Genomic DNA, 44,867 nt, shown 5'->3' with positions numbered 1-44,867 from the left:
GCGCAGCCGCATCCGCGACACCGATTTCGCCAAGGAAACCGCCGAACTGACCCGCACCCAGATCCTGCAGCAGGCCGGTACGGCCATGCTGGCCCAGGCCAACCAGGTGCCCCAGAACGTGATGTCCCTGCTGCGCTAAGCGCCGCCGCTCCACCCTTCTCGATAGTTCCCTGTCGTCACGGACGGATTCGTCTCCCTCCGTTTGGCAGTACCCCAACCCCCGCCGGCGACGGCGGGGGCTTTTTTTTGGAGCGGTGATTGGGGATTGGTGATTAGTGATTGGTTGGAAACAGCGGGCCTTCTCCACATCACCAATCACGAATCACCAATCACCAATCACCAATCACGGCCTCTTTGGCACAAACCCTGCATCACGGAATCTGCCTGCATTTCTTACCAGCACGCCGGACCCACGGCGGCGGTGGGAGACGGAGAAATGCGGCTAAAGAACGGCTCCCGCGGGCCGTTATCAGTACTGCACGGGCGGGTCCCATTCGTCACCGGATGGCGACCCGCCCGGCCTCCCTTTTTGCGGAAAGGGCCAGACAGGAGACAGGGCAATGGCAGATTACTCACTGGGTTACGGCGGCGTCGGCTCCGGCATGGACATCACCGGCATGGTCGAGCAACTGGTCGCGGCCGATCGCCGGCCCGCCGACAACCGCCTGAACCGCATCGAGAGCCAGGCCAAGTTCAAGCTGTCCGCCATCGGCACCGTCAGTTCCGCCTTCAGCACCCTGGACACGGCACTCAAGGCGCTGAAATCGGCCACCGCCTTCGACGTACGGACGGTGAAGTCGGGTACCGACACGGTCGTCGGCGCCAGCGTCTCCAGCGGTGCGCCAAACGGCACCTACAACGTGGAGGTGGTCGAACTGGCCACCGCCAACAAATGGATTACCAACGCGCCGGTCGCGGCCACCCAGACCTTCGGCGCCGGCCAATTGACGCTGACCGTCGGCGGCGAGGCGCTGGCCATCGACATCGCCGAAGGCGCCACCCTGCAGGACGTGCGCAGCGCCATCAACGACGCCGCGCGCAGCAAGGGCGTGCAGGCCAGCGTGCTGACCTCCAACGACGGCCAGTACCTGTCGGTGTCGTCGGACAAGACCGGTGCGGCCAACGGCCTCACCCTCGCCTTCACCTCCGGCGGCAGCGACCTGCAGTCGCTCGTCGGCAGCCTGCAGGAACGCGTGCCGGCCGCCGACGCCGAGGTCCTGATCGATGGCCTGACCGTCACCGCCAGCACCAACAAGATCACCGAAGCCGTGCCCGGCCTGACCCTGGACCTGAAGACCAAGGGCACCAGCACGGTCACCGTGTCCACCGACACCGCCGCCGCCAGCAAACTGGTCCAGGATTTCGTGACGGCGTACAACACCGCCATCAACGCGATCAACGCGTCCACCAAGTACAACGCCGACACCAACGAGCCCTCCGCCCTGACCGGTGACGCGCAGATGCGCAGCGCCTCGGGACAGCTGCGCAACCTGATGGGCAACCTGCTGGGCGACCTGGCCGCGCAGGGGCTGGATGCCAAGACGCTGGGCCTGCAGACCAAGGGCTTTCCTTCGTCCGACGGCACGCTGGTGTTCGACAGCAGCAAGTTCACCGCCGCCCTGACCGCCGATCCGGAGAAGATCCGCAGCGCGTTCACCGGCGAGACCGCGTTCGCCGGCACGCTGCAGAAGGCCGTCGGCAGCTACACCGGCACCGATGGCGCGTTCACCCTGCGCAGCAACGGGCTGAACGCGCAGATCAAGGACGTCGCCGCGCAGCGCACCGCGCTGGACGCCCGCATGGAAGCCGTCGGGAACCGTTACAAGGCGCAGTTCGTGGCCATGGACGCCCTGGTCGGACAGATGAGCAACACCAGCAATTACCTGGCCCAGCAACTGGCCTCTCTCTCCAACCAGACCGGATAAGCAAGGGGATCGCGCGATGCGTCCCCCTGCATCGCCACCCCAGGAGAACACGCAATGTCACTTCAGTCCTATGCCGCGCAGTACCGCAACACCGGCCTCAGCAGCGCCGTGATGGAAGCGGACCCGCACCGCCTGGTCGCCCTGCTGCTGGCGGGCGCCTGCGAGCGCCTGCGCCTGGCCGAAGCCTGCGTGGTGCGCGGCGACCTGGCGCGCAAGGGCAAGGCCATCGGCGAGGTCAGCGCGATCATCGGGCACCTCAACGGCTCGCTCGACCACGAGGCCGGCGGCGAGATCGCCAGCAGCCTGTCGGCGCTGTACGACTACGTGCAGACGCGCCTGATCGAAGCCAACCTGCACAACGACCCGGCCGCCCTGCGCGAATCGCTGGAGCTGCTGGGCGAAATCGAATCGGCGTGGAACGCCATTCCCCACGACCAGCGCCAGGTCCCGGCGATGGCGGCGGCAGGATGAACACCGCGCCGGCCCTGGCCGACCTGTTCGCGCAGCTGGACGGCATGCGCCGCGCGCTGCACGCCGGCGAGCTGGACGACGTCGAGCGCCTGCTCGATCGCCACGACCACGACGTGCGCGCGTTCCTGCACGCCGACGGCGGCAAGACCGCCGGCTACGATGCCCTGGCCGTGCTGCTGCGCGAGCAGCTCGAACTGCAGAAGCGCATGCAGGACGCGCGGGAGCAGGCACGCGTGCGCATGCACGCCACGCAGCGCGCCGACCGTGCCGCGCGCGCCTACCTGTCCGTCGTGGAGGGTTGATCCGTGCCGACCCCGATCATCCTGGTGGAACGCCCGGCCGAACATGCCCTGTTCGAGGGCGCCCTGACGTGCGACGCGGTGCTGCCGGCCCGCTTCGACCCGGGACGGCGCGCGGTGATGCAGGCGTCTTCCGAAGCCCTGCTGAAAGGCCTGGCCGTCGCCGAGGACGTCAGCGGCGACGACCCGGAAGAGCGCAAGGAAGCCACGCCATCGCAACAACGCATCGAGGCCAAGCTGGACCTGGTGCTGTCGCTGCTCGGCCGGCTGGCACGCCGGCACGAGGATGCCCTGCCCGTCACCGCCCTGCGCTGGTCGCATCGCGGACTGCGCCTGGATGTCGACACGCCGCCGCCGTCGAGTGCCGGCACGCCTGGCATCGTCACCCTGCAACCCGCCGCGTGGTTGAGCGACCAGATCGAACTGCCCGCCACGGTGCTCGACCAGGTGCAGGGCTCGCAGGGACTGCAGCATGTGTGGTTGCAGTTCGATGCATTGAATGCGGGCCTGGCCGAGGCGATGGACCGTCACCTGTTCCGCCTGCATCGCCGGCAGATCGCCGAAGCGCGGCAGCTCGCCGGCCGCACCTAGGGCCGCTGCGCGCGGATATCGACAGCCGCGTCACGCACGGCGTGCAACGGTCACGCCGGTGGCTTGCGACGTGTGTGGTTTTTCGCGGGCGACGCAGACCCTAACTGTGACTCGCGTCCGGATTTCACCTCTCCATCGCGTTTGTGAATTGGCGACGGCGCAGTGCGCCGTTATCGTGACTCGACCCCTGCAATGCGATAGCGAACGACTCTTCCCGTGCGTGTACTCATCGTCGACGACCACACCCTGGTCCGCGCCGGCATCGGACGCCTGCTGCAGGCGCTGCCCGATGTCGATGTGGTGGCCGAGGCCTGCAACGGGCAACAGGCGCTCGACATGGCGGCCATCCACCGCCCGGATGTGATCCTGCTGGATCTCTCGCTGCCCGACCGCAGCGGCCTTGAACTGCTGCCGCTGCTGCGCGATTCGCTGCCGCAGACGCGCGTGGTGATGATGTCGATGCACAACGATCCCACCCAGGTGCGCGTGGCGCTCGATCGCGGCTGCGCCGGCTTCGTCGTCAAGGAAGCCGCGCCGATGGAACTGGAACTGGCCCTGCGTGCCGCCGCCAGCGGCCAGGTATTCCTCAGTCCGCAGGTGTCGTCGAAGATGCTGGCGCCGATGCTCAACCAGCAGCGCCCCACCGGCATCGCCGCCCTGTCGCCGCGCCAGCGCGAAATCCTGCGCCAGCTCGGCAACGGCATGAGCAGCAAGGAAATCGCCGCGCAGCTCGGCATCAGCGTCAAGACGGTGGAAACCCACCGCGCGCGCATGATGGAGTCGCTGGGCTGCCGCCGCGCCAACGATCTGCTGCTGCTGGCCGCGCGCCACCAGAACGAACTGGCCTGAGCCTTGCAACAGCACGGGGGCGATGCCCTTTCCGTGACGGAATCCCGTGATCGCAGCGCCCCGTCCGGCGTCCTTTTCCGCCATTGAACCGACGCCGTAGGGGAAACCCTGACGGCGCGTGGGGCGTGCCCGCAGCACGACCAGAAACGCCCTGATTTTTTTTCCGTCACCCGCCCCGCACAGTGTCAACACGATGTGAAGCCGACCTCGGCACGCCATCGAATCGGGGATGACGGGAATGAAGACGGGACTTTCCACCCAGCTCGGGCAGCAACTCCACCTGACGCCGCAACTGCTGCAGTCGATCCGGCTGCTGCAGCTGGACGGCCTGCAGCTGGAACTGGAAGTGCGCCGCGCGCTGGACCTCAATCCGCTGCTCGAAGTCGAGGAAACCCACGACGCCGACCAGGCCGCCGAGATCGAGGTGCTGCCCGCGCAGGACGTGGCCGCGCTGGAAACGGCCGCCTTCGACGAACTGCCCGAATCCAGCCTCTGGGACGTGCCCGGTGCCGGCTGGCAGGACGGCGACGAGGACCGCATGCAGCGCGTCGAAGCCGGCGAATCCAGCGATCCGCACGTGCGCGTGCTGGACCGGCTGGCGCTGGAGCTGGACGACCGGTCGCTCGACGTCGTCGCCTTCTGGCTGGAGCACACCAACGACGCCGGCTACCTGGAGCAGGCACCCGACGCGCTGGCGCTGCTGGCCTCGGCCCGCTTCGACCTGACCGTGCCGGCCGTGCTGGCGCTTCGCGAGCGCCTGCTGCGCGGCGAGTTCCCCGGCCTGGCCGCCGCCGACGTGCGCGAGTGCCTGCTGGTGCAGCTGGACTGCCTGCAGGGCCGCGTGCCGGCGCGCCACGTCGCCCGCCGCATCGTCACCGACGGCATGGCGCTGCTGGCCGCCCACGAATACGACGCGCTCGCCCGCCTGCTGGACCTGGACATCGACCAGGTCATGGAAGGTGTGAACCTGGTGCTGTCGCTGGACGCCCGTCCGGGCGCCTCGCTGGCCCCCGCCCCGACCGGCTACATCATGCCCGACGTGGTCGCCTGGCACGCCGACTGCGCCTGGCGCGTGGCGCTGAACCCGGCCACCACGCCGCGCCTGCGCGTCAACGCCATGCAGGAGCGCGCCCTGGACCAGGCCGCGCCCTCCGAGGGCGCCGGCAAGCTGCGCGAACTGCTGCAGGAGGCGCGCTGGCTGACCCGCGGCCTGTCGATCCGCTACGACACCCTTCTGCGCACCGCGCGCGCCATCGTCGAGCGCCAGGCCGGCTTCCTCGCCCACGGCGACGAGGCGATGGCCCCGCTGACGCTCAAGGAGATCGCCGACACCATCGGCATGCACGAGTCCACCGTCTCGCGCATCACCACCGGCAAGTACATGCAGACCCCGCGCGGCACGTTCGAGCTGAAGCATTTCTTCGCCGTGCGGCTGGAAGGCGCCAGCGTGTCCGGCCCGGCCGTGCGCGCCATGGTGCGCCGCCTGATCGACGCCGAACCGGCCGGCAAGCCGCTGGCCGACGAGGCGATCGCCGGCCTGCTGGCCCGCCAGGGCATCCACATCGCCCGCCGGACCGTGGCCAAGTACCGGGAACAGCTCGATATCGCTCCCGCCCGGGAACGCCGACGCGCTACCGTATCGGTCTTGGCCAAGGCCGGATAACGGAGCGCGACCGCAATGAGCAAGATCACCGTACTGCTGGTGGACGACCACGAAGGTTTCATCAACGCCGCCCTGCGCCACCTGCGCAAGGTGGAGTGGCTGGACATCGTGGGCCGCGCCGGCAATGGCCTGGAGGCCATCGAACGTTCCGAGACCCTGCGTCCGGACGTGGTGCTGATGGACCTGGCCATGCCCGAGATGGGCGGCCTGCAGGCCACCCGCCTGATCAAGACGCAGGACGCACCGCCCTTCATCGTCATCGCCAGCCACTTCGACGACGCGGAACACCGCGAACATGCGATGCGCGCCGGCGCCGACGACTTCGTCAGCAAGCTTTCCTACATCCAGGAAGTCTTGCCCATCCTCGAAAAATTCAAAGACCGCCGCCATGAGTGAATCCCGCATCCTCGTCATCGACGCCGACGCCGCCCGTGCCGAACGCCTGGCCGGACTGCTCGAATTCATGGACCTGACACCCCGCTGGGTCTCCAGCGCCGGTGACGTGGATGTCCGCCGCGCGCGCCAGCACGACTGGCTGGCGGTGGTGGTCGGCTCGCTCGACGACCAGAAGGCCGCCGACACCTTCTTCGCCTGGCTGGGCAAGGCCGCCCTGCCGCCGCCGGTGCTGCTGCTGGAAGGCGACACCGCCGGCTTCGCCGCCGCGCATGGCCTGCACGAGGCCGGCGTGTGGCCGCTGGAAACCCCGATCCGCCACGCACAGCTGGAAGCCTGCCTGCGCCGCGCCAGCCTGAAGCGGCTGGACACCGAACACCAGGCGCAGCAGGTCACCACCCGCGGCCCGACCGGCAACAGCCCGGCCGTCACCCGCCTGCGCCGCATGATCGAGCAGGTCGCCGACTTCGACACCACCGTGCTGGTGCTGGGCGAATCCGGCACCGGCAAGGAAGTGGTGGCCCGCGCCATCCACGACCAGTCGCCGCGCCGCGACGGACCGTTCGTGGCCATCAACTGCGGCGCCATCCCGCCGGACCTGCTGGAAAGCGAACTCTTCGGCCACGAGAAGGGCGCCTTCACCGGCGCGCTGACCGCCCGCAAGGGCCGCTTCGAGATGGCCGAGGGCGGCACCCTGCTGCTGGACGAGATCGGCGACATGAGCCTGCCGATGCAGGTGAAGCTGTTGCGCGTGCTGCAGGAGCGCAGCTTCGAGCGCGTCGGCGGCAACCAGACCATCCGCTGCAACGTGCGCGTGATCGCCGCCACCCACCGCAACCTGGAAGCGCGCATCGCCGACGGCCACTTCCGCGAGGACCTGTTCTACCGCCTCAACGTGTTCCCCATCGAGATGCCGGCGCTGCGCGAACGCGCCGACGACCTGCCGGACCTGGTGATGACCATCGCCGCCCAGCTCTCGCGCACCGGCCGGGGCGAAGTGCGCTTCGCCAACGAGACCCTGCAGGCCCTGCGCCTGTACGCCTGGCCGGGCAATGTGCGCGAGCTGACCAACCTGGTCGAGCGGCTGGCCGTGCTGCATCCCGGCGGCCTGGTCCGCGTGGCCGACCTGCCCAAGCGCTACCAGCCGGAAGGCGCGGACGCGCCGGCGGTGGACGCGCCCGCCGCGGTCGCCGCCGCACCCGCCGTCGCCGCGCCGCTGCCGTCGGCCATCGTCGCCGCCGCCGTGTCGCCGCCCGACCGCCTGCCGGAAGCCGGCATCGACCTGCGCGAACACATCGCCCAGATCGAGCTGAACCTGATCCGCGACGCGCTGGACCGCGCCGGTGGCGTGGTCGCGCATGCGGCCCAGCTGCTCGGCCTGCGCCGCACCACGCTGGTGGAAAAGCTGCGCAAGTACGGCATCGAGCGCGAGGACGTCGCGCTGGCGACGGAAAACTGACTGGGCACGGGCGCGGTTTCCGGCACGGGTCTTGCAATTGATCAGGCAAGACACCCCGACGACCGAAGCACCCGCCCATGTCCGACGTCTCCTCCATCCTCTCGCAGATCCGCAGTTACCAGCACCAGGTCGGTACGCGCGCGCTGGAGCCGATGCCCAACCCCGGCGCGTTCACGCCCAACCGGGTGGGACTGGAGCAGCCGGGCGTCAAGGCGCCGAGCTTCGGCGACACGCTGCAGAACGCGCTGGAAGGCGTGAACAATGCCCAGAAGACGTCCGGCGCCCTGGCGCAGGCCTTCGAGCTGGGCGATCCGCGCGCCGACCTGGCGCGGGTGATGGTGGCCGCGCAGCAGTCGCAGGTCGCCTTCCGCGCCACCGTGGAAGTGCGCAACCGGCTGGTGCAGGCCTACCAGGACGTCATGAACATGCCGCTGTAAGGCGGCCCCACCTTCCTACCTAGAACCGAACCGCAACCATGGCCCTCACGCTGTCCAAGGAAGCCCTGAAGGAATCGCTGACCGCCGACAAGGCCGGTGCGGCGCTGACCAAGATCCAGGACGCGCGCGTGTTCAAGCAGATGGGCACGCTGCTGCTGATAGCCGGCGCCGTGGCCGTCGGCATGATGGTGTTCTTCTGGTCGCAGAAGCCGGCCTACACCCCGCTCTACACCGGCCTGGACGCCAAGGCGACCGCCGAAGCCACCGACATGCTGCGCGCGGCGCAGATCCCGTTCCAGCTGGACCAGGCCAGCGGCGCGATCTCCGTGCCCGAGGAAAACCTGCACGACGCGCGGCTGAAACTGGCCGGCGCCGGCCTGGCCGAAAGCGGACGCCTCGGGTTCGAGATGATGGAGCGCGATCCGGGCTTCGGCGTCAGCCAGTTCGTCGAGAACGCGCGCTACCAGCACGCGCTGGAAACGGAATTGGTCCGCACCATCACCACGCTGCGCCCGGTGCGCGACGCGCGCGTGCACCTGGCCATCCCCAAGCCGTCCGCCTTCACCCGCCAGCGCGAGGTCGCCAGCGCGTCGGTGGTGCTGGACCTGCGCTCGGGCACGATGCTGGAACGCAACCAGGTGGATGCGATCGTCCACCTGGTGTCGTCGTCGATCCCCGACCTGGCGCCGGAGCGCGTCACCGTGGTCGACCAGAGCGGCCGCATGCTGACCATCAGCGACCCGAACAGCGAGGCCGCGCTGAACGCCGCCCAGTTCGAGCGCGTGCGCAAGCTGGAGACCTCGTTCAACGACCGCATCCGCGAACTGCTGGAGCCGCTGACCGGTCCCGGCCGCGTCAATGCCGAAGTCGCGGTGGACATGGACTTCTCGGTCACCGAGGAGGCGCGCGAGACCTTCGCCAACGACCCGGCCAAGATCCGCAGCGAGCAGGTCAGCCAGAACACCGTCGCCGGCACCGGCCCCGAAGGCGTGCCCGGCGCCACCAGCAACACGCCGCCCGGCCCCAACGCCGCCGCCGCGCCCAATCCCGCCGCCCCGGTGGAAACCGCCAGCAGCGCGACGCGCAACTTCGAGATGGACCGCACGCTGCAGCACACACGCCAGCCGGCCGGCCGCGTGCGCCGCGTCACCGCCGCCGTGCTGGTCGACCACGTGCCGCGCACGGGCGAGAACGGCAAGGTGGTCATGACCGCGCTCGACGCCGCCACGCTGACCCGCATCGAGGCGCTGGTGAAGGAAGCCGTCGGCTTCGACGCCGCCCGCGGCGACTCGGTGTCGGTGATGAACGCCCCGTTCGTGCGCGAGACCGAAGCGCCGGTCGACGTGCCGTTCTGGGAAAGCCCGTGGCTGCACAATCCGATGGTGCGCGACATCGCGCGCTACGGCCTGGGCGCGCTGGTGGTCATCGTGCTGCTGTTCGGCGTGCTGCGCCCGGCCATGCGCCAGATCATCAGCCCGGCGGCCCGGCAGAAACGTGAGGACGAGGACGGCATCGACGTCAGCGTCGTGGACGAGGACGGCGACGACGGCGTGGTCGCCACGCTGTCGCACGACCAGCTGCCGCCGATGCGCGCCCTGCCCTCCGATGCGTACGAAGACCGCCTCCGCCAGGCGCGCGAAGCGGTGAAGACCGACTCCAAGCAGGTCGCGCAAGTGGTCAAGGACTGGGTGGCCAACGATGAATAACGCACCGGACACCGCACTCACCGGCGTGCAGCGCGCCGCCGTGCTGCTGCTCTCCCTCGGCGAGGAAGACGCCGCCGAGGTGCTCAAGCACATGAACGCGAAGGAGGTGCAGAAGCTCGGCATCGCCATGGCCACCATCTCCGGCATCAGCCGCGAGCAGGTGATGCAGGTGATGGCCACCTTCGGCGAAGCGCTGGACAAGCAGACCTCGCTGGGCATGGGCGCCGACGACTACGTGCGCAAGGTGCTGGTGCAGGCGCTGGGCGAGGACAAGGCCGGCGGCCTGATCGACCGCATCCTGCTGGGCCGCAACACCACCGGCCTGGACACGCTGAAGTGGATGGACCCACGCGCGATCGCCGACCTGGTGCGCAACGAGCATCCGCAGATCATCGCCATCGTGCTGGCCCACCTGGACAGCGACCAGGCCGCGGACACGCTGAAGCTGCTGCCCGAGCGCACCCGCACCGACGTACTGCTGCGCATCGCCACGCTGGACGGCATTCCGCCCAACGCGCTGAACGAGCTCAACGAGATCATGGAACGCCAGTTCGCCGGCAACCAGAACCTCAAGGCCTCCAGCATCGGCGGCGTGAAGGTGGCGGCCAACATCCTCAACTTCATGGACTCCGGGCAGGACCAGGTAATCCTGGGCAGCATCACCCAGGTCGACGCCGACCTGGGCGCGCGCATCCAGGACCTGATGTTCGTGTTCGACAACCTGGCCGACCTGGGCGACCGCGAACTGCAGGCCCTGTTGCGCGAAGTGCCCAACGACCGACTCGGCCTGGCCCTGCGCGGCGCCGACGCCAAGGTGAAGGAAAAGATCACCCGCAACATGTCCCAGCGCGCCGCGCAGATCCTGCTGGAAGACATGGAAGCGCGCGGCCCCGTGCGCCTGTCGGACGTGGAAGGCGCGCAGAAGGAAATCCTCGCCATCGTCCGCCGGCTGGCTGACCAGGGCGTCATCGCCCTCACCGCCAGCGCCGAGGAAATGGTATGAGCGCGCCCTCGCCGCTGCGCTGGATGCCGGCCCCCCTCGACGTGGTGGTCAGCGACGCGCCGGTCGAACAGGACGCGCCCGCGCCGGTGCCGCCGACGCTGGAAGAGATCCAGGCCATCCAGGACGCCGCCTACCGCGAAGGCCTGGAACGCGGCCTCGCCGAAGGGCATGCCGAAGGCTTCGGCCAGGGCCAGGCCGAAGTGCGCCGGCTCGCCGCGCAGATGGAAGGCATCCTCGACAACTTCTCGCGGCCGCTCGACCGGCTGGAGAACGAAGTGGTCGCCGCGCTGTCCGAACTGGCCGTGCGCATCGCCGGCGCGCTGGTCGGCCGCGCCTACCAGACCGATCCGGTCCTGCTGCAGGAACTGGCCACCTCCGCGCTCGATGCCGTGGGCGGTTCGCAGCGCGAGGTCGAGCTGCGCCTGCACCCGGACGACATCGCCGCGGTGACGCCGGTGCTGGCGATGACCGCGCACACCCGCCTGACCGCGGACACCTCGCTCAGCCGCGGCGACCTGCGCGTGCACGCCGAGAGCGTGCGCATCGACGGCACCCTGGAAGCCCGCCTGCGCGGCGCGCTGGATACCGTCCTCAACCGCGGTGCACGCACATGAGTGCGCAACCGCTGGAGTGGCTGACCGCGCGCGACCTGCGCCTGTCCACGCGGCTGTCGCAGATCAATCCCGACCTCGGCGGCCACGGCCTGATCCGCGAAGGCATCCTGCGCCGCGCCGTCGGCCTGACCCTGGAAGCGATCGGCTGCGAAGCCCCGATGGGCGCCACCTGCAAGGTGGAAGTCGTCGACGGTGGCTGGGTGGATGCGGAAGTGGTCGGTTTCTCGGGCGAACGCACCTACCTGATGCCCAGCGCCGAGCTGCACGGCCTGCTGCCGAACGCGCGCGTGGTGCCCTCGCGCCGCCGTGGCGGCGTGGAAGTCGGCGAAGGCCTGCTGGGCCGCGTGATCGACAGCGACGGCGTGCCGCTCGACGGCCGCGGCCCGATCCGCGCCGAAGGCAGCGTCAGCCTGGCCGGCATCGCGATCAATCCGCTGTCGCGCGAACCGATCACCCAACCGCTGGACGTCGGCGTGCGCGCGATCAATGCGCTGCTGCCGATCGGCCGCGGCCAGCGCGTCGGCCTGTTCGCCGGCTCGGGCGTCGGCAAGTCCACGCTGCTGGGCATGATGACCCGCTACACCGCCGCCGACGTCATTGTCGTCGGCCTGATCGGCGAACGCGGTCGCGAAGTGCGCGATTTCGTCGAGACCACCCTGGGTCCGTCCGGCCTGGCGCGCGCGGTGGTCGTGGCCAGTCCCGCCGACCGGCCGCCGCTGGCGCGCCTGCAGGGCGCGTATCGCGCCACCGCCATCGCCGAGTGGTTCCGCGACCAGGGCCTCAACGTGCTGCTGCTGATGGATTCGCTGACGCGTTTCGCGCAGGCGCAGCGCGAGATCGGCCTGTCGGTCGGCGAGCCGCCGACCACGCGCGGCTATCCGCCGTCGGTGTTCGCGCGCCTGCCGGCGCTGGTGGAGCGCGCGGGCAACGGCGCCAAGGGCCGTGGTTCGATCACCGCCTTCTACACCGTGCTGACCGAGGGCGACGATCCGCAGGATCCGATCGCCGACGCCGCGCGTGCCATCCTCGACGGCCACATCCTGCTGTCGCGCCGTGTCGCAGACGCAGGCCTGTACCCGGCCATCGATGTCGAATCCTCGGTCAGCCGCGTGGTCACCGAGATCGCCGACGAGACCTGGCGCGACCGCATCCGCAAGCTCAAGCGGCTGCTGTCGGCCTACAACAGCAACCGCGACCTGATCGCCATCGGCGCCTACCAGCGCGGCAACGATCCGACCGTGGACGAAGCGCTGGGACGCTGGCCGGAGATCGTCGAGTTCCTCGGCCAGGACGTGGCCCGCGCCGCCGACCTGCCGAGCAGCCGCGCCGCCCTGGAATCCCTGATCCAACGCAACCTCGCCGCCGGCATCCCGATGCCGCCCGGCCTGCAGTAACGCCAAGGAACCCCACGATGATGCAGTCCCGCCGAATCGACCCGCTGCTGCGCCGCGCCCAGGAGCACGAGGATTCCGTCGCCCGCGAGCTGGCCGAGCGCCAGAACACGCTCGCCCAGCACGAGTCGCGGCTGGAGGAACTGCGCCGGTACGCCGAGGACTACGCCAACAGCCAGATGGCCGCCACCAGTCCGGCGCAGCTGGCCAACCGTCGCGCGTTCCTCGAGCGCATCGACCAGGCGCTCAAGCAGCAGTTGCAGAACGTGGACCGCAGCCGCGCCAGCGTGGACATCGAACGCGACCGCCTGCTGCTGGCCAGCCGCGACAAGCAGGTGCTGGAACAGCTGGCCGCCAGCTACCGCGTGCAGGAAAAACTCATCGTCGACCGCCGCGACCAGCGCGAGATGGATGACGTCGGCGCGCGTCGCGCCCGCCTGGCTGCGACCGCCCGCGAGAACGAGGACGCCTGATGCCGTCGCCGACGTCCGCGCTGAACTTCGCCATGAAGGCGCCGTCTCCGTCGACGGCGTCGGCCATCCCTGCCGACACGAACGAGGCGCCTGCGAAGAAGCCGGCGTTCGACGACATGGTGCGTCGTCCTGCCAGGCGCGATGATGCGGCGCGTGCACCGGACGCGCGCACCGCCGAAGCCAAGGAGCCCGTCCGGCAGCGCCCGGACAAGGCGGTCGCCGGCAGGCAGGACGAGGCGGCACGCGCCTCCGCCGAGGACGACACGCCCGACGACGCCACGGTGGCGTCGCTGGTACCGCCGATCCTGATGGAACTGCCTCCGCTCCAGCCGGCGCTGGCTGCGGATGCGACCGCCACCATGCTCACCGATCCGCTCGGCCATCTCCTGCTCGCTGGCGCGCAGCCCGCGGCCAACGCGCCGCTTCCCGCCGATGCGCTGCTGGCCGGCGGTCGCGCCGCGATCCCGGCCACGTTGCCGGGCGCGATCGCGACGGGCCCGGCGGCCGATGCAGGCCAGACCGTCGCCCCCGGGACGACCGCGACGCCGGCCGCTGCCACGACCGACGCCAAGGCGCCGCTGCAGAACCTGCTGTCCTTCGCGACGCACCTGGCCACGGGCCAGGTCGCCGCCGCCGTGCCCGAGGCGATCACCCTGGGACGCGACCTGGTCGACGCCTTCCGCAGCGACGACGGCGACACCGCCGTGCCGACCGGCACCCTGCTGGCCGGCGTCGGCGCGTCGAACCAGGCGCTCGGCCTGTCGCGCACCGACACCGTCAACGCGATGGACGCGCCAAGCGCCGACCTGCATGGCGGTCACTTCGACGAGGACATCGGCGACGCCGTGCGCTGGATGGCCGACCAGAAGATCGGCCACGCCCACATCAAGGTCACCCCGAACGACCTGGGCACGGTGGAAATCCGGCTGCGCCTGGAAGGCGACCGCGTCCACGCCGACTTCTCCAGCGCCCAGGCCGAGGTCCGCCAGGCACTGGAAAGCAGCCTGCCGCGCCTGCGCGACATGCTGGGCCAGCAGGGCTTCCAGCTGGCGCATGCCGACGTGGGACAGCAGCAGTCACCGCCGTCGAAGGGCGGCGGTTCGCAGCACGGCGAAGGCGGGCCCGACGCCGGCGAACCCGCCGTCGAGGCGCCCCGCACCGTCCGCATGACCGCCCGCGGCCTGGTCGACGCTTACGCCTGACGGGCTACCCGGGTACCCGGCGAACTCCTGTGGGAGCGACGTAAGTCGCGAACGCGGACCGTCGGCACCCGGAACCCCTGCCACTTGGCGCGATCGACCAGGGCAGCCCCAGTGGGCAGCCGTCCTGATCCTTCATCGCGACTGACGTCGCTCCCACACCGGGAGTCCCCGCCGCCGCAGGCTCCCCGTCAAAACCCCGTCGGCTTCCCGCCCCCGTCACGGCACACCGCTTGCATCCCCTGGATCGACCCCTCAGGAGATCCCGCGCCGTGGCAGCCGCCGACAAGAACGCAAGCAAATCCAAGGCCGACAAGGGCGACAAGCCCAAGGGCGGCAAGTCGCTGCTGACCATCGGGCTGGTGGCGGTGATCGCGGCCGGCGCGGCAGGCGGCGGTGCGTGGTACTTCGCCAGCCACGGCACGAAGGAAGAGAAGGCCGACGCGCCGCAGGCCAAGAAGCCGGGCGAAGTGCCCGCGCCCGCCCAGTACTTCGCGCTGGAACCGCCGTTCGTCGTCAACCTCGTCGGCGAGACGGGCGGCGCCCGCTACCTGCAGGTGGAAGTGCAGCTGATGACGCGCGATCCCGAGGCGATGACCGCCATCCAGCTGCATGCGCCGGCCATCCGCGCGCGCCTGCTGATGCTGTTCGCGCAGCAGGACGCCGCCAGCCTGATGTCGCGCGAAGGCAAGGAGCGCCTGCAGAACGCCGCCCTCGGCGAAGTGAAGGCACTGATGGTGGCCGAGACCGGCAAGCCCAGCGCCGAGTCGATCCTCTTCACCAGCTTCGTGATGCAGTGACGGACGCCTGCCGCCATGACCAGTGACCTGCTGTCGCAAGACGAGATCGACGCCCTGCTCAACGGCGTCGACTCCGGCGTCATCGAGACCGAGGAACCGCCGCAGGACCCGACGGTGGCGCGGACCTACGATTTCGCCAGCCAGGACCGCATCGTCCGCGGACGCCTGCCGACGCTGGAGATGATCAACGAGCGCTTCGTGCGCACGTGGCGGATCGGCCTGTTCAACCTGCTGCGCCGCTCCGCCGAGCTGTCGGTGCGGGGCATCGAGACCATCAAGTTCAGCGACTACCTGCATTCGCTGTACGTGCCCACCAACCTCAACCTGGTGAAGTTCAAGCCGCTGCGCGGCGTCGGCCTGATCGTGTTCGAGCCGAAGCTGGTGTTCACGATGGTGGACAACTTCTTCGGCGGCGACGGCCGCTACCCGGCCAAGATCGAAGGCCGCGAGTTTACCGCCACCGAGATGCGCGTGATCCAGCTGCTGCTGAAGCAGACCTTCGCCGACCTGATCGATGCGTGGGCGCCGGTGATGCCGGTGGATTTCGAGTACATCACCAGCGAGGTCAATCCGCACTTCGCCAACATCGTCAGCCCGCGCGAATACGTGGTGGTCAGCCGCTTCCACGTGGAGCTCGACGGCGGTGGCGGCGACCTGCACGTGACCCTGCCCTACTCCATGCTGGAACCGATCCGCGAGCTGCTGGACGCCGGCATCCAGTCCGACCGCGTGCACGACGACGACAGCTTCCGCGTGACCCTGCACGAGCAGTTGCGCGGCGCCGAAGTCACCGTGTCCAGCGTACTGGCGGAGAAGCGCATCAACCTGCGCGAGCTGACCCGCCTGAAGGTCGGCGACATCCTGCCGATCGACCTGCCCAAGTCGGTGCCGGTCTGCGTGGAGCAGGTGCCCGTGTTCACCGGCGAATTCGGCATCTCCAACGGCCAGAACGCCGTGAAGATCACCGCCCACCATCCGCCCGGCAGCCGCCACCAGCCCGCCCCGCCCCGCCACGCCCTCGCACCCGTCGCCTTCCAGGACGCCACACCATGATCCCCGAGAACGAAGAAGCCCTCGCCACCGCCTTCGGCGACACCGAGCTCGCCGGCCATCCCGCGCCGGCCGCCCACGAGGCCGACATGAGTCTGGACGTCATCCTCGACGTGCCGGTGACGCTGTCGCTGGAAGTCGGGCGCACGCGCATGCCGATACGCAACCTGCTGCAGCTCAACCAGGGCTCGGTGGTGGAACTGGAGCGCGGCGCCGGCGATCCGCTGGACGTGTTCGTCAACGGCACGCTGATCGCACATGGCGAAGTGGTGGTGGTGAATGACCGCTTCGGTGTGCGGCTGACCGACGTGGTCAGCCCCAGCGAACGCATCCGCCGCCTGCGCTGAGCCGATCGCCATGCACGCCTTCGCCCTGCTCGCCTCCGCCGCCGCACCCGCGCAGAAGATCGGCCAGCATGCCCCTTCCACGCCCGGCATCGGCGGTGCGCTGGTCGGGCTGATCCTGGTACTGGGCCTGATCCTTGGCCTGGCCTGGCTGCTCAAGCGCATGCCGGGCACGGGCGTCGGCATACGTCCCAGCGAACAGCTGCGCGTGGTGTCGATGCTGTCGGTCGGCGCCAAGGAGCGCGTGATGGTGATCGAGGTCGGCAAGGAGCAGTTGCTGATCGGCGTGACCGCCGGCGGCATCACCGCGCTGCACACGCTGCCCGAACCCCTGGTCGTCGCGCCCGCGCCGACGATGCCCAACTTCGCCGAACTGCTGGCCAAGCGCCTGCGCAAAGAGTCCTGAGATGCGTCGTTTCGTCCTTTCCCTGATCTGCCTGCTCTGGCTGGCCGCGCCGACGCTGGCGTTCGCGCAGGCGGCCACAGTGCCTGACCCGGCACCCGTGGCGGCACCGGCGGCGCCTTCCGCGCCGACCGCGCCCGCGTTGCCGACCCTGCCCAAGGTCAACGTCGGCCAGGTCGGCGACAACACCGTCAGCCTGCCGCTGCAGACTCTGCTGCTGATGACGGCGATCACGCTGATCCCGTCCGCGCTGCTGGCGATGACGGCGTTCACCCGCATCATCATCGTGCTGGGCCTGTTGCGGCAGGCGCTCGGCACCGGCCAGACGCCGTCCAATCAGGTGCTGGTGGGCCTGGCGCTGTTCCTCACCATGCTGGTGATGATGCCGGTCGGCGAGAAGGCGTGGGCGCAGGGCATGGCGCCGTACCTCAACGGCCAGATCGATTTCTCCACCGCCTGGACGCTGACCACCGGCCCGCTGCGCGACTTCATGCTGGCGCAGGTGCGCGAAACCGACCTGATGACGTTCGCCGGCCTGGCCGGACACGGCAGCTACACCGGTCCCGACGCCGTGCCGTTCCCGATCGTCGTCGCCTCCTTCATCACCAGCGAACTGAAGACCGCGTTCGAGATCGGCTTCCTGATCTTCATCCCGTTCGTGATCATCGACCTGGTGGTCGCCAGCGTGCTGATGTCGATGGGCATGATGATGTTGTCGCCGATGCTGGTGTCCGCGCCGTTCAAGATCCTGCTGTTCGTGCTGGTCGACGGCTGGGTGCTGATCGTCGGCTCGCTGGCGGCGAGCTTCAATTGAGGCTGTGATTGGTGATGCGTGATTCGTGATGGGTGATTGGAAGAATCAAAAGCCAATCTACGGATAGCACTCCGGTCTCTTCACGAATCACGAATCACCAATCACCCATCACAAATCACGAATCACGAATCACGAATCACGGTCATCCCATGAGCCCCGAAACCGCCCTCACCGAACTTCGCGATGGTCTGGAAATCGCCCTCTGGGTCGGTGGCCCGCTGCTGCTCGTCGTCCTGGTGGTCGGCGTGGTGATCGGCGTGATCCAGGCCGCCACCCAGCTCAACGAGCCGACCATCGCCTTCGTCGCCAAGGCCATCGCGCTGACTGCCGCCCTGTTCGCCACCGGCAGCTACCTGCTGGGCGTACTGGTGGAATACACCACGGCGCTGTTCCAGCGGCTGCCGCATTTGATCGGCTGACGCCGACGGGATTCGGGAGACGGGATTCGGGATTGGGCAACAGCACGACCCTGCCGCCCTCATCGATCCCACCCCTCCAACGAATCTCCAATCCCGACTCCCGAATCCCCGCCCCCATGGATCCAGCTACCCAGATGGTGATCGACGGCCAGCAGGCCTTCGGGATGATCAACGCCATCCTGTGGACCATGCTGCGCACGGGTGCGCTGCTGATGGCGGCGCCGCTGATCGGCACGCGCGCGGTGTCGGTGCGGGTGCGCGTCATCATCGCCGGCGCGCTGGCGATGGCGCTAGCCCCGCTGTTGCCGGGCACACCCGACCGCATCGCCTTCGACGCCAGCACCGTGCTGAACGTGGCGCGCGAACTCGCCGTCGGCGCGAGCATGGGCTTCATGCTGCGCCTGGCCTTCGAGGCCGGCGCGATGGCGGGCGAACTGATCTCGCAGGGCACCGGCCTGGCCTTCGCGCAGATGTCGGACCCGTTGCGCGGGGTGAACTCCGGCGTCGTCGGCCAGTGGTTCTACCTGGCCTTCGGTCTGCTGTTCTTCACCGCCAATGGCCACCTGGCGCTGGTGTCGCTGCTGGTGGACAGCTACCGCTCGCTGCCCATCGGTACGGCGCTGCCCGATGTGCAGCAGATGCTGGAGGTGGCGCCGATGCTGTTCACCCACATCCTGCGCGCGGCGGTGGGGCTGGCGCTTCCGGTGATGGTGGCCATGCTGGCGGTGAACCTGGCCTTCGGCGTGCTGGGGCGTGCCGCGCCGGCGCTCAACCCGATCCAGCTGGGCCTGCCCACCGCGCTGCTGCTGGGCCTGTTCCTGCTGGCGTTGCTGGCCGGCGAACTGGGGCCGCCGGTGCAACGGATCTTCGACCTGTCGTTCGACGCCGCGCGCCGCATCACGGCCTGAGCCCGCGGAAGTCACGTTCGTGAAACGGTGCCGAAGCGCACAGTTGAAGCACATCGCGCGCCCTTATCACATCAAACTGCGTCGCCGGTTCCACTAAATGCATGAAGTTGTGCAGAATGGGGGCAAGGGAGCTGCCGCATACGCCTGCGCATGGAGCGGAACACCGCCGTCCCACGCCGGTATCGCTCCCGCCGCACACCGGAGATTGCCGTGAACCATAGCCAGACCCACAAGCGACGTACCAGCCAGGAAACACGGGAAGCCGTGCTGGCGGCCGCCCGCCGGCTGTTCTTCACCAAGGGCTTCGACCAGACCACGCTGATGGACCTGGGCGAGGAAACCGGACTCAGCGCGCGCGGCGTGATCCTGCACTTCGAGACCAAGGCCGACATCATCGCCACCCTGCTGATCCGCGATTACACCGCGCGGCGGGCACCGATGGTGGAGCGTCCGCAGGGTTCCACGCATGCGCAGCGTATTCTGGATTTCTATTTCTGGATGGCGCGCGAAGACGCCGCCAACTTCATCGCCTTCCCCGCACTCTGGAGCGTGTCGGCGCGCTGGTCGCCGACCGTCGAGGCCGAAATGAACACCGCACTGCGCCGCATGCGCGAACCGGTGCGGCTGGAACTGAGCCGCGGCATGGGCGCCGGTGAATTCCGCGGCGTCGACATCCAGCATGCAGACGAGATGATCTGGCAGAGCTACCAGCACGGCCTGCGTGCCGTGTCCGTCAACGGCGGCACCCCGGCCATGGCCGTGCCGCAGGTGTTCAAGACGCTGGAAGCGCTGTCGGCCTGAGGCCGCCCCGCGCCGGATCGCACATACGAAAACGGCCTCCTGACGGAGGCCGTTCTGCGTTGCGGCCGACGGCGCTCAGTTGCGTCCGTTGCCCTTGCCGTTGTTGCCCTTGTTGCCGTGGCCCGGGCCCTTGCCGCCGTTGCCGTTGCCGTTGCCCTTGCCGCTGTTGCCCGGGCCCGCGTGCGCCGGCTTGCCACCAGGGCCCGCCTTGCCATGGCCGGGACCATGCTTGGACCAGTCCACGGCGACGCGCTGGTCGATGCGGATCGGATAGCCCCAGCGATCGTAGGTGCCGACCGCGCCGTTCTTCAGCGCATGGAACGCGGGCGAGCCGGGCTTGATGCCCATCTGCTTGGCCAGGTTGCCCCAGCCGATGCCGGGATTGCGCTCGTAACGCTGCACCACCTCGAGGCAGGGAATGCCCAACGCGCGCGCAATGGAACAGGCGAAGTAGACATCGCCGGGCGCCCAGCCACGGCGGTCCAGCAGATCGAGCACCAGCGAGCGCGGCGCGCCGTAGTGACCGGTCATCTCGGACACGAACGGATCGCGGTACCGGCGCCCGTAATCGTTGATCTCGCCCAGGCGCGTATCGACCCAGACATCGCCGGTGCGGATGTCGTAACCCACCGTCTGCGCATGCGCGGGCATGGCCGATGCCACGGCCAAACCCAGCGATGCCGACATCACGGCCGTCTTCAGTGCCTTCATGTCCCGTCTCCTCCGATGCGGTGGCGGAAGTCTTGGGATGGCCGACTGAACGCGCAGTGACGGCGCAGGCGTACCGGCAGCGGAGAAGCACGCCGCGCACGATGCACAAGCAAGCGTGACGGCCATCACTCCCGCCCTGCCGCGAGCGCCTACACTGCGCGGGGCGCCGACTGGCGTATCAACTTTCCGCCTTGAGTAACGCACCCGACGACGTCCCTTATCCGCATCCGCATCCGCATCCGGCGCTCAGGATGAAGCCGAAACTCCGCGACTTCCGTCTGGACATCATCGTGCTGCTGGCGTCCATCACGGCGCTGACCATCGCCGCGTTCGGCGTATACCGGCTGTGGCAGGGCAACGCGACGATGGCCGCATTCGATCTAGCGGTGGTGATCGCGGTCGCGGCGCCTGCGGTGTACGCATGGCGCACCGGCGACAGTCGCCGTGCCGGCAACGTCCTGGCCGTGCTCAATGCCTGCGCGACCTTCGGTGCATGCCTGATGATCGGCCACACCGCGCTCACGTGGACCTACCTGGTGCTGTTGACCAACTTCTTCATCGCCCATCGATGGATGGCGGTGGGCATCAACGCGGTGCTGATCGTCGGCATGCAGCTGATTCCCGGCTTCTTCCACGATACGGTGCACGCGCTCTCGGTCTTGGTCAGCGCCAGCCTGGTCACCGGATTCTCGCTGATCTTCGCCGCACGCACGCAGGACGACCGCGACCAGCTGGAGCGGCTGGCGGCGATGGACGCGCTGACCGGCGTGCCCAACCGCCGCAGCATGGAACGCGCGCTCGCCGACGCCGTGGCGCGCTTCCAGCGCGGCGAGCGACGGTTCGGACTGGTCGTGCTGGACCTGGACCACTTCAAGGACGTCAACGACCAGTACGGCCACGCCGCCGGCGACGTCGCCATCGCCGACCTCGCCTCGATCCTGCGCTTCGAGATGCGCCGCAACGACCAGGTGTTCCGCTTCGGCGGCGAGGAGTTCGTGACCCTGCTCGAAGTCGACAGCACCGAGGACCTGGAAGCGGCGGCCGAGCGCCTGCGCAAGGCCGTGCGCGGCGCCCTGCGCGGCCCGGGTGGACGCATCACCATCTCGCTCGGCGCGGCCCTGCTGCGCGAACAGGAAAAGACCTGGCACGACTGGTTCTCGCGCGCCGACGCCGCGCTGTACCGCGCCAAATCGGCCGGCCGCGACAGCTACGTGATCGCGGACGACCTGTTCTAGCCGCAGCAAGGCCGCAGGCAGTACTCCGCCACCGTCGTCCCGGCGAACGCCGGGACCCATCTTGCTTTTGGTCAACGAAGGCCGGCCCTGACGGGCAATGGATTCCAGCGTGCGCTGGAATGACGGGCCAGGCCTTCACTCACCTCCTCCACCGTCGTCCCAGCGAACGCTGGGACCCATTTTGCTTTTGCTCAATGAAGGCCGGCACTCACGGGCAATGGATTCCGGCGTGCGCTGGAATGACGGGGTGAGGCTCCCGGTACGAGCGAATGTATCCACGCCGGGTTCCCGCCCCCGACTGGAACAGGTCTTGCAGCGCACCGTCCGACCCCGTCGGAAACACGCCATGTCTGAGCAGGACGAAAGCGGCGAACGCACTGAATTACCCACCGAGAAACGCCTTCGCGAGGCGCGCGAGCAGGGCAACATCCCGCGTTCGCGCGAGCTGGCGACGGCGGCGGTGTTCGGCGCGGGCGTGCTGGCGATCGTCGGCATGGGGCCCGGTCTGGCGCGTAATGCGCTGGGCTGGATGAAGATCGCGCTGACGCCGGACCCCCTGCTGATGCGCCAGCCCGACCAGGTGTTCGGGTATGTCGGCCTGATGATGCTCAAGCTGCTGGCCGCGATCGCGCCGGTGGCGGGCATCTGCGTGCTGGCCGGCCTGGCGGCGCCGGCCCTGATGAGCGGCCTGCAGTTCTCGCAGAAGTCCCTGATGCCCGACTTCAAGCGGCTCAACCCCGCCAGCGGCCTCAAGCGCCTGTATGGCCCGGAGGGCCTGGCCGAGCTGCTGAAGTCGCTGCTGCGCGTGGCGCTGATCGGTGGCGCGGCGGCGATCTGCCTGAAGCTGGGGCTGGATCCCCTGCGCGAACTGCTGACCATGCCGCTGGAACAGGCGGTGCGCAGCGGCCTGAAGTTCACCAGCACGCTGCTGCTGGCCACCACGGGCGGCCTGATCCTGCTGGCGGCCATCGACGCGCCGTACCAGAAATGGAACTGGCTGCGGAAGCTGAAGATGACGCGCAAGGAGCTGCGCGACGAGATGAAGGAAAGCGAGGGCAGCCCGGAAGTGAAGGGCCGCATCCGCCAGTTGCAGCACCAGATGTCGCAGCGGCGGATGATGGAGGAGGTCCCGACCGCCGACGTGATCGTGGTCAACCCGACCCACTACGCCGTGGCGCTGAAGTACAAGGCCGGCCAGATGGGCGCCCCCACGGTCGTGGCCAAGGGCGTGGACGAACTGGCCCTGCGCATCCGCGAGGTCGCCGACGCGCACCGCATCGCCATCGTCTCCGCGCCGCCGTTGGCACGCGCCTTGTATCGGGAAGGCCAGCTTGGCCGGGAAATCCCCGTGAGAATGTACGCCGCCGTCGCCCAGATCCTCTCCTACGTCTACCAGTTGCGCGCCTGGCGCGTGGGCGAAGCCCCGCTGCCCGACCAGCCGACCGTCGACATCGATGAGCACGGAGGCAAGGCATGAGCGCGCAACCGGCCGGCGGCATGCGCTGGATGGACATGCTGAAGAACGGCCTGGGCGCGCCGCTGGTGGTGCTGGCACTGCTGGCCATGATCGTGGTGCCGCTGGCGCCGCCGGTGCTGGACGCGCTCTTCAGCTTCAACATCGCCATCTCGCTGGTGGTGCTGCTGGCGGTGATCTACGTGAAGCGCCCGCTGGACTTCACGATCTTCCCGATCATCCTGCTGATGACCACCATGCTGCGGCTGGCGCTGAACGTGGCGTCCACCCGCGTGATCCTGCTCAACGGCCAGGACGGCCACGACGCCGCCGGCAAGGTCATCGCCGCGTTCGGCGAGTTCGTGGTGGGGGGCAACTACGCCGTCGGCATAGTGGTGTTCGCCATCCTGACCATCATCAACTTCGTGGTCATCACCAAGGGCGCGGGCCGCATCGCCGAAGTGTCGGCCCGCTTCATCCTGGACGCGATGCCCGGCAAGCAGATGGCCATCGACGCCGACCTCAACGCCGGCGTGCTGACCCGCGAGGAAGCCAAGGCCCGCCGCGAGGAAGTGCGCGCGGAAGCCGACTTCTACGGCTCGATGGACGGCGCCAACAAGTTCATCCGCGGCGACGCCATCGCCGGCATCCTGATCCTGTTCATCAACCTCATCGGCGGGTTCGCCGTGGGCATGTTCCAGCACGGCATGCCGGCGGCCGAAGCGGCCTCGACCTATACGCTGCTGTCGATCGGCGACGGCCTGGTGGCGCAGCTGCCGGCGCTGCTGGTGTCCTCGGCCGTGGCCATGCTGGTGACCCGCGCCTCGCGTTCGGAGGACATGGGCCAGGCCGTGATGGGCCAGGCCTTCGGCCAGCACAAGGCGCTGGCGGTGGCGGCCGGCGTGCTGGGCCTGGTCGGGCTGGTGCCCGGCATGCCCAACGTCGCCTTTTTGACGCTGGCCGCCGGCATCGGCTACCTGGCCTGGAAGATGTGGAAGCGGACCCAGGAAGGGCCCGATGCCGCAGCGGGCGACGTGCCCGCGCTGGCCGGCCCGGGCGCGGCGCCCGACCGCAACGCCGAACTGACCTGGGACGAACTGCGTCCGGTCGATCCGCTCGGCCTGGAGGTCGGTTACCGGCTCATTCCGCTGGTCGACAAGAACCAGGGCGGCGAGCTGATGTCGCGCATCAAGGCGGTGCGCCGCAAGCTGACCCAGGACCTGGGCTTCCTGGTGCCGCCGGTGCACATCCGCGACAACCTGGAGCTGCCGTCCAACGGGTATCGCCTGCTGGTGCATGGCGTGCCGGTGGCCTCGGCGGAGATCCATCCCGACCGCGAGCTGGCGCTCGACCCGGGCGGCGCCTTCGGCAGCATCGACGGCATTCCCGGCAAGGATCCGGCGTTCGGGCTGGATGCGGTGTGGATCCAGTCGCACCAGAAGGCCACGGCCGAATCGCTGGGCTATACCGTGGTCGATCCGGCCACGGTGATGGCCACCCACCTGTCGCACCTGGTGCGCGAACACGCCCCGGAACTGCTCGGCCACGAGGAGGTCCAGCAACTGTTGTCGCAGCTGGCCCGCAGCGCGCCGAAGCTGGTCGAGGACCTCACGCCGAAGGCGCTGCCGCTGGCCACCGTGGTGCGCGTGCTGCAGAACCTGCTGATCGAGCGCGTGCCGATCCGCCAGTTGCGCCGCATCGTCGAGGCCCTGGTCGAGTTCGCCCCGCAGAACGCCGATCCGGCCGCGCTCACCGCCGCCGTGCGCACCTCGCTGGGCCGTTTCATCGTGCAGGAGATCTCCGGCATGGCCCCGGAACTGCCCGTCTATACCTTGGCGCCGAGTCTGGAACGCGTCTTGCAGGACAGTACCCAGGGAACCGGCGCGGCGCTGGAACCTGGACTGGCCGAACGCCTGCACCAGAGCCTCGCCGACGTGGTGACCAAGCAGGAATCCCGCAGCGAGCCTGCGGTGGTGCTGGTACCGGGAACGGTCCGCGCCGCCCTCGCCCGCCTGGTCCGCCACAGCGTCCCCTCGCTGTCGGTGCTGGCCTACAGCGAGGTTCCCGAGGACAAGCGGTTGAAGCTGGTCGGGACGATTTCGTGATGTGTGATGGGTGATTCGTGATTCGCAAATGCGTGTCCCGGTATCTGGAGAGAACACCAATGAACTCAAGCATCAGTTCGACTCCGCGCCCGCGATTGCGTACCCGTCGGTTCGTTCGCTGTTGCTTCTACTTCGAATCACGAATCACCCATCACGAATCACAGCCTCTTTCGAATCACGAATCCCCAATCACCAATCCCGGCCCCTGACATGAAAATCAAACGCTTCGTCGCCCCCGACATGCGCACCGCCTTCGCGATGGTGCGGCAGGAACATGGTCCGGACGCGGTGATCCTGTCCAACCGGGTCACCGAGGACGGCGTCGAGATCGTCGCCGCCAGCAATTACGACGAAGCGCTGGTGCAGCGCACGCTGGAGGCGATGCGTCCGGCCGCGCCCACCGCGCCGCTGCATCCGCTGCTCGACCCGGCGCCCCAGGCACCGGCCGCCACTACGACGAACCTGTCCCCGGCCGAAGCCGCCGCCAGCTACTTCGCGCGTCGCCAGCCGGCGCCCGCTGCCGCACCGGCCGCCGCCCGCACCGATACCGCAAAGCCCGCCGTCGCGGTAGCGCCCGCCCCGGTCGCGCCACCGCGCGCACCGGCGATCGCCTCGCCCACCCCGGTCGCCGAGATGCCGGCGCCGGCCGTCCGCGACATGGCGCCGCAGCTGATCGAACCCGAGTCCTTCGCCGCCAAGCTGGCCGCCTGCCTGCCGGCCGCCCCCGCCAACGAACCCGTCGCCCGCATCGAGCCCGTCGTGGCTCCGCGCCGCCCGGCCGCGCCGCGCGCCGAGGTCGACGACACGCTGGATCTCGAGGCGCTGCTGCCGTCGATCGCGCCGCCGGTGTCGCTGCCCGAGCCCGAGCCGGCGCCGGTGGCCGCACTGCATGCCCACCGTGTCGTCGACGCCGTGCCGGCGCCCGCGCCCAGCGCGGTCACCGTGCCGACCCTGACCGTCGTCACCGACAACGCCGCCCAGGCGCGCGAGAGCGACGAGCAGCTGGTGCAGATGCGCGGCGAACTGGCCGCCATGCGCGAGATGATCGAACGCGAGATGCATCGCCTCACCGACGAGCGCCTGCGCGGTTCGCCGGTGCGCATGCAGGCGATGGAACTGATGGAGGACTACGGCTTCGACGCCGGCATCACCCGCGACATCGCCCTGCAGATCCCCGCCGACACCGAAGCGCACCGTGGCCGCGGGCTGATGCTGGGCCTGCTGTCGAAGAAGCTGCCGGTGCTGGACACCGACCTGCTGGAGACCGGCGGCGTGATCGCGCTGGTCGGCCCCACCGGTGCCGGCAAGACCACCACCATCGCCAAGCTGGCCGCCTGCTTCGCGCAGCGCCACAATCCGCGCGATGTCGCGCTGGTGACCACCGACACCCTGCGCGTCGGCGGCCGCGAGCAGCTGCACGGTTACGGACGCCAGCTCGGCATCGCCGTGCACGAGGCCGACAGCGCGCAGACCCTGGCGCTGGTGCTGGAGCGCCTGCGCGACTACAAGCTGGTGCTGATCGACACCGCCGGCCTGGGCCAGCGCGACCGCAACCTGGTCGGCCAGCTCAACTGGCTGCGCGCCTCCGGCCAGGTCAAGACCCTGCTATGCCTGCCGGCCAATTCGCACTTCTCCGACCTGGACGAGGTGGTCCGCCGCTTCAGCAGCGTGCAGCCGCAAGGCGTGGTGTTGACCAAGCTTGACGAGACCGGCCGCCTGGGCAGCGCGCTGAGCGTGGTCGTCGACCACCAGCTGCCGATGACCTGGGTGACCGACGGCCAGCGCGTGCCCGACGACCTCCACCGCGCCAACAGCGCCCACCTCGTGCTGCGGCTGGACCAGCTGCGCCGCGAAGCCGACGAACCCTGCTCGACCGAGGCCACCCATGTCGCCTGACCACCCGCTGCAGACCAATCCCCGCAGCACCCCGCCGTTGCCCGGCGCCTTCCATCCCGTGCGCGTCGTCGCCGTCACCGGCGGCAAGGGCGGCGTGGGCAAGACCAACGTCTCGGTCAACCTGGCCGTGTCGCTCGCCGAGATGGGCAAGCGCACGCTGCTGATGGACGCCGACCTGGGCCTGGCCAACGTGGACGTGCTGCTCGGGCTGTCGCCCAAGTTCACCCTCGCCGATCTCGTCGCCGGCCGCTGCGGCCTGGAGGACGTGCTGCTGGAGGGGCCGGAAGGCGTGCTGGTGGTCCCCGCCTCGTCGGGTTTCCGCCACATGGCCGAACTGACCCCGGCCGAACACGTCGGCCTGGTCAACGTGTTCTCCGAACTGCAGCGCGCGCTCGATTTCATGATCGTCGACACCGCCGCCGGCATCACCGACAGCGTGCTGACCTTCTGCCAGGCCGCGCAGGACACCGTGGTGGTGGTCTGCGATGAACCGGCCTCGATCACCGATGCCTACGCGCTGATCAAGGTGCTGGCGCGCGAACGCGGCCTGGACCGCGTGCACGTCGTCGCCAACATGGTCCGCGATCCGAACGAAGGCCGGAAGCTGTACGAGAAACTCGCCCGCGTCTGCGAGCGCTTCCTCGGCGACGTCGCCCTGCACTACCTGGGCGCCGTGCCACAGGACGACTGGCTGCGCCGCGCCGTGCAGCGCCAGCAGCCGGTGGTGAAGGCCTATCCGGGCAGCCCCTCGGCGCGCGCCATCACCGACATCGCCCGCACCACCGCACGCTGGCAGCCGCCGATCGGCGCGCGCGGCAACGTGGAATTCTTCGTCGAACGCCTGATCCAGCGGGGAGTCGCCGCATGAACACCGCCGCCGCCCAGTACCGCGCGGTGCAGCGCAGCGCCGCCAACGACTTCGTCACCCAGCACGCCGACCTGGTCCGCCGCATCGCCCACCACCTGGCGGCGCGCCTGCCGGCCAGCGTGGAGATCGACGACCTGATCCAGGCCGGCATGATCGGCCTGCTGGAGGCCTCGCGCAGCTACGACGCCGAACAGGGCGCCTCGTTCGAGACCTACGCCTCCATCCGCATCCGCGGCTCGATGATCGACGAGATCCGTCGCGGCGACTGGGTGCCGCGCTCGGTGCATCGCCGCGCGCGCCAGGCCGCCGCCACCGTGCGCGAGATCGAACAGCGCACCGGCCGTGCCGCCATCGCCACGGAAGTCGCGAGCGCGATGGAGATGCCGCTGCCCGAATACCTGCGCCTGATGGAAGACGCCGCGCGCGGCCAGGTGCTGAGCCTGGAATCGCACATCGACGACCACGGCGAGCCCAACACCTCGCGCACCGGCGGCCCGTCGCCGCAGCAGCACCTGGAGCGCAGCGAGTTCCGCCAGCAACTGGTCAAGTGCATCGGCCAGCTGCCCGAGCGCGAGCAGCTGGTGCTGTCGATGTACTACGAGCAGGAACTCAACCTGAAGGAAATCGGCGCGGTGCTCGGCGTCAGCGAGTCGCGCGTCTGCCAGATCCACGGCCAGGCGATGGTGCGCCTGCGCGGCCGCCTGCAGGTGTTCGAGAAGGCCGACGCGGGGCTCGAGGAGGACGATTGACCCTGGCCACCGCATGACCCTGTAGGAGCGCCCTGCGGCGCGATGCGTTTCGGTCGATGCGAGCAAAAGCATCGCGCCCGAGGGCGCTCCTACAAGAGCAGCTTTAGCGTTCGCCTAAATCTTTCCCGGCCCCGGCCGATACCCCCTCCAGACTCACCGTCCACGCAACACCGGAGCACCCGTGACCAACAAGAACATGCGCATCCTCATCGTGGACGACTTCTCCACGATGCGCCGCATCATCAAGAACCTGCTCAACGACCTGGGCTACACGAACACGGCCGAGGCCGACGACGGCAATACCGCGCTCGTCGCGCTGGCGCAGGGCAGCTTCGACTTCGTGGTCACCGACTGGAACATGCCCGGCATGACCGGCATCGAGCTGCTGAAGGCGATCCGCGCCGACGATCGCTTCAAGACCCTGCCGGTGCTGATGGTGACCGCCGAGGCCAAGCGCGAGCAGATCATCGAAGCGGCGCAGAACGGCGTGAACGGCTACATCATCAAGCCGTTCACCGCGCAGACGCTGGAAGAGAAGCTGGGCAAGATCTTCGAACGCCTGGGAGCGGCCGCCTGATGAACGCCGTCGCCGACGTCACCGCTGCCCGCGCGGCGCTGGTGGAGAAACTGCAGCACGCACTCGATGCGCTGGAACAGGGCGACGAAGCCGGCTGGCGCCGCGAACTGGATGCGATCGCCGCCTGGCGCACGCAGCCGATGATGCAGGGCCTCGGCCGGCTGGCGCGCGAGCTGGCGCAGACGCTGGGCGAACTGCCGCCGACCGATGCCGGCGAACTCGACGACGCCTGCTCGCGACTCGACCACGTGGTCGAGATGACCGAACAGGCCAGCCACAAGACGCTGGACCTGGCCGAACAGTGCCGCGGCTACGCCACGCAGCTGAAGGCGACCGAGCTGTCGGCCGACCAGGCCGCGCTGGTGGACCAGATCGGCAAGGGCCTGTCCGAGATGGCGCTGGCGCAGAGCTACCAGGACCTCACCGGCCAGATCATCCGCCGCGTGGCCGGCATCGTGCGCCGCGTGCACGAGGGCTTCGGCGCCCTCGGCCTGCCGCCGCCGGAAAAAAACCGCGACAGGGGTTCAGAACTCGCCGGCCCGGCCGTTGCTGGTCTGGACCGCAACGCATTTTCGCAGGGCGACGCCGACGACCTGCTGTCCGGCCTGGGGTTGTAGCCCCGGGGGACGCGCGCTGCGGAAACGGAGACCCATCATGCCCGCCGCCGCCCGCCGCTCGCGTCACCCGCTGGTCCTGCTGTTCGTCGGAGCGCTGCTGGTCGGCGATGCGCTGGTCGGCCGCTTCCTGCGCCGCCGCGCCGCCCTGTCCCTGCTCGACTCCTCCCGCTGATCGCCCGCCCGGTACCTGTCCCGCCCATGTCCGCCGTCACGCCCGAAATCGCCGCCGACTTCCTGATCGAAGCGCAGGAAATCCTCGACCGGCTCGGCGAACAGCTGGTCACGCTGGAACAGGACCCGTCCGACAGCGCTCAGCTCAACGCGGTGTTCCGCGGTTTCCACACGCTCAAGGGCGGTGCCGGCTTCCTCGGCATCCAGGCCATGGTCAACCTCTGCCACGCCGCCGAGGAGACGCTGGGCCTGGTCCGTGCCGGCCAGGCCACGCTGGAAGCCCAGCACTTCGATGCCGCCCAGCAGTCGCTGGACTGGCTGCAGCAGATGCTGGACGCGGTCGGCGCCGGCGAGGATCCGCCGCACGCGCCGCAGACCCTGATCGACCAGTTCGACGTGCAGGCCGGCGCGCCGGTCGCGCACGCCGCGCCTGCGGCGCCGTCGGCGCCCGCCGCACCCGCCGCCGGCGACCTGATCAGCGACGACGAATTCGAGGCCCTGCTCGACCAGTTGCATGGCGATGCCGCCCCGACGACCGTGGTGGCGGCTCCCGCGCCACCGCGCGCCGCGCCCGCCCCGGTCAAGCCGGCCGCGCCCAAGCCCGCCGCCAAGGCCGGTGGCGAGATCGAGCAGACCATCCGCGTGGACACCAAGCGGCTGGACGCCATCGTCAACCTGGTCGGCGAGCTGGTGCTGTCGCGCAACCGCCTGAAGACCCTGCGCGCGCGCATCCGGGACGAGGAACTGGACCGTGCGGTCAGCGGCCTGGACATCGCCACCGCCCGCCTGCAGACCGCCGTCATGCGCACGCGCATGCAGCCGGTGGGCAAGGTGTTCTCGCGCTTCCCCAAGGTGGCGCGCGACGTCGCCCGCCAGCTGCAGAAGGAGGTCGACCTGGAACTGGTCGGCGCCGATACCGAGCTGGACCGCAACCTCGTCGAGGCGCTGGCCGATCCGCTGGTGCACCTGGTGCGCAACGCCATCGACCACGGCATCGAAGTGCCCTCGCTCCGCGAGGCCTGCAGCAAGCCGCGGCAAGGCCACGTGCGCCTGTCGGCGCAGCAGGAGGGCGACTTCGTCACCATCGAGATCCGCGACGACGGCGCCGGCATCGATCCGGAACGCCTGCGCGTCAAGGCGCTGGAGAAGGGACTGATCGATCCCGAGGCCGCCGCCCGCCTGAGCCACGACGAATGCCTGCAGTTGATCTTCCTGCCCGGCTTCTCGACCAAGGCCGAGGTCACCGACATCTCCGGTCGCGGCGTCGGCATGGACGTGGTGCAGTCGCGCATCCGCGAACTCAGCGGCCAGATCACCATCCATTCCGATGTCGGCCGCGGCAGCCGCTTCGTCATCCGCGTGCCGCTGACGCTGGCCATCCTGCCCACGCTGCTGGTGCAGGCCGGCGATCCGGTCTATGCGCTGCCGCTGGCACGCGTGATGGAAGTGCTGCATGCGCCGTCGGAAAGCCTGCGCTGGTTCGACGGCCAGGCCGTGCTCGACCGGCAGAGCCACACGCTGCCGCTGGTCGACCTGCGCCAGTGGCTGCGCGTGGACCCGGTCATGGCGCCGCTGCTGACCATCGTGGTGCTGCAGATGGGCGAACAGCGCTTCGGCCTGATCGTGGACCAGGTGCGCGGCCGCGAGGAAGTCGTCATAAAGCCCCTGCCGCGCGCCGTGCGCGGCCTGCCCGGCTACGCCGGCGCCACCCTGATCGGCGACGGCCGCATGGCGCTGATCCTGGACGTGGACGGGCTGCGCGCGACGGCGTAAGGCCCCGCGCAGTGGCGGGAACCATGCGGTTGTGGGAGCTGGGTTGGTGTGTGAGCCGGGCTGTTGTGGGAGCGACGTAAGTCGCGAGCTCTTTCCTTCAAACATTCGGACCTTGTTCCAGCCCGTCTCGCCGCCATCGCGACTTACGTCGCTCCCACACCACCAACCACGCGCCGGGTGTGATCGCGATCGCGACTTACGTCGCTCCCACAAGCGGTCCATCTCAAGTCCACCTGCTCCCGGCCGATAGATCAGCACATGGACATCTTCAGCCTCATCGGACTGCTGCTCGCGCTGGTCGCCCTGGTGGGCGGCAGCATCCTCAAGGGTGCCGGCCTGTCGTCGCTGTGGTCGTCGGCGGCGTTCGTCATCGTGATCCTCGGCACCATCGCCGCGATCCTGGTGCATACGCCGCCACCGGTGTTCAAGCGCGCGGTGTCGATCGTGCGCTGGATCGTGCGGCCGCCGGGCAACGATGGCGATGCGCTGATCGCGCAGATCGTGGAGTGGAGCAATATCGCACGCAAGCAGGGCCTGCTGGGCCTGGAGCCGGTGGTCGGCCAGCAGGAGGACCCGTTCCTGAAGAAGGGCCTGCAGATGCTGGTCGACGGCGTGGAGCCGGAAGCGATCCGCCACATGATGGAGATCGACCTCAACGGCCAGGAACACCAGGACCTGGCCGCGGCCAAGGTGTTCGAGGCCATGGGCATCTACGCACCCACGCTGGGCATCATCGGCGCCGTGTTCGGCCTGATTGCGGTGATGAAGAACCTGGCCGACCCCAGCAAGCTGGGCCACGGCATCGCCGCGGCGTTCACCGCCACCATCTACGGCATCGCCTCGGCCAACCTGTTCTTCCTGCCGGTCGCCAGCAAGCTCAAGAGCGTGATCGGCGGCCGCAGCCGCGAGCAGGAAATGATCATCGAAGGCCTGATCGCCATCGCCCAGGGCGAGAACCCGCGCAACATCGAGGCCAAGCTGGCCGGCTTCCTGCACTGATCCGGCGCGACGACGGCGATGGCACGCAGGAAGAAGCACGAAGAGCACGCCAACCACGAGGCCTGGGCGATCCCCTACGCCGACCTGATGACGCTGCTGCTGGCCTTCTTCGTGGTGATGTACGCCATTTCCACGGTCAACGAGGGCAAGTACCGGGTGGTGGCCGATTCGCTGACTGCCGCGTTCGGCGGCGCGCCTCGCACGATCAACCCCGTGCAGGTGGGCAACCACCAGCTGCAGGGCGCCGACTTCGACCGTCCCTCGCCCATCAAGTCCGGCGCCAAGCAGGGGCCCTCGGCGCCCTCGCCGTCTCCCAACGTCACCCTGCTGGCCGCCATGGCCTCGCAGATGAACATGTCGCTGGACGCCAGCGCCCTGCAGGCGGCGCAGGGCGAACTGAAGCGCATCGCCGACGATCTGGAGCGCGCCCTGGCGCCGCTGATCGACGACAAGCTGGTCACCATCAAGCGCTCGGCCCTGTGGCTGGAAGTGCAGATCAACAGCGACATCCTGTTCGCCACCGGCTCGGCGGTCCTGGATCCGCAGGCGCAGCAGACGGTCGGCAAGCTGGCGGAGGTGCTGGGCAACGTGCCCAATTCGGTGCGCGTGGAGGGTTACACGGACGACCGGCCGATCCGGACCTCGCAGTTCCCCTCCAACTGGGAACTGTCGTCGGCCCGCGCGGCCAGCGTGGTGCACCTGTTCGTACGCGACGGAATTCCGCCGGAGCGGCTGGCGATGATCGGCTACGGCGAGTTCCGCCCCATCGCCGACAACGCCACCGTGGAAGGCCGCAACACCAACCGCCGCGTGCTGCTGGTGATCCTGGCCAGCCCGACCGGTCCGGCCGGTCCCGTCGCTCCGGCACCGGACTTGCATGCGCATGCACAGACCGTCGCTCCGCCGTCAGTGATCCCGCTGCCGCCGCTGCCGGTCCACGCCGCGTCGCCCATGCCCGGAGCGCCGCCGGCGCCCCAGGTCCATGAAGGAGTTCCGTGATGCGCGTGTGGGCAATCGCCAACCAGAAAGGCGGCGTCGGCAAGACCACCACTACCCTCGCCCTCGGGCGCGGCTTGGCCATGCGCGGCCACCGCGTGCTGCTGGTCGACCTGGACCCGCACGCGTCGCTGACGCGCGCGTTCGGCGTGCCGACGGAGCCGCAACCGACCGGCGTGCTGGAACTGTTCGACGAACAGCCGCCCACGCTCGCCAGCGTGGCGCGTGCCACCGACATCGAGAACCTGTCCTTCGTCGCCGCGCAGACGCCGCTGGCCACGCTGGAACGCCGCAGCGCCACCCAGCCCGGCCTGGGCCTGGCGCTGTCCAATGCGCTGGCGCGCGGCGGGCACGCGTGGGACCACGTGCTGTTCGACTGTCCGCCCACGCTCGGGCTGCTGATGGTCAACGCGCTGGCCGCGGCGGACCACGTCATCATCCCGACCCAGACCGAACCGCTGGCGCTGCACGGCCTGAAAGGCATGTGCCGCACCGCCGACATGATCCAGCGCTCGCGTCACCGCGTGCTGCCGGTGTCGATCCTGCCCACGCTGCACGACAAGCGCACGCGTACCGGCGCGGACACGCTCAAGGCGATGCAGGACGAGTACGGCGAGCGCGTCTGGAACGACGCCATTCCCAATGACACCCGGATCTGCAGCATCGATGCGCTGACCCGCTCCAGCCCCGCTGCGCAGTATCCCGGCCGTGGCCTGTCGGCGTACCGTCGCGCACTCGACTGGCTGCTGCTGACCGAAGCCCGCGACACGGAGCAGGCTGCATGACCACCCCGGCCGTCCTCGACGACTACCTCCTCGACCTGCTCGGCGACGCGGGTCCGCCCGCGTCCGCCCCGCCGGCACGGGCCGTGGCGGTCGAGACGGCCAGCGTGGCCGAGCCCGACGCGCCGTCCGCGCCTGTCGACCCTGTCGTCGTCGCCGCGCCGACGCTGGCCATCGCACCCACGCGTCCCGGCAGCGAGGCCGACCTGATCAGCGACGACGAGTTCGAGGCCCTGCTCGACAGCCTGCACGGCGACGCGCCACCGTCGGCCGTCGTGCCGGCCTCCGTGCCCACGCCCGCGACACCGGCTGCGCCCGCCCTGGCGGTCGCGCCCACGCGTCCCGGCAGCGAGGCCGACCTGATCAGCGACGACGAATTCGAAGCCCTGCTCGACACCCTGCATGGCGACGAGCCGCCGTCGGCCGTCGTGGCGGCATCCCCACCCATGCCCGCGAAATCGACGGCACCCGCGCCGGCACCCGCGCTGGCGGTCGCGCCGACGCGTCCCGGCAGCGAGGCGGACCTGATCGGCGACGACGAGTTCGAGGCACTGCTGGACCAGTTGCATGGCGGCGCCGCCCCGACCGCGCGCGTGCCCGTCGCGCCCGCGGCCCCGACGCGCGCGCCGTCCGTTCCCGTGGCGGCGCCCGCGCCTCCCCATGTCGCCGTTCCGTTGCCGGCCAAGCCCTACCTGCTGACGCCGACCGATACCGGCGAACGCCGGCGCGCGACCGAACGCAAGACCCGCTGGCTGCGCCTGCGCTGCGACCAGCAGCACTACGCACTGGAACTGCTGAAGGTGCAGGAAGTCGTGCGCCCGGCCACCCTGCTGCCGTTGCGCGGCGCCGCCCCGCACATGCTGGGCGTGATGAACCTGCGTGGCCAGGTGGTGCCGGTAATCGACCTGGGCTTGTACCTGGGCCGGCGCCCGATCGAATCCGATGCCGCCACCCGCATCGTCGTGCTCGAGGAGCACGGCGAAACCCTGGGCCTGCGCGTGACCGCGGTCGAGGACGTCGCCAATCTTGCCGACCAGCAGATCGAATCGCCCGACAACGCCCGCGTGGGCCGCATGTCCAACCCGCTGTTCCGCGGCGTGGCGCGCCTCAACGAATGCGCGGTGATCCTGCTGGATGCGTCGCGGATACTGCAGTGACGCGAGTGGTGAGCGGAGAGGAGTGAGAAGTGAGTAAACGCCCGACCTGCTTTCGCTCACTCCCCACTCCTCTCCGCTCATTCCTCGCTTTACCAACTGCGTCACACATTCACCTCCACCCCTCAAGACCGGCCCTGCCGCGCCGATACCTCACTAGAGCCGCCCTTCCGGAGACACGATGAGCGCTGTGCCCCTGGGTGATGACCTCGGTATCGAGGCCGCCACCGACCTCAAGCAGCACCTGGCCCCGCACGTCGCGCAGCCGGAACCGCTGGCGCTGGACGCCGGCACCGTGCAGCGCGTGCATACCGCCAGCCTGCAGGTGCTGTGCAGCTTCGTGCGCCAGCGCCAGCAGGCCGGCCTGGCCACCGATTTCAGTGCGGTCAGCCAGAGCTTCCGCGACGCCGCACGCCTGCTGGGCCTGGCGCCGCAGCTCGGCCTGGCCAACGACAACGAACACAACACGCAACAAGTGGAGAACGCCGCATGAGCGCACGCATTCTGGTAGTGGACGATTCGGCCTCGATGCGACAGATGGTCGCCTTCGCCCTGAGCTCGGCGGGTTTCTCGGTCGATGAAGCCGAAGACGGCCAGGTGGCGCTGGGGCGCGCGCAGGGGCAGAAGTTCAATGCCGTCGTCACCGACGTCAACATGCCCAACATGGACGGCATCTCGCTGATCCGCGCGCTGCGCGGCCTGCCGGACTACAAGTTCACGCCCATGCTGATGCTGACCACCGAGTCCGCGGCCGACAAGAAGGCCGAAGGCAAGGCCGCCGGTGCCACCGGCTGGCTGGTCAAGCCGTTCAACCCGGAACAACTGGTCGCCACCGTCCAGAAAGTCCTGGGCTGATCCCCACCTCCTCCGCTTACCTTCAGACCGCACCAGGGCACCGTCGCCATGAACATGGACATGCAGCGCTTCCACGCCACGTTCTTCGAGGAAAGCCGCGAAGGGCTGGAGGCCATGGAAGCCGGCCTGCTGTCGCTGGAACAGGGCAACCGTGACGGCGACCTGATCAACTCCATCTTCCGCGCCGCGCATTCCATCAAGGGCGGCTCGGCGACGTTCGGCTTCGACGCGATCGCCGGCATGACCCACGTGTTGGAAACGCTGCTGGACGAACTGCGCGCCGGCCAGCGCGCCGTCAGCCCGCCGGCCGTCGACGCGATGCTCGCCTCGGTCGACGTGCTGCGCGCCCTGCTGGCCGAAGCCGAACACGGCACGCCGGCCGATCCCGCCGCCGTGCAGGCCATGAAGGACCGCCTCAATGCGGTGCTGTCCGGCCAGGACGCCCCGGCCGCTGCGGCACCTGCGGCCGCACCGGTGTCCGACGCCGAGCCGGATGGCTGGAAGATCGGCTTCACGCCGGCGCCGTCGCTGTTCATGAGCGGCAACGATCCGCTGCGCATCCTGCGCGAACTGGAACACCTCGGCCCGCTGGAAATCGCGTGCCGCATGGAACGCCTGCCCGGCTTCGAGCAGATCGATCCGCTGGAAGCCTATCTCGCCTGGGACCTCGGCCTGATCGGCAAGGTGCCGCGCAGCGCGGTGGACGACGTGTTCGCCTGGGTCGTCGACGACTGCGAGCTCGACATCCAGCCGATGCAGCGCAACGCGGTGCCGGTCGAAGCCGTCGCCGTGGCCGCACAACCGGCGGCCGCCGTCGTCGCCAGCGGTGCGCAGGCACCGGCCGCCGCGCCCGCCGCGAACGATGCCGCCGAGACCTCCATCCGCGTCAGCGTCGACAAGATCGACGGGCTGATCAACCTGGTGGGCGAACTCGTCATCACCCAGGCCATGCTCAAGCAGGTCTCCGGCCTGCTCGACCAGGCCCAGTGCGAGCGCCTGTTCGCCGGCCTGGACCTGCTGGAGCGCAACACCCGCGACCTGCAGGAAGCCGTCATCGGTGTGCGCATGCTGCCGGTCGACGCGGTGTTCCGCCGCTTCCCGCGCCTGGTCCGCGACCTGTCCGCACGCCTGGGCAAGCAGGTGCGCCTGCGCACCATCGGCGAAGGCACCGAGCTGGACAAGGGCCTGATCGAACGCATCGCCGATCCGCTCGTGCACCTGGTCCGCAACTCGATCGACCACGGCCTGGAAATGCCCGACGTGCGCGCGCAGTCCGGCAAGGACGAGACCGGCACCATCACCCTGGCGGCCTCGCACCAGGGCGGCCACATCGTCATCGAAGTCAGCGACGACGGGCGCGGGTTGAACCGCGAGCGCATCCTGGCCAAGGCCGCCGAACGTGGCCTGGCGGTGCCTGAAAACCCGACCGACTCGCAGGTCTGGGACCTGATCTTCCAGCCGGGCTTCTCCACCGCCGATGCCGTCACCGACCTCTCCGGTCGCGGTGTGGGCATGGACGTGGTCCGCCGCAACATCCAGGCGCTCGGCGGCGAAGTCCAGCTCGAGAGCGCCGCCGGCCACGGCACCCGCGTGGTGATCCGTCTGCCGCTGACGCTCGCCATCCTCGACGGCATGGCCGTGTCGGTGGGCGAGGAAACCCTGATCCTGCCGCTGACCTACGTGCTGGAAGCGCTGCAGCCGCAGGCCGAAGACGTGCGCACGGTCGGCGGTGAAGGTCGCGTGCTGCGCGTGCGCGGCGAATACCTGCCGATCGTGGCGCTCAACGACTACTACCGCTACGGCCAGAGCGAGGCGGAGGATCCGCTGGTGGTGGTGGTGGAGGCCGACGGCCAGAAGCTGGCGCTGGAAGTGGACGAACTGATCGGCCAGCAGCAGGTCGTGGTGAAGAACATCGAGAACAACTATCGCCGCATCGAAGGCATCTCCGGCGCCACCATCCTCGGCGATGGCCGCGTGGCGCTGATCGTCGATGTCGGTGGCCTGGTCCGCGCGCGCCGGATGCCACAGGCCGCCTGACACCCCCTTTCCCGCGCTGCGCCTGCACGCGTCTCCCACGCCGGGCGACGCACGGTGGCGCACGCCCTTACACTGACGGTACACGCATGAAGTACATCCTCTCCACCCTCGCCCTTTCCCTGCTGGCCGTACACGCCGGCGCGCGCGCCGATGACGGCGGCACCACGGCGACGGCATGGCCGCCGAAGATCGGCTTCGCCGACGGCACCGAACTGAGCCTGGGCGGCAACCTGCAGTACGACCTCAACGACTTCTCCGGCGAGGGCTACAACGGCGCCGCGCTGGAAGACGACGACGCCTGGCGCCGCCAGGAGATCGGCGTGACGCTCAAGCGCAAGGGCGTGTACGACTTCGGCGCGACCTTCGACTTCCAGGCCAAGACCTGGAACGACGTGGCGCTTCGCCTGGAGACCAAGGCTCTGTTCGGCCGCGACGCCGGCAAGCTGCGCATCGGCCAGATGAAGCTGCCGCTCGGCTTCGAGGGCAATACCGGCACCCGCCACGTGTCGATGATGGAACCGTCGCTGCCGACGCAGGCGTTCTACCAGGGCCGCCGCAGCGGCATCGACTGGGCCTTCGAGCGCCCGCGCTACATCGCCAATGTCGGCTACTTCTTCGAGTCCGACCTGCAGGGCAACAACAACGGCGACACGGCGGCGTTCCGGCTGGCGTGGACGCCGCGCAAGGCGGCCGGCGACGTGCTGCACCTGGGCGTCGCCGCGTCGCAGGAACGCCCCGACAGCGAGGTCAACGGCCTGGGCGTGACCGTATATCCCAGCGTGCGCTGGCGTGCCAAGCCCGAAGCGGCGCTCACCGGCGTGCGCCTGGTGGACTCGGGCACGCTCACGCGCGTGGACCGCATCGAGCGCACCGCCCTGGAGGCGTTGTGGATCCACGGCCCGTGGTCGCTGCAGGGCGAATACCTGCGGCAGGAAACCACGCGCGAACTGGGCCTGCCCTCGTACTCGGCCGATGGCGGCTACGTGCTCGGCAGCTGGCTGGTGACCGGGGAGTCGCGCGGCTACAGCGGCGGCAACGTCAGCAACCCCAAGCCCAAGCACACGTACGGCGCGCTGGAACTGCTGGCGCGCTACAGCCGCATCGACCTGGACAGCGACGGCATCGCCGGTGGCCGCGAGCACAACTGGACGCTCGGCGCGAACTGGTACCTGACGCCGTACCTCAAGTTCCAGGCCAACTACGTGAAGAGCGATGCCACGCGCGGCGCGTTCTCCGCCGACCCGTCCGTGTTCCAGTTGCGCGCGCAGATGCACTTCTGATCGCGCCTTCCGCGTCGCCCGCGCCGCCGGCCACGGTCTGCGCGGGCGATGCCGTTCCCGTTCGCGGATCTATCCGACGCCGCACTCCACGTTCCAGACCGACGGCATGAGGCACGGTGCGGCGCGCAACGCGTCCTGCACCGCTCCGCCGCGGTTCCATCGCGAACGCGGATGCATTCCCGACCACGCGTTCCGCCTCGCCCGCGTACCCGGTCACGGTCTGCGCGGGCATCCCGTCGAGATGCAGGTAAGCGCGCTTACCTTTCCGCCGAACGGTCATCAAGAACCGTCGCAGGGCGCCGTTACTCGGGGGGAGACACCGCAACACGGGCCCTGACTGCTACGGCATCCGCCTGATGCGTCGGCTCCACCTACCGAACTCCATCGAGACCGCCTTCATGTTCAAGCACCTCAAGATCGGCAAGCGCCTGGCCATCGGCTTCGCCGTGCTCGTCCTGCTCATCGTCGCCACCGGTGCGTTCTCCGCACAGCGCATGGGCGTGGCCCAGGATGTCGTGGTCGAGATCACGAACAAGGAGGTGCCGGCCATCCGCGACCTGGGGCGCCTGGCCACCATGCTGGCCGAATACCGCGTCAGCGAACGCGGCCTCGTCGCCGGCTACCAGGACCCGGAGAAAGTCGCCGAATACACCGGCGAGCTGGTCGCGGGCGCCAAGGCCTTCGACGAGCTCTCGAACGCGTACGGCGCCACCCTCACGGACCCGCAGCAGAAAGCGCTGTACCAGCAGATGCTGGCCAAGTCCGCGCTCTATTTCGACAACAGCCGCCTGCTGATCGAATCGGTCAAGGTCGGCGACCTGACGCCCGCCAGTGGCGCCGGCGACCTGCGCCAGGCCACCGCCGATGCCGTCGCCGTCATGCTGGACGACAAGATGAAGGAGCTGGACGAAGCCGTCGCCGCCCAGCAGGCCGGCTATACCAACAACCTCCGCGCCATCGGCCTGCTGGTGGCGGTGGCGCTGATGCTGGCCATCGCGGCCGCGGTCCTCATCACCCGCTCGATCGTGCGTCCGATGGCCGAGGTCGCGAGCGTCGCCGACGCCGTGGCGCGTGGTCAGCTGGACCGCCAGATCGTCATCGACGACCGCAGCGAACTGGGCGACCTGCTGGGCTCCATGCAGCGCATGCAGACGCAGGTGAAGGCGGTCATCGCCGCGCAGAGCGAAATGGCGGTACGCCATGACGAGGGCCGGATCAGCTACCGGATCGACGACAGCACGTTCCCCGGCGAGTTCGGCCGCATGGTGCGCGAGACCAATGCGCTGGTCGCCCAGCATATCGGCGTGAAGATGCGCGCCGTGGAAGTGATGCGCCGGTACGCGGTGGGCGACCTGTCGATCGACATGGACCGCCTGCCGGGCGAGAAGATCGTCATCACCGAGGCGATGGACATGTGCAAGGCCAACCTGTCGGCGATCAACGGCGACATCAAGCGCCTGGCCGCCGCCGCCGCTGCGGGCGATTTCTCGCAGCGCGGCGACGAAGGCAAGTACGAGTACGACTTCCGCGAGATGGTGGCCGGCGTCAACCGCCTGATGGAAACCACCGACGGCAACCTGGCCGAAGTCTCCGAACTGCTGCAGGCCATCGCCCGCGGCGACCTGACCGCGCGGATGGAAGGCGACTTCCACGGCGTGTTCGCCGCCATGCGCGACGATGCCAACGCCACCGTCGGCCAGCTGACGGAGATCGTCGGTGGCATCCAGATGGCGGCGCTGAGCATCAACACCGCTGCCGGCGAGATCGCGTCGGGCAACTCGGACCTGTCGCGCCGCACCGAGCAGCAGGCCGCCAACCTGGAAGAGACCGCCGCCTCGATGGAGGAACTGACCTCCACCGTGCGCCAGAACGCGGAAAGTGCGCGCCAGGCCAACCAGCTCGCCATCGGTGCCGCCTCGGTGGCCTCGCAGGGCGGCGACGTGGTCGGCAAGGTCGTCACCACCATGACCGACATCGAACAGTCCTCCAAGAAGATCGCCGAGATCATCTCGGTCATCGACGGCATCGCCTTCCAGACCAACATCCTGGCGCTCAATGCGGCGGTGGAAGCCGCCCGTGCGGGCGAACAGGGCCGGGGCTTTGCGGTCGTGGCCAGCGAAGTCCGAACGCTTGCCCAGCGTTCGGCCAACGCGGCCAAGGAGATCAAGGGCCTGATCGAGAATTCGGTGGAGAAGGTCTCCGACGGCTCGGTGCTGGTGAACCAGGCCGGTGCGACGATGGCCGAGATCGTGGCCAGCGTGCAGCGCGTGACCGACATCATGGCCGAGATCTCCGCCGCGTCGCAGGAACAGAGCGCGGGCATCGAGCAGGTCAACCAGACCATCACCCAGATGGACGAAGCCACCCAGCAGAATGCCGCGCTGGTGGAGGAAGCCACCGCCGCCGCCCGTTCGATGGAAGAGCAGGCGCAGACGCTCACCGAGTCGGTATCGGTGTTCAAGCTGCAGTCCGCGCCGGTCAGCGCGCCCGTGCGCAAGGCCATCGCGGCCGCCGCCGGCGTCACGGCCAAGCCCGCCGCCAAGGCGGTGGCCCGCAAGCCGGCCGCGCGCACGCCGGAACCGGCGCTGGCCGAGGGCGACTGGCAGGAGTTCTGAGTCCTCGCGCCTGACGGCGTCGCGGTTACCCCCACGGCCCGGCATGTCCGGGCCGTGTGCGTTGGGCGGCAGGACACCGCTCCAGGTACATGCGTTTACCGTTCGTCGGGAAAACCCCGACGGAGCACTCAATTCGGGGGGCGTAACGCCGATACCGGTCTGGATACCTCAACCACGTCCCTGGCCCATGACCCGATTCGCGCGTCTTTCGCTTGGCAGCAAGCTTTCCCTGCAGGTCACCCTCGCCGTCGCGGTGGTGCTCGCCCTCCTCGCCTTCGTGGTGCAGCGGCAGTCCAGCCGCGCCATCCAGGAGCGCGCGCTCGCCGACCTGGATGTCGCCGCGCAGGTCATGCTGGAATCCGTCGCGCTGTACGACAGCACGCTGACCGATGCCACCCAGCGCATGGCGCGCAGCTTCCGCGCGTCGCTGCCGTCCGGCGACGTGTCGGTGGATCCGGCCACCAGCACGCTGATCGGTGATGCCGAGGTGCCGGCGCTGCGCTTCGGCGACCAGACCATGAACCTGGACTTCACCGACGTGGACCGTTTCACCGACGCCACCGGCGTGGTCGCCACGCTGTTCGTGCGCCAGGGCGATGACTTCATCCGCGTGACCACCTCGCTGCGCAACGCCGAGGACGAACGCGTGATCGGCACGGCGCTGGACCACAAGCATCCGGCCTACGCGCTGATCCTGCAGGACAAGCCGTATACCGGCCGCGCGCGGCTGTTCGGCCGCGACTACATGACCCACTACCAGCCCATGCAGGATACCGAAGGCAACACCGTCGGCATCCTCTTCGTCGGCCAGAACTACGGCGACGGACTGGCGGCGCTGAAGGACAAGCTGCGCACCACCAGGCTGGGCGAAGCCGGTTACTTCTTCGTCGTCGACCTGGCCGAAGGCGAACAGCACGGCATGATGGCCGCGCATCCCGCCAGCCAGGACGCGCCCTACACCGATGTGGTGGACGCCGGCTCCGTGGCAGCGATGAAGTCGCTGCTCGACCAGGACCACGGCCATGCCGTGCTCGACGTCGCCCCGAAGTCCGGCGACGAGGCGGTGCCCGCGCTGGTCGCGGTGAAGCGGTTCGCGCCGTGGAAATGGGCGCTGGTGGCGGTGGAACCGCAGGCCACCGTGCTCGCTTCCAGTCATGCACTGACCCTCGCGATCCTGGGACTGTCGCTGCTCGCCCTGGTCGTGATCGGTGCGTTCACCTGGATCGGCGTGCGCCGCGTGGTCTCGCGTCCGCTGCGCGGCGCCGTGGCCATCGCCGGCGATGTTGCGGCGGGACGGCTGGACGGCAGGATCGACACCACCCGCCAGGACGAAGTCGGTCAGCTGCTGTCCGCCATGCATCGGATGCAGACGCAGGTGCTCTCGGTGATCGACGCGCAGACCGAGATGACGCGCCGCCACGACGAAGGCGAGATCAGCTATCGCATCGACGACGGCGCGTTCCCCGGCGAGTACGGCCGCATGGTGCGCGACACCAATACGCTGGTCGCGGCCCACATCGCAGTCAAGATGCGCGCGGTCGGCATCATGCGGCGCTACGCCGACGGCGATCTGTCGGAAGACATGGACCGCCTGCCGGGCGAAAAGGCCTTCATCACCGAAACACTGGATACGTGCAAGGCCACGCTGTCGGCCATCAACGGCGAGATCAAGCGCCTGGCCGCCGCCGCATCGGAAGGCGACTTCAGCCAGCGTGGCGACGTGGACAAGTACCGGCACGACTTCCGCGACATGGTCGGCGGCCTGAACCACCTCATGGAAACCACCGACGGCAACCTCGCCGAGGTCTCCACGCTGCTGCAGGCCATCGCCCGCGGCGACTTGACCGCGCGCATGGAAGGCGACTTCCACGGCGTGTTCGCCACCATGCGCGACGACGCCAACGCCACCGTCGCCCAGTTGACCGACATCGTCGGCCGCATCCAGGACGCCTCCACCTCCATCAACACCGCCGCCGGCGAGA

Annotated in this window: 45 protein-coding genes; 44 read left to right on the top strand and 1 reads right to left on the bottom strand. The window is 69.2% G+C overall.

Going from position 1 to position 44,867, the window contains the following annotated elements; translation table 11 throughout:
• The 24 genes from VGN58_RS04610 to VGN58_RS04495 form a co-directional block, all read left to right on the top strand.
• The coding region (locus VGN58_RS04610) for a flagellin (protein ID WP_327482156.1) at positions 1-139 on the top strand (139 nt) is incomplete at its 5' end.
• 421 nt (positions 140-560) lie between these two features.
• Positions 561-1,925 carry a flagellar filament capping protein FliD gene (gene fliD, locus VGN58_RS04605; RefSeq protein WP_327482153.1) on the top strand — a complete coding sequence of 455 codons (1,365 nt, stop codon included), beginning with the start codon at positions 561-563 and terminating at the stop codon, positions 1,923-1,925.
• Positions 1,926-1,979: 54 nt separating this feature from the next.
• On the top strand, positions 1,980-2,396 hold the full coding sequence (gene fliS / locus VGN58_RS04600) for a flagellar export chaperone FliS (protein WP_327482152.1): 417 nt from the start codon (positions 1,980-1,982) through the stop codon (positions 2,394-2,396).
• A complete protein-coding gene (locus tag VGN58_RS04595) occupies positions 2,393-2,698 on the top strand; it encodes a hypothetical protein (protein WP_327482151.1) in 306 nt (101 codons plus the stop codon). Before fliS ends, VGN58_RS04595 begins: the two co-directional genes overlap by 4 nt.
• A gap of 3 nt (positions 2,699-2,701) precedes the next feature.
• Entirely contained in the window at positions 2,702-3,286 is a 585-nt protein-coding gene (locus tag VGN58_RS04590) for a PilZ domain-containing protein (protein ID WP_327482150.1), read from the top strand.
• Positions 3,287-3,502: 216 nt separating this feature from the next.
• A complete protein-coding gene (locus VGN58_RS04585) occupies positions 3,503-4,135 on the top strand; it encodes a response regulator transcription factor (RefSeq protein ID WP_327482149.1) in 633 nt (210 codons plus the stop codon).
• Between the two features lie 238 nt (positions 4,136-4,373).
• Entirely contained in the window at positions 4,374-5,798 is a 1,425-nt protein-coding gene (rpoN, locus tag VGN58_RS04580) for an RNA polymerase factor sigma-54 (RefSeq protein ID WP_327482148.1), read from the top strand.
• A 15-nt stretch (positions 5,799-5,813) separates the two neighbouring features.
• Positions 5,814-6,194: a response regulator transcription factor gene (locus VGN58_RS04575; protein ID WP_327482147.1), complete on the top strand. Its 381-nt coding sequence runs from the start codon at positions 5,814-5,816 to the stop codon at positions 6,192-6,194.
• Positions 6,187-7,650, top strand: coding sequence for a sigma-54 dependent transcriptional regulator (locus VGN58_RS04570; RefSeq protein WP_327482146.1), 1,464 nt, complete (start codon positions 6,187-6,189; stop codon positions 7,648-7,650). The genes VGN58_RS04575 and VGN58_RS04570 overlap by 8 nt, the downstream gene beginning before the upstream one ends.
• 77 nt (positions 7,651-7,727) lie before the next feature.
• Entirely contained in the window at positions 7,728-8,087 is a 360-nt protein-coding gene (gene fliE / locus VGN58_RS04565) for a flagellar hook-basal body complex protein FliE (protein WP_055944542.1), read from the top strand.
• Between the two features lie 38 nt (positions 8,088-8,125).
• A complete protein-coding gene (gene fliF, locus VGN58_RS04560; protein WP_327482145.1) occupies positions 8,126-9,793 on the top strand; it encodes a flagellar basal-body MS-ring/collar protein FliF in 1,668 nt (555 codons plus the stop codon).
• Positions 9,786-10,796, top strand: a complete 1,011-nt coding sequence (gene fliG, locus VGN58_RS04555) for a flagellar motor switch protein FliG (RefSeq protein WP_327482144.1) — start codon at positions 9,786-9,788, stop codon at positions 10,794-10,796. Before fliF ends, fliG begins: the two co-directional genes overlap by 8 nt.
• On the top strand, positions 10,793-11,410 hold the full coding sequence (locus VGN58_RS04550; RefSeq protein WP_327482143.1) for a FliH/SctL family protein: 618 nt from the start codon (positions 10,793-10,795) through the stop codon (positions 11,408-11,410). Before fliG ends, VGN58_RS04550 begins: the two co-directional genes overlap by 4 nt.
• Positions 11,407-12,804 carry a FliI/YscN family ATPase gene (locus VGN58_RS04545; RefSeq protein WP_327482142.1) on the top strand — a complete coding sequence of 466 codons (1,398 nt, stop codon included), beginning with the start codon at positions 11,407-11,409 and terminating at the stop codon, positions 12,802-12,804. The genes VGN58_RS04550 and VGN58_RS04545 overlap by 4 nt, the downstream gene beginning before the upstream one ends.
• 17 nt (positions 12,805-12,821) lie before the next feature.
• A complete protein-coding gene (fliJ, locus tag VGN58_RS04540; protein WP_327482141.1) occupies positions 12,822-13,274 on the top strand; it encodes a flagellar export protein FliJ in 453 nt (150 codons plus the stop codon).
• Positions 13,274-14,476, top strand: coding sequence for a flagellar hook-length control protein FliK (locus VGN58_RS04535; protein ID WP_327482140.1), 1,203 nt, complete (start codon positions 13,274-13,276; stop codon positions 14,474-14,476). Before fliJ ends, VGN58_RS04535 begins: the two co-directional genes overlap by 1 nt.
• A 239-nt stretch (positions 14,477-14,715) precedes the next feature.
• Positions 14,716-15,273: a flagellar basal body-associated FliL family protein gene (locus VGN58_RS04530; RefSeq protein WP_327482155.1), complete on the top strand. Its 558-nt coding sequence runs from the start codon at positions 14,716-14,718 to the stop codon at positions 15,271-15,273.
• A 15-nt stretch (positions 15,274-15,288) separates the two neighbouring features.
• The gene (gene fliM / locus VGN58_RS04525) at positions 15,289-16,326 is read left to right on the top strand and encodes a flagellar motor switch protein FliM (RefSeq protein ID WP_327482139.1); all 1,038 of its coding nucleotides are present in this window, start codon (positions 15,289-15,291) and stop codon (positions 16,324-16,326) included.
• On the top strand, positions 16,323-16,670 hold the full coding sequence (gene fliN / locus VGN58_RS04520; RefSeq protein ID WP_414710748.1) for a flagellar motor switch protein FliN: 348 nt from the start codon (positions 16,323-16,325) through the stop codon (positions 16,668-16,670). Before fliM ends, fliN begins: the two co-directional genes overlap by 4 nt.
• Positions 16,671-16,680: 10 nt before the next feature.
• Positions 16,681-17,073 (top strand): flagellar biosynthetic protein FliO, encoded by a 393-nt coding sequence (gene fliO / locus VGN58_RS04515; protein ID WP_327482137.1) that lies wholly within the window; start codon positions 16,681-16,683, stop codon positions 17,071-17,073.
• A gap of 1 nt (position 17,074) precedes the next feature.
• Positions 17,075-17,884, top strand: a complete 810-nt coding sequence (gene fliP, locus VGN58_RS04510) for a flagellar type III secretion system pore protein FliP (RefSeq protein WP_327482135.1) — start codon at positions 17,075-17,077, stop codon at positions 17,882-17,884.
• Between the two features lie 149 nt (positions 17,885-18,033).
• Positions 18,034-18,303, top strand: a complete 270-nt coding sequence (locus VGN58_RS04505; RefSeq protein WP_327482133.1) for a flagellar biosynthetic protein FliQ — start codon at positions 18,034-18,036, stop codon at positions 18,301-18,303.
• A gap of 116 nt (positions 18,304-18,419) precedes the next feature.
• Positions 18,420-19,211: a flagellar biosynthetic protein FliR gene (fliR, locus tag VGN58_RS04500; RefSeq protein WP_327482131.1), complete on the top strand. Its 792-nt coding sequence runs from the start codon at positions 18,420-18,422 to the stop codon at positions 19,209-19,211.
• 210 nt (positions 19,212-19,421) lie between these two features.
• Complete coding sequence (locus VGN58_RS04495) at positions 19,422-20,012, top strand: TetR/AcrR family transcriptional regulator (protein WP_327482129.1); 591 nt, start codon at positions 19,422-19,424, stop codon at positions 20,010-20,012.
• Between the two features lie 75 nt (positions 20,013-20,087).
• Here the strand turns inward: VGN58_RS04495 and VGN58_RS04490 are convergent, their stop codons facing one another.
• Positions 20,088-20,723 (bottom strand): hypothetical protein, encoded by a 636-nt coding sequence (locus tag VGN58_RS04490; RefSeq protein WP_327482127.1) that lies wholly within the window; start codon positions 20,721-20,723, stop codon positions 20,088-20,090.
• 251 nt (positions 20,724-20,974) lie between these two features.
• On the opposite strand from VGN58_RS04490, the gene VGN58_RS04485 reads away from it, so the two are divergent.
• From VGN58_RS04485 to VGN58_RS04390, 20 genes are all read left to right on the top strand, one after another.
• Positions 20,975-21,958, top strand: a complete 984-nt coding sequence (locus tag VGN58_RS04485) for a GGDEF domain-containing protein (protein WP_327482125.1) — start codon at positions 20,975-20,977, stop codon at positions 21,956-21,958.
• Positions 21,959-22,304: 346 nt separating this feature from the next.
• On the top strand, positions 22,305-23,435 hold the full coding sequence (gene flhB / locus VGN58_RS04480) for a flagellar biosynthesis protein FlhB (RefSeq protein WP_327482123.1): 1,131 nt from the start codon (positions 22,305-22,307) through the stop codon (positions 23,433-23,435).
• A complete protein-coding gene (gene flhA / locus VGN58_RS04475; protein WP_327482121.1) occupies positions 23,432-25,516 on the top strand; it encodes a flagellar biosynthesis protein FlhA in 2,085 nt (694 codons plus the stop codon). The genes flhB and flhA overlap by 4 nt, the downstream gene beginning before the upstream one ends.
• A gap of 210 nt (positions 25,517-25,726) precedes the next feature.
• Entirely contained in the window at positions 25,727-27,412 is a 1,686-nt protein-coding gene (flhF, locus tag VGN58_RS04470) for a flagellar biosynthesis protein FlhF (RefSeq protein ID WP_327482119.1), read from the top strand.
• Positions 27,402-28,280: a MinD/ParA family protein gene (locus tag VGN58_RS04465; protein WP_414710747.1), complete on the top strand. Its 879-nt coding sequence runs from the start codon at positions 27,402-27,404 to the stop codon at positions 28,278-28,280. Before flhF ends, VGN58_RS04465 begins: the two co-directional genes overlap by 11 nt.
• Positions 28,277-29,029, top strand: coding sequence for an RNA polymerase sigma factor FliA (locus VGN58_RS04460; RefSeq protein ID WP_327482117.1), 753 nt, complete (start codon positions 28,277-28,279; stop codon positions 29,027-29,029). Before VGN58_RS04465 ends, VGN58_RS04460 begins: the two co-directional genes overlap by 4 nt.
• A gap of 196 nt (positions 29,030-29,225) precedes the next feature.
• Positions 29,226-29,606 carry a chemotaxis response regulator CheY gene (locus VGN58_RS04455; RefSeq protein ID WP_327482154.1) on the top strand — a complete coding sequence of 127 codons (381 nt, stop codon included), beginning with the start codon at positions 29,226-29,228 and terminating at the stop codon, positions 29,604-29,606.
• Positions 29,606-30,223, top strand: a complete 618-nt coding sequence (locus VGN58_RS04450) for a protein phosphatase CheZ (RefSeq protein WP_327482115.1) — start codon at positions 29,606-29,608, stop codon at positions 30,221-30,223. The genes VGN58_RS04455 and VGN58_RS04450 overlap by 1 nt, the downstream gene beginning before the upstream one ends.
• A gap of 37 nt (positions 30,224-30,260) precedes the next feature.
• The gene (locus VGN58_RS04445; protein WP_327482113.1) at positions 30,261-30,395 is read left to right on the top strand and encodes a hypothetical protein; all 135 of its coding nucleotides are present in this window, start codon (positions 30,261-30,263) and stop codon (positions 30,393-30,395) included.
• Between the two features lie 26 nt (positions 30,396-30,421).
• Entirely contained in the window at positions 30,422-32,167 is a 1,746-nt protein-coding gene (locus tag VGN58_RS04440) for a chemotaxis protein CheA (RefSeq protein WP_327482111.1), read from the top strand.
• 258 nt (positions 32,168-32,425) lie between these two features.
• The gene (locus tag VGN58_RS04435; RefSeq protein WP_327482109.1) at positions 32,426-33,166 is read left to right on the top strand and encodes a flagellar motor protein; all 741 of its coding nucleotides are present in this window, start codon (positions 32,426-32,428) and stop codon (positions 33,164-33,166) included.
• Positions 33,167-33,184: 18 nt separating this feature from the next.
• On the top strand, positions 33,185-34,165 hold the full coding sequence (gene motD, locus VGN58_RS04430) for a flagellar motor protein MotD (protein WP_327482107.1): 981 nt from the start codon (positions 33,185-33,187) through the stop codon (positions 34,163-34,165).
• Positions 34,165-34,947, top strand: a complete 783-nt coding sequence (locus VGN58_RS04425; protein ID WP_327482106.1) for a ParA family protein — start codon at positions 34,165-34,167, stop codon at positions 34,945-34,947. The genes motD and VGN58_RS04425 overlap by 1 nt, the downstream gene beginning before the upstream one ends.
• A complete protein-coding gene (locus tag VGN58_RS04420; protein WP_327482104.1) occupies positions 34,944-36,101 on the top strand; it encodes a chemotaxis protein CheW in 1,158 nt (385 codons plus the stop codon). The genes VGN58_RS04425 and VGN58_RS04420 overlap by 4 nt, the downstream gene beginning before the upstream one ends.
• Before the next feature lie 178 nt (positions 36,102-36,279).
• Entirely contained in the window at positions 36,280-36,591 is a 312-nt protein-coding gene (locus VGN58_RS04415; RefSeq protein ID WP_327482102.1) for an STAS domain-containing protein, read from the top strand.
• Entirely contained in the window at positions 36,588-36,953 is a 366-nt protein-coding gene (locus VGN58_RS04410; RefSeq protein ID WP_055944462.1) for a response regulator, read from the top strand. Before VGN58_RS04415 ends, VGN58_RS04410 begins: the two co-directional genes overlap by 4 nt.
• A gap of 48 nt (positions 36,954-37,001) precedes the next feature.
• Positions 37,002-38,990 (top strand): chemotaxis protein CheA, encoded by a 1,989-nt coding sequence (locus tag VGN58_RS04405; protein ID WP_327482099.1) that lies wholly within the window; start codon positions 37,002-37,004, stop codon positions 38,988-38,990.
• A gap of 86 nt (positions 38,991-39,076) precedes the next feature.
• Positions 39,077-40,270: an OprO/OprP family phosphate-selective porin gene (locus VGN58_RS04400; RefSeq protein WP_327482097.1), complete on the top strand. Its 1,194-nt coding sequence runs from the start codon at positions 39,077-39,079 to the stop codon at positions 40,268-40,270.
• Positions 40,271-40,626: 356 nt separating this feature from the next.
• A complete protein-coding gene (locus VGN58_RS04395; protein ID WP_327482095.1) occupies positions 40,627-42,885 on the top strand; it encodes a methyl-accepting chemotaxis protein in 2,259 nt (752 codons plus the stop codon).
• Positions 42,886-43,072: 187 nt separating this feature from the next.
• Positions 43,073-44,867: Cache 3/Cache 2 fusion domain-containing protein (locus VGN58_RS04390; protein WP_414710746.1), on the top strand; the 1,795-nt coding region annotated here is incomplete at its 3' end.

The organism is Pseudoxanthomonas sp. (genome assembly GCF_035999195.1).
GTDB lineage: Bacteria > Pseudomonadota > Gammaproteobacteria > Xanthomonadales > Xanthomonadaceae > Pseudoxanthomonas_A.
This window is presented reverse-complemented; position numbering and strand designations above follow the sequence as displayed.

What these genes read in the sequence shown, in the direction of transcription:
- fliD (WP_327482153.1), top strand. Translation starts at nt 561, where the DNA reads ATGGCAGATTACTCACTGGGTTACGGCGGCGTCGGCTCCGGCATGGAC.
- fliS (WP_327482152.1), top strand. Translation starts at nt 1,980, where the DNA reads ATGTCACTTCAGTCCTATGCCGCGCAGTACCGCAACACCGGCCTCAGC.
- VGN58_RS04595 (WP_327482151.1), top strand. Translation starts at nt 2,393, where the DNA reads ATGAACACCGCGCCGGCCCTGGCCGACCTGTTCGCGCAGCTGGACGGC.
- rpoN (WP_327482148.1), top strand. Translation starts at nt 4,374, where the DNA reads ATGAAGACGGGACTTTCCACCCAGCTCGGGCAGCAACTCCACCTGACG.
- VGN58_RS04575 (WP_327482147.1), top strand. Translation starts at nt 5,814, where the DNA reads ATGAGCAAGATCACCGTACTGCTGGTGGACGACCACGAAGGTTTCATC.
- VGN58_RS04570 (WP_327482146.1), top strand. Translation starts at nt 6,187, where the DNA reads ATGAGTGAATCCCGCATCCTCGTCATCGACGCCGACGCCGCCCGTGCC.
- fliE (WP_055944542.1), top strand. Translation starts at nt 7,728, where the DNA reads ATGTCCGACGTCTCCTCCATCCTCTCGCAGATCCGCAGTTACCAGCAC.
- fliF (WP_327482145.1), top strand. Translation starts at nt 8,126, where the DNA reads ATGGCCCTCACGCTGTCCAAGGAAGCCCTGAAGGAATCGCTGACCGCC.
- fliG (WP_327482144.1), top strand. Translation starts at nt 9,786, where the DNA reads ATGAATAACGCACCGGACACCGCACTCACCGGCGTGCAGCGCGCCGCC.
- VGN58_RS04550 (WP_327482143.1), top strand. Translation starts at nt 10,793, where the DNA reads ATGAGCGCGCCCTCGCCGCTGCGCTGGATGCCGGCCCCCCTCGACGTG.
- VGN58_RS04545 (WP_327482142.1), top strand. Translation starts at nt 11,407, where the DNA reads ATGAGTGCGCAACCGCTGGAGTGGCTGACCGCGCGCGACCTGCGCCTG.
- fliJ (WP_327482141.1), top strand. Translation starts at nt 12,822, where the DNA reads ATGATGCAGTCCCGCCGAATCGACCCGCTGCTGCGCCGCGCCCAGGAG.
- VGN58_RS04535 (WP_327482140.1), top strand. Translation starts at nt 13,274, where the DNA reads ATGCCGTCGCCGACGTCCGCGCTGAACTTCGCCATGAAGGCGCCGTCT.
- fliM (WP_327482139.1), top strand. Translation starts at nt 15,289, where the DNA reads ATGACCAGTGACCTGCTGTCGCAAGACGAGATCGACGCCCTGCTCAAC.
- fliN (WP_414710748.1), top strand. Translation starts at nt 16,323, where the DNA reads ATGATCCCCGAGAACGAAGAAGCCCTCGCCACCGCCTTCGGCGACACC.
- fliO (WP_327482137.1), top strand. Translation starts at nt 16,681, where the DNA reads ATGCACGCCTTCGCCCTGCTCGCCTCCGCCGCCGCACCCGCGCAGAAG.
- fliP (WP_327482135.1), top strand. Translation starts at nt 17,075, where the DNA reads ATGCGTCGTTTCGTCCTTTCCCTGATCTGCCTGCTCTGGCTGGCCGCG.
- VGN58_RS04505 (WP_327482133.1), top strand. Translation starts at nt 18,034, where the DNA reads ATGAGCCCCGAAACCGCCCTCACCGAACTTCGCGATGGTCTGGAAATC.
- fliR (WP_327482131.1), top strand. Translation starts at nt 18,420, where the DNA reads ATGGATCCAGCTACCCAGATGGTGATCGACGGCCAGCAGGCCTTCGGG.
- VGN58_RS04490 (WP_327482127.1), bottom strand. Translation starts at nt 20,723, where the DNA reads ATGAAGGCACTGAAGACGGCCGTGATGTCGGCATCGCTGGGTTTGGCC.
- VGN58_RS04485 (WP_327482125.1), top strand. Translation starts at nt 20,975, where the DNA reads ATGAAGCCGAAACTCCGCGACTTCCGTCTGGACATCATCGTGCTGCTG.
- flhB (WP_327482123.1), top strand. Translation starts at nt 22,305, where the DNA reads ATGTCTGAGCAGGACGAAAGCGGCGAACGCACTGAATTACCCACCGAG.
- flhA (WP_327482121.1), top strand. Translation starts at nt 23,432, where the DNA reads ATGAGCGCGCAACCGGCCGGCGGCATGCGCTGGATGGACATGCTGAAG.
- flhF (WP_327482119.1), top strand. Translation starts at nt 25,727, where the DNA reads ATGAAAATCAAACGCTTCGTCGCCCCCGACATGCGCACCGCCTTCGCG.
- VGN58_RS04465 (WP_414710747.1), top strand. Translation starts at nt 27,402, where the DNA reads ATGTCGCCTGACCACCCGCTGCAGACCAATCCCCGCAGCACCCCGCCG.
- VGN58_RS04460 (WP_327482117.1), top strand. Translation starts at nt 28,277, where the DNA reads ATGAACACCGCCGCCGCCCAGTACCGCGCGGTGCAGCGCAGCGCCGCC.
- VGN58_RS04455 (WP_327482154.1), top strand. Translation starts at nt 29,226, where the DNA reads ATGCGCATCCTCATCGTGGACGACTTCTCCACGATGCGCCGCATCATC.
- VGN58_RS04450 (WP_327482115.1), top strand. Translation starts at nt 29,606, where the DNA reads ATGAACGCCGTCGCCGACGTCACCGCTGCCCGCGCGGCGCTGGTGGAG.
- VGN58_RS04445 (WP_327482113.1), top strand. Translation starts at nt 30,261, where the DNA reads ATGCCCGCCGCCGCCCGCCGCTCGCGTCACCCGCTGGTCCTGCTGTTC.
- VGN58_RS04440 (WP_327482111.1), top strand. Translation starts at nt 30,422, where the DNA reads ATGTCCGCCGTCACGCCCGAAATCGCCGCCGACTTCCTGATCGAAGCG.
- VGN58_RS04435 (WP_327482109.1), top strand. Translation starts at nt 32,426, where the DNA reads ATGGACATCTTCAGCCTCATCGGACTGCTGCTCGCGCTGGTCGCCCTG.
- motD (WP_327482107.1), top strand. Translation starts at nt 33,185, where the DNA reads ATGGCACGCAGGAAGAAGCACGAAGAGCACGCCAACCACGAGGCCTGG.
- VGN58_RS04425 (WP_327482106.1), top strand. Translation starts at nt 34,165, where the DNA reads ATGCGCGTGTGGGCAATCGCCAACCAGAAAGGCGGCGTCGGCAAGACC.
- VGN58_RS04420 (WP_327482104.1), top strand. Translation starts at nt 34,944, where the DNA reads ATGACCACCCCGGCCGTCCTCGACGACTACCTCCTCGACCTGCTCGGC.
- VGN58_RS04415 (WP_327482102.1), top strand. Translation starts at nt 36,280, where the DNA reads ATGAGCGCTGTGCCCCTGGGTGATGACCTCGGTATCGAGGCCGCCACC.
- VGN58_RS04410 (WP_055944462.1), top strand. Translation starts at nt 36,588, where the DNA reads ATGAGCGCACGCATTCTGGTAGTGGACGATTCGGCCTCGATGCGACAG.
- VGN58_RS04405 (WP_327482099.1), top strand. Translation starts at nt 37,002, where the DNA reads ATGAACATGGACATGCAGCGCTTCCACGCCACGTTCTTCGAGGAAAGC.
- VGN58_RS04400 (WP_327482097.1), top strand. Translation starts at nt 39,077, where the DNA reads ATGAAGTACATCCTCTCCACCCTCGCCCTTTCCCTGCTGGCCGTACAC.
- VGN58_RS04395 (WP_327482095.1), top strand. Translation starts at nt 40,627, where the DNA reads ATGCGTCGGCTCCACCTACCGAACTCCATCGAGACCGCCTTCATGTTC.